50 protein-coding genes (1 of these 50 running past the window's edge) are annotated in these 57,671 nt (G+C 56.5%); 30 read left to right on the top strand and 20 right to left on the bottom strand.

Translation table 11 applies throughout. The annotated features are described in order from the left end of the window. Window positions 1-577 carry the final stretch of a tetratricopeptide repeat protein gene (locus ACO0LO_RS27815; protein WP_422969589.1) on the top strand. Its footprint begins 671 nt before the window's first position, so only the last 577 of its 1,248 coding nucleotides appear in the window; its start codon lies off the left edge, out of view; the stop codon is at window positions 575-577. A gap of 154 nt (window positions 578-731) precedes the next feature. Here the strand turns inward: ACO0LO_RS27815 and ACO0LO_RS27810 are convergent, their stop codons facing one another. Continuing rightward, window positions 732-2,312, bottom strand: a complete 1,581-nt coding sequence (locus ACO0LO_RS27810) for a transglycosylase SLT domain-containing protein (protein ID WP_422969587.1) — start codon at window positions 2,310-2,312, stop codon at window positions 732-734. A 290-nt stretch (window positions 2,313-2,602) separates the two neighbouring features. Next, a complete protein-coding gene (locus ACO0LO_RS27805) occupies window positions 2,603-7,810 on the bottom strand; it encodes a diguanylate cyclase (protein WP_422969585.1) in 5,208 nt (1,735 codons plus the stop codon). A gap of 326 nt (window positions 7,811-8,136) precedes the next feature. On the opposite strand from ACO0LO_RS27805, the gene ACO0LO_RS27800 reads away from it, so the two are divergent. Then, window positions 8,137-10,056: a lipoxygenase family protein gene (locus ACO0LO_RS27800; protein ID WP_422969583.1), complete on the top strand. Its 1,920-nt coding sequence runs from the start codon at window positions 8,137-8,139 to the stop codon at window positions 10,054-10,056. A 62-nt stretch (window positions 10,057-10,118) separates the two neighbouring features. Here ACO0LO_RS27800 and cydX read toward each other — a convergent pair whose 3' ends face one another. The 5 genes from cydX to ACO0LO_RS27775 are packed head-to-tail and all read right to left on the bottom strand — an operon-like array spanning window position 10,119 to window position 13,983. Continuing rightward, window positions 10,119-10,274, bottom strand: coding sequence for a cytochrome bd-I oxidase subunit CydX (gene cydX / locus ACO0LO_RS27795; protein WP_422969581.1), 156 nt, complete (start codon window positions 10,272-10,274; stop codon window positions 10,119-10,121). Window positions 10,275-10,307: 33 nt separating this feature from the next. After that, entirely contained in the window at window positions 10,308-11,450 is a 1,143-nt protein-coding gene (gene cydB / locus ACO0LO_RS27790) for a cytochrome d ubiquinol oxidase subunit II (RefSeq protein ID WP_422969579.1), read from the bottom strand. Then, a complete protein-coding gene (locus tag ACO0LO_RS27785) occupies window positions 11,447-13,045 on the bottom strand; it encodes a cytochrome ubiquinol oxidase subunit I (RefSeq protein WP_422969577.1) in 1,599 nt (532 codons plus the stop codon). Before ACO0LO_RS27785 ends, cydB begins: the two co-directional genes overlap by 4 nt. Continuing rightward, window positions 13,042-13,356, bottom strand: coding sequence for a cytochrome oxidase putative small subunit CydP (gene cydP, locus ACO0LO_RS27780; protein ID WP_422969575.1), 315 nt, complete (start codon window positions 13,354-13,356; stop codon window positions 13,042-13,044). Before cydP ends, ACO0LO_RS27785 begins: the two co-directional genes overlap by 4 nt. A gap of 12 nt (window positions 13,357-13,368) precedes the next feature. Beyond that, window positions 13,369-13,983: a GbsR/MarR family transcriptional regulator gene (locus ACO0LO_RS27775; RefSeq protein ID WP_422969573.1), complete on the bottom strand. Its 615-nt coding sequence runs from the start codon at window positions 13,981-13,983 to the stop codon at window positions 13,369-13,371. 292 nt (window positions 13,984-14,275) lie between these two features. On the opposite strand from ACO0LO_RS27775, the gene ACO0LO_RS27770 reads away from it, so the two are divergent. After that, complete coding sequence (locus tag ACO0LO_RS27770) at window positions 14,276-14,758, top strand: DUF2214 family protein (protein WP_422969571.1); 483 nt, start codon at window positions 14,276-14,278, stop codon at window positions 14,756-14,758. 11 nt (window positions 14,759-14,769) lie between these two features. Here ACO0LO_RS27770 and ACO0LO_RS27765 read toward each other — a convergent pair whose 3' ends face one another. The 4 genes from ACO0LO_RS27765 to ACO0LO_RS27750 all read right to left on the bottom strand — a co-directional run bounded on the left by ACO0LO_RS27765 (window position 14,770) and on the right by ACO0LO_RS27750 (window position 17,594). Next, window positions 14,770-15,249 (bottom strand): GNAT family N-acetyltransferase, encoded by a 480-nt coding sequence (locus ACO0LO_RS27765; protein WP_422969569.1) that lies wholly within the window; start codon window positions 15,247-15,249, stop codon window positions 14,770-14,772. Between the two features lie 122 nt (window positions 15,250-15,371). Continuing rightward, complete coding sequence (locus tag ACO0LO_RS27760; protein WP_422969567.1) at window positions 15,372-16,163, bottom strand: LytR/AlgR family response regulator transcription factor; 792 nt, start codon at window positions 16,161-16,163, stop codon at window positions 15,372-15,374. Window positions 16,164-16,182: 19 nt separating this feature from the next. Further along, the gene (locus ACO0LO_RS27755; protein WP_422969565.1) at window positions 16,183-17,304 is read right to left on the bottom strand and encodes a sensor histidine kinase; all 1,122 of its coding nucleotides are present in this window, start codon (window positions 17,302-17,304) and stop codon (window positions 16,183-16,185) included. A gap of 32 nt (window positions 17,305-17,336) precedes the next feature. Then, on the bottom strand, window positions 17,337-17,594 hold the full coding sequence (locus tag ACO0LO_RS27750) for a 2TM domain-containing protein (RefSeq protein ID WP_422969563.1): 258 nt from the start codon (window positions 17,592-17,594) through the stop codon (window positions 17,337-17,339). Window positions 17,595-17,870: 276 nt separating this feature from the next. Between ACO0LO_RS27750 and ACO0LO_RS27745 the strand changes: the two genes are divergently transcribed. Beyond that, window positions 17,871-19,703, top strand: coding sequence for a M2 family metallopeptidase (locus tag ACO0LO_RS27745; RefSeq protein ID WP_422969561.1), 1,833 nt, complete (start codon window positions 17,871-17,873; stop codon window positions 19,701-19,703). Between the two features lie 77 nt (window positions 19,704-19,780). Here ACO0LO_RS27745 and ACO0LO_RS27740 read toward each other — a convergent pair whose 3' ends face one another. After that, window positions 19,781-21,010, bottom strand: a complete 1,230-nt coding sequence (locus ACO0LO_RS27740; RefSeq protein ID WP_422969559.1) for a CaiB/BaiF CoA transferase family protein — start codon at window positions 21,008-21,010, stop codon at window positions 19,781-19,783. A gap of 99 nt (window positions 21,011-21,109) precedes the next feature. Here ACO0LO_RS27740 and ugpQ point away from each other — a divergent pair, with 99 nt between their 5' ends. The 8 genes from ugpQ to ACO0LO_RS27700 all read left to right on the top strand — a co-directional run bounded on the left by ugpQ (window position 21,110) and on the right by ACO0LO_RS27700 (window position 30,349). Beyond that, a complete protein-coding gene (gene ugpQ, locus ACO0LO_RS27735; protein WP_422969557.1) occupies window positions 21,110-21,877 on the top strand; it encodes a glycerophosphodiester phosphodiesterase in 768 nt (255 codons plus the stop codon). A gap of 165 nt (window positions 21,878-22,042) precedes the next feature. After that, window positions 22,043-24,655, top strand: coding sequence for an alanine--tRNA ligase (alaS, locus tag ACO0LO_RS27730; protein WP_422969555.1), 2,613 nt, complete (start codon window positions 22,043-22,045; stop codon window positions 24,653-24,655). Then, window positions 24,652-25,170 carry a GNAT family N-acetyltransferase gene (locus ACO0LO_RS27725; RefSeq protein ID WP_422969553.1) on the top strand — a complete coding sequence of 173 codons (519 nt, stop codon included), beginning with the start codon at window positions 24,652-24,654 and terminating at the stop codon, window positions 25,168-25,170. Before alaS ends, ACO0LO_RS27725 begins: the two co-directional genes overlap by 4 nt. A 5-nt stretch (window positions 25,171-25,175) precedes the next feature. Further along, on the top strand, window positions 25,176-25,697 hold the full coding sequence (locus tag ACO0LO_RS27720) for an NUDIX domain-containing protein (RefSeq protein ID WP_422969551.1): 522 nt from the start codon (window positions 25,176-25,178) through the stop codon (window positions 25,695-25,697). Window positions 25,698-25,953: 256 nt separating this feature from the next. Continuing rightward, complete coding sequence (locus tag ACO0LO_RS27715; RefSeq protein WP_394781684.1) at window positions 25,954-26,181, top strand: sulfurtransferase TusA family protein; 228 nt, start codon at window positions 25,954-25,956, stop codon at window positions 26,179-26,181. 489 nt (window positions 26,182-26,670) lie between these two features. Beyond that, window positions 26,671-27,423, top strand: coding sequence for an electron transfer flavoprotein subunit beta/FixA family protein (locus ACO0LO_RS27710; protein WP_422969548.1), 753 nt, complete (start codon window positions 26,671-26,673; stop codon window positions 27,421-27,423). An 88-nt stretch (window positions 27,424-27,511) separates the two neighbouring features. Then, complete coding sequence (locus tag ACO0LO_RS27705) at window positions 27,512-28,441, top strand: electron transfer flavoprotein subunit alpha/FixB family protein (protein WP_422969546.1); 930 nt, start codon at window positions 27,512-27,514, stop codon at window positions 28,439-28,441. Window positions 28,442-28,558: 117 nt separating this feature from the next. Next, the gene (locus ACO0LO_RS27700) at window positions 28,559-30,349 is read left to right on the top strand and encodes an acyl-CoA dehydrogenase (protein ID WP_422969545.1); all 1,791 of its coding nucleotides are present in this window, start codon (window positions 28,559-28,561) and stop codon (window positions 30,347-30,349) included. 68 nt (window positions 30,350-30,417) lie between these two features. Here ACO0LO_RS27700 and ACO0LO_RS27695 read toward each other — a convergent pair whose 3' ends face one another. Further along, the gene (locus ACO0LO_RS27695; protein WP_422969543.1) at window positions 30,418-30,834 is read right to left on the bottom strand and encodes an NINE protein; all 417 of its coding nucleotides are present in this window, start codon (window positions 30,832-30,834) and stop codon (window positions 30,418-30,420) included. A gap of 247 nt (window positions 30,835-31,081) precedes the next feature. Here ACO0LO_RS27695 and rpsP point away from each other — a divergent pair, with 247 nt between their 5' ends. The 7 genes from rpsP (at window position 31,082) to ACO0LO_RS27660 (ending at window position 35,642) form a co-directional block, all read left to right on the top strand. Continuing rightward, the gene (gene rpsP / locus ACO0LO_RS27690) at window positions 31,082-31,324 is read left to right on the top strand and encodes a 30S ribosomal protein S16 (RefSeq protein WP_422969541.1); all 243 of its coding nucleotides are present in this window, start codon (window positions 31,082-31,084) and stop codon (window positions 31,322-31,324) included. A gap of 27 nt (window positions 31,325-31,351) precedes the next feature. Then, window positions 31,352-31,882: a ribosome maturation factor RimM gene (rimM, locus tag ACO0LO_RS27685; protein WP_422969596.1), complete on the top strand. Its 531-nt coding sequence runs from the start codon at window positions 31,352-31,354 to the stop codon at window positions 31,880-31,882. A gap of 43 nt (window positions 31,883-31,925) precedes the next feature. Next, window positions 31,926-32,687, top strand: a complete 762-nt coding sequence (gene trmD, locus ACO0LO_RS27680; RefSeq protein ID WP_422969539.1) for a tRNA (guanosine(37)-N1)-methyltransferase TrmD — start codon at window positions 31,926-31,928, stop codon at window positions 32,685-32,687. Between the two features lie 141 nt (window positions 32,688-32,828). Beyond that, the gene (gene rplS, locus ACO0LO_RS27675; protein ID WP_422969538.1) at window positions 32,829-33,212 is read left to right on the top strand and encodes a 50S ribosomal protein L19; all 384 of its coding nucleotides are present in this window, start codon (window positions 32,829-32,831) and stop codon (window positions 33,210-33,212) included. Between the two features lie 71 nt (window positions 33,213-33,283). Then, entirely contained in the window at window positions 33,284-33,952 is a 669-nt protein-coding gene (locus ACO0LO_RS27670) for a CoA pyrophosphatase (RefSeq protein WP_422969536.1), read from the top strand. 140 nt (window positions 33,953-34,092) lie between these two features. Continuing rightward, window positions 34,093-35,043 carry a CobD/CbiB family protein gene (locus ACO0LO_RS27665; protein ID WP_422969534.1) on the top strand — a complete coding sequence of 317 codons (951 nt, stop codon included), beginning with the start codon at window positions 34,093-34,095 and terminating at the stop codon, window positions 35,041-35,043. Window positions 35,044-35,306: 263 nt separating this feature from the next. Beyond that, window positions 35,307-35,642, top strand: a complete 336-nt coding sequence (locus tag ACO0LO_RS27660; protein ID WP_422969532.1) for a DUF3579 domain-containing protein — start codon at window positions 35,307-35,309, stop codon at window positions 35,640-35,642. A 119-nt stretch (window positions 35,643-35,761) separates the two neighbouring features. Here the strand turns inward: ACO0LO_RS27660 and ACO0LO_RS27655 are convergent, their stop codons facing one another. Then, window positions 35,762-36,673: a LysR family transcriptional regulator gene (locus tag ACO0LO_RS27655; RefSeq protein ID WP_422969530.1), complete on the bottom strand. Its 912-nt coding sequence runs from the start codon at window positions 36,671-36,673 to the stop codon at window positions 35,762-35,764. Between the two features lie 180 nt (window positions 36,674-36,853). Here ACO0LO_RS27655 and ACO0LO_RS27650 point away from each other — a divergent pair, with 180 nt between their 5' ends. The 6 genes from ACO0LO_RS27650 to ACO0LO_RS27625 all read left to right on the top strand — a co-directional run bounded on the left by ACO0LO_RS27650 (window position 36,854) and on the right by ACO0LO_RS27625 (window position 42,784). Beyond that, a complete protein-coding gene (locus ACO0LO_RS27650) occupies window positions 36,854-37,582 on the top strand; it encodes a histidine phosphatase family protein (protein ID WP_422969528.1) in 729 nt (242 codons plus the stop codon). Window positions 37,583-37,590: 8 nt separating this feature from the next. After that, window positions 37,591-38,355, top strand: a complete 765-nt coding sequence (locus ACO0LO_RS27645; protein WP_422969526.1) for an SDR family oxidoreductase — start codon at window positions 37,591-37,593, stop codon at window positions 38,353-38,355. A gap of 8 nt (window positions 38,356-38,363) precedes the next feature. Beyond that, entirely contained in the window at window positions 38,364-38,810 is a 447-nt protein-coding gene (locus ACO0LO_RS27640) for a PaaI family thioesterase (protein WP_422969524.1), read from the top strand. Between the two features lie 107 nt (window positions 38,811-38,917). Continuing rightward, entirely contained in the window at window positions 38,918-40,135 is a 1,218-nt protein-coding gene (locus ACO0LO_RS27635; RefSeq protein WP_422969522.1) for an acyl-CoA dehydrogenase, read from the top strand. 109 nt (window positions 40,136-40,244) lie between these two features. Beyond that, window positions 40,245-41,009, top strand: a complete 765-nt coding sequence (locus tag ACO0LO_RS27630; RefSeq protein ID WP_422969520.1) for an SDR family oxidoreductase — start codon at window positions 40,245-40,247, stop codon at window positions 41,007-41,009. A gap of 74 nt (window positions 41,010-41,083) precedes the next feature. Further along, window positions 41,084-42,784 (top strand): long-chain-fatty-acid--CoA ligase, encoded by a 1,701-nt coding sequence (locus tag ACO0LO_RS27625; RefSeq protein ID WP_422969518.1) that lies wholly within the window; start codon window positions 41,084-41,086, stop codon window positions 42,782-42,784. Window positions 42,785-42,957: 173 nt separating this feature from the next. Here the strand turns inward: ACO0LO_RS27625 and sppA are convergent, their stop codons facing one another. The 4 genes from sppA to ACO0LO_RS27605 all read right to left on the bottom strand — a co-directional run bounded on the left by sppA (window position 42,958) and on the right by ACO0LO_RS27605 (window position 47,733). Beyond that, a complete protein-coding gene (gene sppA, locus ACO0LO_RS27620) occupies window positions 42,958-44,814 on the bottom strand; it encodes a signal peptide peptidase SppA (RefSeq protein WP_422969516.1) in 1,857 nt (618 codons plus the stop codon). 51 nt (window positions 44,815-44,865) lie between these two features. Next, window positions 44,866-45,588 carry a hypothetical protein gene (locus ACO0LO_RS27615; RefSeq protein WP_422969514.1) on the bottom strand — a complete coding sequence of 241 codons (723 nt, stop codon included), beginning with the start codon at window positions 45,586-45,588 and terminating at the stop codon, window positions 44,866-44,868. A gap of 269 nt (window positions 45,589-45,857) precedes the next feature. Beyond that, window positions 45,858-46,868, bottom strand: a complete 1,011-nt coding sequence (locus ACO0LO_RS27610; RefSeq protein WP_422969512.1) for a S1/P1 nuclease — start codon at window positions 46,866-46,868, stop codon at window positions 45,858-45,860. Between the two features lie 151 nt (window positions 46,869-47,019). Then, entirely contained in the window at window positions 47,020-47,733 is a 714-nt protein-coding gene (locus ACO0LO_RS27605) for a substrate-binding periplasmic protein (RefSeq protein ID WP_422969510.1), read from the bottom strand. Window positions 47,734-48,007: 274 nt separating this feature from the next. On the opposite strand from ACO0LO_RS27605, the gene ACO0LO_RS27600 reads away from it, so the two are divergent. After that, on the top strand, window positions 48,008-49,666 hold the full coding sequence (locus ACO0LO_RS27600) for a peptide chain release factor 3 (RefSeq protein ID WP_422969594.1): 1,659 nt from the start codon (window positions 48,008-48,010) through the stop codon (window positions 49,664-49,666). Between the two features lie 187 nt (window positions 49,667-49,853). Further along, window positions 49,854-50,732 carry a pirin family protein gene (locus ACO0LO_RS27595; protein ID WP_422969508.1) on the top strand — a complete coding sequence of 293 codons (879 nt, stop codon included), beginning with the start codon at window positions 49,854-49,856 and terminating at the stop codon, window positions 50,730-50,732. Between the two features lie 22 nt (window positions 50,733-50,754). Here ACO0LO_RS27595 and ACO0LO_RS27590 read toward each other — a convergent pair whose 3' ends face one another. Further along, window positions 50,755-52,275 (bottom strand): carotenoid oxygenase family protein, encoded by a 1,521-nt coding sequence (locus tag ACO0LO_RS27590; RefSeq protein WP_422969506.1) that lies wholly within the window; start codon window positions 52,273-52,275, stop codon window positions 50,755-50,757. Between the two features lie 38 nt (window positions 52,276-52,313). Then, window positions 52,314-52,754 (bottom strand): DUF2141 domain-containing protein, encoded by a 441-nt coding sequence (locus ACO0LO_RS27585; protein WP_422969504.1) that lies wholly within the window; start codon window positions 52,752-52,754, stop codon window positions 52,314-52,316. A 987-nt stretch (window positions 52,755-53,741) separates the two neighbouring features. On the opposite strand from ACO0LO_RS27585, the gene ACO0LO_RS27580 reads away from it, so the two are divergent. The 3 genes from ACO0LO_RS27580 to ACO0LO_RS27570 form a co-directional block, all read left to right on the top strand. Beyond that, window positions 53,742-56,363 (top strand): TonB-dependent receptor, encoded by a 2,622-nt coding sequence (locus tag ACO0LO_RS27580; RefSeq protein WP_422969502.1) that lies wholly within the window; start codon window positions 53,742-53,744, stop codon window positions 56,361-56,363. A 270-nt stretch (window positions 56,364-56,633) separates the two neighbouring features. Further along, window positions 56,634-57,299, top strand: coding sequence for an energy transducer TonB (locus ACO0LO_RS27575; RefSeq protein WP_422969500.1), 666 nt, complete (start codon window positions 56,634-56,636; stop codon window positions 57,297-57,299). A gap of 174 nt (window positions 57,300-57,473) precedes the next feature. Continuing rightward, window positions 57,474-57,671, top strand: a 198-nt coding sequence (locus ACO0LO_RS27570) for a hypothetical protein (RefSeq protein ID WP_422969499.1), incomplete at its 3' end; no start/stop codon positions are given.

Genomic DNA, 57,671 nt, shown 5'->3' with positions numbered 1-57,671 from the left:
GGAGTTGTGGGCTGACATGCTGAACCGCCTGCCCGGCAAACCTGGCTTCTCCGAGCGTCTGTCGCTGGATCTGTATCGTCTGAAACTGGCGGTAGGCCAACTGACCAAGACCAACGATTTCATGGAAATGTCGCAGTTGTCCCTGCAAGCCGGATACCCGACAGAAGCCATCAAGGTGATCGACCAGGGCTACAAGACAAATGCACTGGGCACCGGCACTGAAGCCGAACGCCACAAGCGCCTGCGCGACCTGGCCAATAAAAACCTGGCTGAAAGCAATAAAGGCCTGGCAGCTGCCGAAGCGGACGCCGAGCAAAGCAAGGATGGCTCCGGCCTGGTCAACCTCGGCTACCTGTACGTCGTCAATGGACAGGCAGACAAGGGCCTGCCGATGATGGAAAAAGGTATTGCCAAGGATAATATCAAATATCCGGAAGATGCCAAACTGCACCTGGGCATTGCCTACCTGCAGGCGGGCAAAAAAGCCAATGCCATCAAGACCTTCAAGTCGGTTCAAGGTAAAGATGGCGCGGCAGATCTGGCCCGTTACTGGATCATCTACGCCAACCAGAAATAAATTGGCATAGGCCTGTTTCTCTCCTCTAGCCAGCCTGCCCTGCGGGTTTGGCTGGAGTGAATAGATGCAATACGAGCATAAAAAAATGGCGCAGATTCAATCTGCGCCATTTTGCTTTTATCCGGCCTGGCCGGATGGTTCGCCGGATTGTGCGTTACCCGTGCCGTTTCTTCGGCGCTTTTGCACTGGCCAGCATGATCTTGCCAGGAGCTGCTTTGCGCCCGTTGGAGGCATTGGCGCTACGTTGCCCCACTTTGCCGGCGCCTGCAGTATGTGCTGCGACATGGACCTGTTTACCCCTGGCTGCAGCCACGTATGGCAAATGAATCTGCAAAGTCTGGCCGGCTGCAATATTGTCGCGCTTCAGGTCATTCCAATCCTTTAGCTGAGCCACGCTGACCTTGTAGCGTCTGGCAACCGAATTCAGGTTGTCGTGTTTGCCGACCCTGAAACTGACCTGGCGTCCCGGAGGCGGATTTTTCTCGATGATCAGCTGCGCCTTCTCTGCAATCTCCATCGAGATATCCTGGTCCGGCGCCTTGGAAGACTTGGGAATCAGCAGCGTGGAGCCGGCCTTGACGAGCATCTTCGCAGGGATCAGGTTTACTTCACGTATCAGCTCAGGCTTCAGGCCCAGCCGGCTGGCCAGCGACTCCACTCTTTCAGTCTTGCCAACGACATGGGTAGACCAGCTGGACAGAGGGCCTTGCCATTTGCTCAGGTTTTCTTTGAACAGCTCGGCATTTTCCATCGGTAGCAAAATCTTGGTGCTGCTGTCACCGGTAATCACAGGGCGGTTGAACTGCGGGTTCAGTGCATTGAATTCACTGACAGACAGTTCCGCCAGCTTGGCTGCCACCCTGACATCGATATCCCTGGTTTTCTCAATGGAGACGAAATAGGGCTGGTTATCCAGTTTGGGCAGCACGATGCCGTATTGCTCTGGATGTCCGATGATATTTTTTACTGCCTGCAGCTTCGGCAGGTAGTTTTTGGTTTCGTTCGGCATCAATGCCGACAGGCTTTCAAAGTCTATCGGCAGGCCGAGCGCCTGCTGTTTCTTGACGGCGCGCTGCACTGAGCCTTCGCCCCAGTTATAGGCTGCCAGCGCCAGCTGCCAGTCGCCGAACATGCCGTGCAGCCTTTCCAGATAGGTCAGTGCTGCATCGGTCGAGTCGACCACGCCGCGCCTGTCATCCTTGAACATATTCTGTTTCAGGTTGAAGTCACGCCCGGTCGCTGCCATGAACTGCCACATGCCAGAGGCCTTGGCAGTCGACATCGCTTGCGGATTGAAGGCGGATTCTATAAACGGCAACAGCGCCAGTTCCGTCGGCATGCCGCGTTTTTCCAACTCTTCGACCACATGGTACAGATAGCGCGAGCCGCGCTCCACGGTCCTTTGTATGTAGTCAGCGCGCGAGCTATACCAGTTCAGCTGGTTTGCCACCAGCTGGTTATCCAGGTCGGGAATCGCATAGCCGTTACGGATCCGTGCCCAAAGGTCGACTTCCGGCACAGGCGCGGCATCGGTGGCGGGCGTTTCCGGGAGGGGATTTTCGGGTGAATCCGGCATTGCTTCTACCGGGATCAGAGGGGTTTTGAGACTTGCTGCGCTGCCTGGATTTTCCAGTGCATATAAATCACTTTCTCCTGCATGGCTTAGCTGGGGGCTGGCCCACACCAGCAATACGGAAGCCAGGGCAAGAGATAGTCGATGTCGGAATGGTTTCATAGGCGATAATTTGTCCAGGCATGCTGACATGTGATTTGGGGGAGGGCAAGCCCGAGGGATGGGCCCATGAAGGCCCGGCTGCACCCGCAAATCAGATGCCGGCACACTCAATCGGGTCGACTCTGGGATTTAAAGGATCGTGTGAGTGTACGCAAGGCGCAATTGCTGCGTCAAGGGAAATGTCCGCAATGTTACAAGAAAATTTTGTTTGAAAATAAGGGCTTACACGTGACGGGCTGTAAATCGGGCAGGCCCGCAGGCGCCTTGGCGGCCTGCTTGATGTTAATGCCTTACCATTGCTTGAGCAGCGCCACGTCCTTGCTGCTGACCATCTGCAGCTCTTCATCCTGGCTGGCCAGTGACGCCTTGTGCATCAGCCGCTGGAAAGCATTGTCGATGCGAGTCTGCTCGGTGCCGAAGTAGCCTACCCAGGCATTGCGTCCGCTGCGCTTGGCGGCATACAGCGCCTGGTCGGCAAGTTCCACCACTTGCGACCATGACAGCAGGCGCGGGGTCGCCGGCAGGAAAGGGTAGCAGGCAAAGCCTACCGAGCAAGTCCTGGCCAATTTGGCATCGTCTGCCAGTTCAAACTCCCTGCCGGAGATTGCATGGCGGATGCGCTCCGCAATCGTCGCCGCGTCGGAACGGCTGGTCGAGCGTGCCACAACCAGAAACTCCTCGCCGCCCCAGCGCGTGAGGAAATCCGATTCCCTGAAGACCTCTTCCAACCGCTCCCGTATCTGCACCAGCACCCTGTCGCCGGCCGCATGGCCATATTGGTCGTTGACGGCCTTGAAGTGGTCCAGATCCACCATGTAGAAGATCAGGTCCATGTCTTCCGGCTGCAACTCGGAGCCATTGTTCAGCCACTCCTCGTAGCGGCGCGCGGTGATGGCAATATCGACATCCAGCTGCTGCTGCAAAAAGCGCCGGTTGCGCAGGCCGGTCAGCTGGTCCGTCAGGCTGACGTCTTCCAATGCCTTGTAAGCCCGCTCCAGCTCCAGATTTTGTCTGACAACTTCGGCTGTGCGCTCACGTATTGTCTGCTCCAGCTGGTCCTGGTGCTGCTGCAATGCGAGTTCGGCACGCTTGCGGTCGTTGTTCTCTTCTTTCAGGTTATGGTACAGGCTGGCGTTTTCCAGAGAAATCGCTGCCTGGGACGCCAGCAGCTCCAGCACTGCAATGCGTTCCGGCGTGAAGACACCCGGCGTCAGCTTGTTTTCCAGGTACAGCACGCCGGCCATTTTTCCCTGTTTCAGCAACGGCAGGCACAGCACCGAGCGGGGTTGCGACTCGAATAAATACGCATCGCCGGAAAACTGGTTGGTCAGGCAGGCATCATCCAGCAGCACCTTTTCCTGCGTGCGGATCACGTACTGGAACACGGTCTCAGGCGCCAGCTGCGTAGTTGTCGGTGCGCGCAGGAAGTTGACTTCCGCGCCATTGGCCAGTGTATTGGCCTCGGCTTCGATGCGATAACCCTGCTCATGCGGCAGCATCAGCAGACCGCGTTCGGCGCCAGCATTTTCAATGACGATCTGCAACAGTGACTTGATCAGCTGTTCCAGTTCGATAACGCCGGATACAGCCTGTGAAGCCTTGACCACGCTCATCATATCCAGGTTCTCCAGCCGGGCGTCATACGCCATTGCGCTGGCGGGTACTGCCTGCGCATCCAGCCAGGGGTACTCGCTGTCCAGCTGATTGACCTTGCCCAATGCACCCCATTTCAGGAAGCAATAGCGCGCCTCGCGCAGATAATTGGTGGCGACGCGTTCAAACCCCTGGCTCAGGTAGAATTTGGCCGCCAGCTCATTGGCAATGCCTTCTGCCTGCATGAATCCATGTTCCCTGGACAGCTTGATGGCATCGTCGTAAGCGTGCATGGCATCGAGCTCCCGGCCTTCGATGCGCGCAATTTCCGCCAGCACCAGCGTATACCGGTTCAGGAAATTTTCCGGACAGTCTTCCGCCAGTTTTTTCAGCATTGCCGTGCGCGTCAGCAACTGCTCTTTATACTCGTGCTGGCGCGCGCCGGCACCCGGGTACAGCGCGGCAAGCGTCAGCGCATGGTAAAAATAGTGGCTGGCCTCGATCAGCGTCAGCCTGACGTAATGCAAATGCTGGGCTGCCTGCGCGGCAGACTCCAGCGCTTCTTCGTAGTGGCCGAAAGTATATTGCGTTACCTGTTTCAGCATATGGAAGCGAGGGATGCCGCTGCCGTAGCCGGCCCTGGTAATGGCGACCAGTGCCTCGCTCTCGCTGAAGCCGTCGTCGTTCAGGCTGGACTCATCGTTGGTCAGCCCTTTCATGCAGGCGACGAACTGTTCGCTCAGCCTCACGATTTCGGTGACGACGTCGTAATGGCTCTGGCGCGTAAAGGCGATATATTTCTTGATGCTTTTCAACGCATCGTCCAGCGGCTCATTCTTTTCTATGACCATCAGCGCGATGGCGCTGGCAGCATGGTTGGCAAACAGCAGGTTGCCGGTTTCCAGGCAGGAGACGAAGGCATTTTCCAATACGGGTACGCCGCTGGCGATGCTGCGCTGCCAGCAGTGGATGATTGCCCCCTGGTTAAACAGCAGCCGGCCCTTGCGCTTGCTATCCTTGAATTTGTCGTTCAGCAGCAGCGCCAGTTCAGAAAACTTGATGGCCGCGGAAACCTCGCCTATCGATGCGGACAGGATGGCATACGAAGAGTAGGCAAAACAGGCCGCTTCGGTATTGCCGTGGCGGAGCACAAAATTCAGTGTCGTCAATATCACCAGCGGGTAGATCTTCGGGCTGGAGTTCCATACAGAGGGCGCCATCTCGGTCAACAATTCCAAAATCACGCGGGTTTCTATATCGTGGATCAACGGAAGGTTGACGAGTTCGGCAATATCGCGTCCGTTCAGGCTGCTGTCCAGCAGCTTCTTTTCCCTCTGCACGGCGGCGGGAATGTCTTCATCCGATTTCGGAAAGTCCACGCCAAACATGCTCAGGGCTTGCCGCGACACCTCGGTGGCACTGTCGAAATGCCCGGAAATCTGGTGCAGCGTCAGCTGCAGAATGTAGAGCTTGGCCTTGTCCAGGCTGGAACCTGCATGTGCAAAAATCAGGTCAAACAACTGATTGGCCTGATCGTAATGAGCCGTCAGGTATTCGCACTCGGACAGCGCAAAATAAATCGCGAATGTGTCCTCGTAATTGTATTGCCACGCGTCGTCCGGTAGCAGTGCGATTGCCTGTATCAGGTAGCCGCGCGCGGAAGCATAGGCAATGGAGTCCTTGGCCTTGCGGCCGGCCAGCAGGTTCAGGAAGCATAGCCGGTCTTTTTCCTGCTGGTCTGTGATCAGTTCCATGCCGCGGTTCAGGTGGTTGACGATGCTGAACACGTCTTCTTCAATCGCTTCGGCCGACATGGTCGACAGCAGCAGCCTGCCTATCTGCAGATGCAGCTGCGGCAGGCTTTGCGGCGACACCAGCGAATACGCTGCCTCCTGCACCCTGTCATGCTGGAAGCGGTAGTAGTTGTCGTTGCGTATCAGCAGCCCCATGCGTACCGCGTGCCACAGGTCGGTATGAGTTTCTTCCTCGGTCTTGTCGGCCATCCGCGCGACGGTTTCCACATTGGCGGTGTTGCCCAGGCAGGCCAGGTATTGAAAAGCATCCTGCGTGGCTTCCGGCAGGCGTTGCAGCTTGCCTATCATCAGGTCCACGACGTTATCCGACAAATCCCTGGCGCGGATGCGGTCTATGTCCCAGGTCCAGTTGGCGGTAATGGCATCGAAGGCCAGCAGGCGCTGTTCCGCCAGGCTGGTCAGAAACTGTATCGTGAAGAAGGGATTGCCCTCGGTCTTTTCATATACCAACTGGCTCAGCGTCGCCGTCACCTTGACGTCGCAGCGCAGCGTATCGGCCACCAGTCTGGCGACGTCGCCTTCCTGCAAGGGCGCCAGTACGACTTCGTGCACGCTGGCCTTGCTTTTCTGGATGGTATCCTTGGTCAGCATCAGCGGATGCGCCGCGGTGACTTCATTGTCACGGTAGGCGCCGATGAACAGCACGTGCCTGACTTCGCTATGCGTCATCAGGTGTTCCAGCAATTTCAGGCTGGCCGGGTCTATCCATTGCAGATCATCGAGGAAGATGATCAGCGGCCGCTCCGCCATGGCAAAGGTGCCCAGGAACTGGCGGAATACCGTCTGGAAGCGGTTCAGTGCTTCATCCGGCGCCAGTTCTATCGTAGCAGCCTGCTCGCCGATCACGAAGCGCAGCTCGGGGATCAGGTCCACCATCAGTTGGCCGTTGTTGCCGACGGCTTTCAGGATAGCCTGCCGCCAGATCAGCAGTTCCCGCTCAGACTGGCTCAGCAATTGCCGTATCAGGCTTTGCAGCGCCTGTGCCAGCGTTGCATAAGGGATGTCACGCTTGTACTGGTCGAACTTGCCGGAAACGAATACCGCCCTCGGCTGTATGATGGACTTGTGCAGTTCGTTGACCAGCGAGGATTTGCCTATGCCGGAATAGCCTGATACCAGCACCAGTTCCGGGTTGGTGTTGACGACCACACGCGCCGCCGCATCCAGCAATACCTTCTTTTGCACCTCGCGGCCATACAGGGTTTCCGGAATCATCAGCCTGCGCGAAGCGTCGCGCGTGCCCAGCACGAATGGCGCAATAAAGGATTTCTCGGACCATTGCTCCATGCAGCGCGACAGGTCGGCCATGACGCCGGCCGCCGTCTGGTAGCGCATTTCCGCTGTCTTCGCCAGCAGCTTCATGATGATCGCCGACAGCATTTCCGGAATGTCCGGCCTCAGCCTGGAAGGCGGCGTAGGCTGGCGCGCGATGTGGCAATGCACCCAGCCCATGGGGTCGGAAGCGGTGAAGGGTAGGCTGCCGGTCAGCATTTCGTAAAAAGTGACACCCAGCGCATACAGGTCGCTGCGGGAATCTATCGAACGGTTCATCCGCCCGGTCTGCTCCGGCGCCATATACGCAAAAGTGCCGGCAATCACTTCCATCGGCAGAGGTGCCTGCTGTTCGCGCGGCACGCGCGATGCGATGCCGAAGCCCGTGATGCGGCAATTGCCGCTGGCTGCATCGATCAGGATGTTGGCAGGTTTAATGTCTTTGTGGATGATGTCCTGCTGATGCAAACGCCCCAGAGAAGCGCAAATACCCACGGCTATCCGCAAGAACAGCGGCAGTTCTATCGCTCGACCCAGCAACTGGTCCAGCGATTGGCCGCCGGCATCGTCCAGGATCAAGCTTGTCTTGCCGTCGGTATTAATCAGGTCGAGAGGTTGCGCTGCCCAGCTGGGGTCAAGCTCATTACGCAGATTGTATTCGTGCTGCAGGCGCAGCAAAATGGCCGTGGTCGGATGTTCGGCCGCAGGCTGAACGATCAATACTGGTTTTTGATCCCCACTCCTTTGGCCGCGCAGGACGATAAATTCGCCATTCTTGCGCAGTTTCTGAATCAGGGAATATCCCTCAAGCTTTAACATCCAATTGCCTTGTCTCTACCTGGTATCGGCCCGCGCATTCTCTGTCGGAGTGTTATTGCAGGCAAATTTAATGATTGGTTCTTTACTGGTCTTCAAGTGTTGCTGCTACGAATAAGGTTCTATCCAGGCACGTGATTGAAGCGTTGAATTTTTCTTTTCAACAACGTCTAAGTATGCCGGTTTTCCCGCTGTCTTTGCATTTTTATGCGCAGTTTTTTTAACAGGTGCGTGTCTAAAATAGTTTCTCTGCCGAATTTCATAGTATTCTTGCCACGTTTAAGCTTGTCGATTGACGCGTTGTCTGTTCCACCAACTGAGGAATACTCATGCTAGCAGAATCATCACGCCGTAGTCCCAGCCTTCCGCAAAATGATAGCCCTGCGCAGCAACAAAAGCGCGCAAAACAACTATTAGATGCCAAAGGGAAATATATCTGGAACGACCAAGTGGTCAATCTGGTCGGTGTTCCCATGAGTGCGACGGTGCCGGAAACAGATCAGCCTACGCTGGAATGGAAGGTGCTGATCCTCGAAGCCCTGGTCAAGGTGGGAGAAAATCTGCTGGCCATCAAGGTCAATGACGAGCTGGGATGGTTCGGTAAAAAGCTGCCTATCCAGAACAGGCTGGAGTCTGTCAAAAACCTGGTTGAAAAGGCAAAAAACACTACGCAGGACGGACTTGAGTCGTCCTTCGCACGGGTGGCGCTGATGGCGGAGATAGCGATTGCGTTTGGTGAAATAAAGCTGGAAGAAGCAAAGCTATTGCACGAATCGGCACAGTTGCATGAAACGGCGCAAGCCAGCGCACCCGACCTGCAAGATTACAACAACCTGTTCAAGGCCATTGCGATCCCGCAAATCTCAACTTCTTTCCAGAACGATCAGGTATTCGCACGCCTGCGCGTGGCCGGCCCCAATCCCATGCTGCTGAAAGGTATTGCCAGCCTGCCGGACCGATTCCCCGTCAGCGAGTTGCAATACCAGCAAGTCATGGGCAATGCAGACAGCCTGGCGAAGGCCGGCAGCGAAGGTCGGCTCTACCTGCTGGATTTTTCCGAGCTGAATTATCTGGTGGAAAATCCCGGCCTGTATAAGGGCAAACCCAAATATGTGTATGCGCCATTCGCCTTGTTTGCCGTGCCGGTGGCCGGACAATCATTGACGCCGGTTGCGATACAGTGCGGGCAGGACCCCGCCAAATTTCCTGTTTTCCTGAAACCTGCGATATCGGATGCGAGTGCGCAATGGGGCTGGGAAATGGCAAAGATGGTCGTGCAGACCGCCGATACCAACTACCTTGAATTATTCGTGCATCTGGCGCGTACCCATTTGCTGATGGAGGCATTTGCCATGGCTACATATCGCTGTCTGGCGCCTGAGCATCCATTGCATGTGCTGCTGCTGCCGCATTTTGAGGGCACGCTGTCCATCAACGACAAGGCTGCTTCCACCTTGCTGGCGCCGGATTCCATCAATGACCATCTGTTCGGCACGCCGGTCCAGTGCACACAGAAGGCTGCCGGCGCAGACAGGCTGGCTTATGACTTTTACCAGAACATGCTGCCGGCAGAACTTGCCGCGCGCAACGTGGGCAACGCCGTGCATTTGCCGGATTACCCATACCGTGACGATGCCTTGCTGGCATGGGGAGCGATCCATCAATGGGTAACGGAGTATGTCAGCATCTATTACAGCAGCGATGCCCAGGTGGTCGGCGATACCGAACTGGCAGCATGGACCGCGAGCCTGATGGCGGAGAACGAAGGCAGCGTCAAGGGTTTCAAATCCATTGCCGACCGCGCCCAGTTGGTTGAAGTGTTGACGATGGTGATATTTACTGCAAGCGCGCAGCATTCGGCCGCCAATTTCCCGCAAAAGGGCATGATGATGTACGCGCCCATGTTCTCCGGCGCAGGCTGGACACAGGTGCCGGAAGCCGGCAAGGAATATACGCAGCGCGACTGGCTGGCAATGCTGCCGTCGCTGCCGCTGGGCATAGAGCAGATCAACCTGCTGAGCGTGCTGGGCTCCATCTACTACCGCCGGCTGGGCGACTACCGCAGCAACTACTTCCCTTACCCCGAATGGTTTGAAGACCACAACATCACCGGCAGCGACGGACCGCTGGCACGCTTCAAGAATGCGTTGCTGGAAGTTGAAGCGACTATCAATGCGCGCAATCTGCGCAGGCCGGCGCCATATCCCTACCTGCTGCCTAGCCAGATAGCGCAAAGCATCACTATCTGATTAGTGGGAGATGCAATACAAGGATGGCGGCTGCGGCCGCCATCTTTTTTTTCTGTTTCTTCTTACTGTTCGGCTTTCAGTTTTGCCTGTTCAAATCTTTCGCGTGTCGTATCTTCATCGCGCGCGCCGAAGGCATAATTCGCTTCCAGCCACATTACGTTGATAATGCCGAAAGCCAACGCCAGGCCTACGCCCAATATCCAGGTAAAGTACCACATGGTTTTCTCCGTTCCGGTTAGTTGGCAATTGCCTCAGTAGGCCGAATGCTCATTGTCGTGGATATGCTGCAGTGTCACCTTGCCGCGCATCACGCGATAGACCCAGCCGGTATACAGCATGACGACCGGCATCAGCAGCACGACGACCCAGAACATGATGCCCAGTGTGCGGTGGCTGGATACGGCATCCCAAGCCGTCAGGCTGCTGTTCGGGTCCAGCGAGGACGGCATGATGAAAGGGAACATCGCGCTGCCTGCAGTCAGGATAATACCGGCTACCGCAGTGCCGCTGGCAATGAAGGCCGGCAATGACTTGCGCATGCCGGAGAACAGCAGGCAGGCTGCTGCTGCAGCTATCGTGCCGGCCGGTACCAGCCACAATGCCGGCCATAGTGCATAGTTGCCCATCCAGCCGCCCATTACTTTTTCCACCGTTTTTGCCGGAGGCATGAAGGCGGACGCCGCGGCTGGCATGCTGGTAATGCGGTAGCCTTCAATGCCAGTCGCAATCCAGATGCCTGCCGCGATAAAGCAGATGAGTGTGAGTGCAGCGGCGATCATTGCCGCTTTGCGTGCGCGCCTGGCGACTTCATCCTCCGTCTTCACCTGCAGGAAGCTGGCGCCGTGCATGGCCAGCATGGCAACGCTCAGAACTCCGGACAGCAGCCCGAACGGGCTCAGCAGGCCGAAGAAATTGCCGAAATAGGTGACTCGCATTGTCATATCGTAGTTAAACGGCGTGCCCAGCAGCAGGTTGCCGAAAGCGACGCCGAAAATCAGCGGCGGAACGAAGCCGCCGATAAACAAGCCCCAGTCCCAGGCAGTGCGCCATGTCGGATTCTGCAGCTTGCTGCGGTAATCGAAGCCCACCGGGCGGAAAAACAGCGCAAACAGCAGCAGCAGGATGGCGACATAAAAGCCGGAAAATGCCGTGCCGTAGACCAGCGGCCATGCCGCAAAAGTGCCCGCGCCGGCCGTGACCAGCCAGGTCTGGTTGCCTTCCCAGGTAGGGCCGACGGAATTGAGCATGACCCGCCTTTCCATGTCCGTCTTGCCGACAAAGGGCAGCAGCATGCCCACGCCCATGTCGAAACCGTCGGTCAGCGCAAAGCCGATGATGAGAAAGCCGACAAACCCCCACCAGATAATTTTTAACACTTCATAGTCGAAGATCATGACAGCGCTCCTGTGGTGGCCGAAGCAGGCATGGTTGCGGCGCCGGCTTTCTCAAAATGGTAGTTGCCGGTGTGCAGGCTGCTCGGCCCTTGCCTGACGTACTTGACCATCAGCGTCATCTCTATGACCAATAGCACGGTATAGAAGCCAATGAAACCGGCCAGGCTGAAATACAGGCTGGAAGGGGTCAGGCTGGACGCCGACAAATGCGTGGGCAACACGCCCGAAATGGTCCACGGCTGGCGGCCGAATTCCGCTGTGAACCAGCCCAGCTCGGCAGCGATCCACGGTAGCGGAATGCTGATGACTGCCAGCTTAAGCAGCCAGCGTCGCGTCGCCAGTTGCTTGCGGATCAGGAAGTAGAAAGACAGCGAAAAGATGAGCAGGAACAGCATGCCCAGCGCCACCATCAGCCGGAAAGACCAGAATACCGGCCATACCTTGGGAATTGTGTCGTTCACTGCCATGCGTATCTGCTCCGGCGTTGCATCAACGACCTTGTCGGTATATTTTTTCAGCAGCAGGCCAAAACCCAGGTCACCCTTCAGCTTGTTGAACTCTGCGTGGGCTTCCGGCGATTTGTCGCCTGACTTCAGTTTCAGCAGCGCCGCGTAAGCCAGCATGCCGTTACGTATGCGGACCTCATGGTCTTTTTTCAGATCCTTGATGCCTTTGACTTCGGTATCGGTGGAGCGCGTTGCGATCAGGCCGAGCACGTAGGGTATCTTGACGGCGTAATCGGTGCGTTCTTCCTTGTCGTTCGGCAGGCCGAATACCGTGATGCCCGCCGGCGCCGGTTCGGTATTCCATTCCGCCTCTATCGCCGCCAGCTTCACTTTGTTGACTTCGCCGGCGGTATAGCCGGACTCATCGCCGAGCACGATCACCGACAGGGTGGACGCCAGGCCGAAGCCGGCTGCAACGGCAAAGGAGCGCAGCGCAAACGAGGTATCGCGTGCCTTCAGCAGGTAGAAAGCGGAAATACCGAGCACGAACATCGATGCCGTCACATAGCCGGCCGCCACCGTATGCACGAACTTGACCTGGGCAACCGGGTTGAAGATGACGTCCTGCATGTTGACCAGCTCCATGCGCATGGTCTCGAAGTTGAATTCCGCGCCCACCGGGTTGTTCATCCAGCCGTTGGCGATCAGTATCCACAGCGCCGACAGGTTGGAGCCCAGCGCCACCAGGAAGGTCACGCCCAGATGCTGGACCTTGGACAGCCGCGGCCAGCCGAAAAAGAACAGGCCGACAAACGTGGACTCCAGGAAGAAGGCCATCATGCCTTCAATGGCCAGCGGCACGCCGAAGATGTCGCCCACGTAATGCGAGTAATAAGCCCAGTTGGTGCCGAACTGGAACTCCAGCGTAAGCCCGGTTGTCACGCCCATCGCAAAATTGATGCCGAACAGCTTGCCCCAGAACTTGGTCATGTCGCGGTAGATTTCCTTGCCTGTCATCACATACACCGATTCCATGATGACCAATACCCAAGACAGCCCCAGGGTGAGCGGAACAAACAGAAAGTGATACATCGCGGTGGCTGCAAATTGCAGCCGCGACAGGGCGACGACTTCATCGATTGAGGTCATGGAAGAAAGCCTTTGTCAGTAGTTTTGGAAACCGGGGAGGGCGCATCTGTCGCGGCGGGAGATACCCGTGGGACAGTCGGCATCGTCGAAGGGTTTTGCGCCAGCAGATGTTGCTCGACTTGCGGGAGCGGCAAGCGCATTTTTTTTGCCTGCGGATGGGAGAAAAAGAATTTCCACAGCATCGTCAGGATCACCGCCTTCACGATCAGCGCCAGCGTAATTTCCAGCGCCAGAGGCAACCGTGTGAAGCGGCGCGGCCACCAGCGGGGAGAGGCAGGCGGTGGTGAAAATTCTTCCAGTTGCATGGGCATCTGCTGAATCTCCTAGGAAAGCTCGCTATCATCCTGCTGGTCGAGAACGTCCTGCCTGCCGTCTTTATCCGTGCTGCCGCTGAAGCGGAACTTGTCTCGTACATCCAGCAGTTTCTTGACCTTGGAACCCATTTTCATCAGAGACGCAAGGGTTTCGGGTGACAGGCGCTGCACATCGTCGAACCAGGAGCTGGACAGCTCTATCAGGTCGTACATCTCGCGCATGCGCTCCTGGGCCACGCGGTCAGTCTCGCTGGCGGGATTTTCCAACAGCGCATCGCGCAGCATGGACAAGGTCGGCTCCACTTCCCGCCGGCGGCGCTCTTCGAGCAGAGCCTTGAAAATGTCCCAGATATCCTTGGGCGGCTCAAAGTATTCGCGGCGGTCGCCGGGTTTGTGCAGCAGCTTTACCAGCCGCCATGATTGCAATTCCTTTAAGCCCATACTGACATTGGAGCGTGAAAAAGACAAGGCCTCGGCAATCTCGTCAGCGTTCAGCGGCTTGGACTGCACGTATAACAGGGCGTAAATCTGGCCGACGGTGCGATTAATGCCCCAGCGGCTGCCCATCTCTCCAAAATGCAGGATGAAGCGCTGCGTCAGCGGACTAAGTTGTGGATTCGTCATTTACTTGATTTATTGAATTTTCAGGAATTACTGAAATTATAGGATATTCAGGATTTCATGGCCAGAAAAATTCAGTCTCATGCTTTTTATGTAGCGAAATAGATAAACTGCCGTTTTAATATAGGCAGAGACGAGGCTTTATTCCAGCCTGAGGAGCCGCCAGCTGTGTATATGACGGCTTCGTCGCATCGCTGCAGTTCCGCTGGCGCCGTATTCGGCGGTGCTCGCTGCGTGGAATGTGTATTCCATCGCATTTCACTGCGGCGCCGGAACGGTCTCAGGCAATATGCGCATGGAACATAAACAGGGAGAGTCGAACGTGAATGCCTTCATCGCTTTTTTGCATCATCTGGCGTTTATTGCCATCATGGTGAGCCTGTCCGCTGAAATGCTGTTGCTGGCGGAGCCGTTGAGCCTGCAGTCCGCGAGAAAAATCCAGAAGCTGGATGCGGCATACGGTCTGGCTGCCGGGCTGATCCTGGTGCTGGGTTTGCTACGTGTGATGCATTTTGAAAAAGGCCCGCAATACTATTTGCATAGCGGCCCCTTCATCGCAAAGATGACATTGTTCATCGTGGCGGGGCTGGTATCGATTTACCCCACCGTGGTCTTTATCAAATGGGGCAAGTCCCTGAAGCAGGGGGTAGTGCCCGATGTCAGCACGCAGCAACGGCGCAGGCTGCGCGGCATCATCCATCTGGAGTTGACGTTGCTGGCGCTGGTCATTCTTGCCGCGGCAATGATGGCCAAGGGCATAGGCTACTTTGGAGCCTAGTCTTTTTCTTGTTACTCAGTGTGGCCGGCGTTTCGCACCATATCGATGTGCTGGATGTCGTCTTCCAGGTAGATGTCGGTCACGGTCCTGAAGCCGAATGAACCGTAAAATTTTTCCAGGTAGGCTTGCGCGCCTATGCGTATCGCCTGGTCCGGATACATGCGCTCCAGGTGCCTGATCCCTTCCGCGATCAGCGTCTTGCCTGCGCCGCCGCCGCGAAAATTTTTAGTCGTAATGACGCGCCCCAGTGAAGGTTCCACAAACTTGATGCCCGGAGCAACGATACGCAGATAGGCCGCGACGACGTTGTCGCCGCCCCAACCGATCACATGATCCGCATCCAGATCCAGGCCATCCATTTCCTGGAAAACGCAATTCTGCTCGACAACAAAAACTTCCGAGCGGGCGGAGAATATCGCGTACTGCTGTGCCGCGGACAGTTCGGTCAGGCGGGCGCATTGCCAGGTGATGCCGGCGTTGTTGTTTTGCATGGTGTTCAGGTAGGGTAAATGGTTTGCCGATAGCGGGTGCCGGCTTGATGTTTAAGCATCTCAAGGTGTGGCGACCCAGCCGGCAATTATGCCTGAAAGTGTTACCGATGAATGGATTCCGGCTACATTTGCCTGAACAGGTGCGCATAGACGCGGCTGACATGCAGCACATCATCCGACCCCCGCAGCTTCAGCGTCAGCTTGCCGGTCTCGTCGCGGATAGCCACCTGTACCTGCCGCGTGTTGACGACGGTGCTGCGGTGTATCTGCCAGAACAGCTTGCTGTCCAGTTGCGGCAGCAGGTCTTTCAGGCTGGTGCGTATCAGCGATGAATGCTCTGCGGTAACGACATTGATGTATTTGTCGGTCGCCTCGAAATACAGCACATCGGCAACCGGTATCATGCGGATCTGGTTGCCGACCGCGGCGCGTATCACTTCCAGGCGTTCCGTTTCAGCTGCGGCCTGCGGCATCAGGCTGCGCAACTGCCCGACTACCCGTTCCAGCTCGCTGGAGCGTTCCTGGCTATTGTCCAGCCTGGCTTTCAGCCGGCCGACAGTCTTGGCCAGGCGCTCGTCGCTAATCGGTTTCAGCACATAGTCAGAGGCAGAATGCTCAAAGGCCTGAATGGCATATTCGTCATATGCGGTGACGAACACAATCAGGGGAAAAGCCGGACCTTCCGGCCATTCTTCCGCCAGTTCCTGGGCCACTTCCAGCCCGGTTTTTCCGGGCATCTTGATGTCCAGGAACAATATGTCAGGCTGCTGTGCCAGCGCTTCCTGCACTGCGGCCACGCCGTTTTCTACCACGCCGCAAATTTGCAGCTCCGGCCACAGGCGGCCAAGCGCCTGCAGCAAGGCATAGGAAAGTATGGATTCGTCCTCTGCCACCAGGGCGCGTATCTGTGCCATTTATCGTCATCCGGTAAGTTTAGTCATTCGCCAGCGGCAGGCTGAGGCGTGCAACGACGCCGGCCGGTTGGTTCGCTTGCAGCGTAAAAGAGGCGTCGGGGCCGTATATTGCCAAAATCCGGTCACTGACATTGGCATTTCCAAGATGGCTACCGGCAGCAGCGTCGCGGTTAAGCTGGCGCTCCGCATGATCGAACGGCAAGCCCAGTCCGGTATCGGCAACTTCCAGCAATAAAATGCCGTCCTTGCGCCGCGCCGTCACAACGATGCTGCCGCCTTCCATCTTCGGTTCTACACCATGCTTGATCGCATTTTCTACAAGAGGCTGCAACAGCATCGGGGGAATCTTCAGCGCCTGCAATTCGGCAGGCAGATCCAACGTATAGCTCAGCCGTTTTCCCATGCGTATCGACATCAGTTCCAGGTAAGCCTTCATCAAGGTAAATTCTTGCGACAGGCTGGTCTGGTCCGCGCGGGATGAGCTGAGCGTGGCGCGCAGGTACTGAATCAGCTGGTCCAGCATGTGCTGCGCGCGGACCTGGTCTATGCCGATCAGGGTTTGCAGGTTGGCCAGCGTGTTGAAAAGCATATGCGGTTCTATCTGTGCCTGCAGCAGTTGCAGCTGCGCTTGCATTGCCTGTTTTTCTATGGCGGCGGTGCGCGCTTTTTCGGCCTCGGCTGTTGCCGTCAGTTCAGCCATTTTTCCCCTGTTCCAGAAGAAGCCAGTCGTTACGAGACAAGCAACCAAGGTAAAGATCAGGGTTCCCATGCCGAACTGCGCGTGGTAGGAAGTGAAAGTGCGCAATGGATAACCGTAAATCAGGGAGCCAAGGTTGACGCCGACATACATTGCAACCGGCGCCGCCGCCATGCAAAGCACGTAATACGCAGGGCGGGACACCCGGCGTTCGCCCCAGATCAGGAAGGCGCCGCCATTGATGAGCAGAAAGGCGGTATTACCTATGCACATCGAAAAAACAAAATTCTCCAGCAGACCACCGCCATACCGCAACAGGTAGGTCAGCATGAAGCCGCAGAGAGCATTGATTGCCGTTACCGTAATGAAGTCGTTGCGCAGCTTGATCAGGAAGGCGCGCGAGCGAAAAAGTTCCAGCAGTTTTGTTTTTGTTAAATGGTTCATGCAGTCGATGCGATCTTTTTTGAGTAAACCGTTTATTTGTTTAATTCATGCTGAATCATACGTTGTTTCCAGCTGTTTCCCGGAGCATGTGCGATAACCGACAGCGCATGGAAGACCAGCCCTATGCCCCAGCCGAACAGGGGAAAGGCAGACCAGCTGAAGCGACCCAGTTGCATGTTCAGCAGCATCAGGCCGGCGTTGACCAAGACAAAAACGGCGGCATGGGTCATCAGGCCGATTTTACGTTCCACCTGGCGTTTTGCCTGTTCATAAGTGACGGTAGTTTGCATGATTTCCTCGCGATAGGGTGAATGAAGATGACTGAATTATCTATGCCGTAGCCGTATGGCGACAGCGGAAAGCGATGAGCCAGCGCTTTTATGGCGTGAAATCGACGGAATTTGGCGCCGGCTGCGCTCAGGTGTCGCAAACAGGGAATATTTGCTGATATATTTGACGGGTTTTGCGCAGACCGATAGTCATGCCGTAAGCCATGTGCTGAGCTAAATCGCTACCGCGCCCGCCGCAATAAAACAGACCGATAAATAGAGTGGAGAGAGAAGAGAATGTCACACCGAATATTCAGCAAGCAATTCATGTTGCCGCTGGCTGCTGCAATTGCCGCGGCAATGCCATTGCTGGCGCCGGCAGCTACGGACGGCAAACAAGGCGCGCCCACGGTAGCGGAAGCGGAAAAATTCATCGCTGCGGCGGAGCAGCGGCTGGAAAAGCTGGGCATCAACGCCGGACGTGCATCCTGGGTATATGAAACACACATTACCGACGATACTGAAACGATGGCCGCGCAGGCCAGCGAACAGTCGTTGACGGCTGCCAGTGAAATTGCCTTGCAGGCCCGCCGCTACAACAAGCTGAAACTGCCCGCCGACAGCGCGCGCAAACTGAAACTGCTGCAACTGAGCCTGGTACTGTCGCAGGCCGCCGACCGCGAAGCCTACACCCGTCTTGGCACGACGCTGGCCGGCGAATACGGCAAAGCCAAATATTGCAGCAAGCCGAGCGATGCTTCTTCCTGCCTGGATCTGGGGCAGCTGGAAGACATCATGGCAAACAGCCGCGATCCCGCCAAACTCAAGGATGCGTGGATAGGCTGGCACAAGCAGGCGATCAATTACAAAGACAGCTATGTGAAGTACGTTGCCCTGTCCAACAAGGGCGCGCATGAGATGGGCTATGCGGATACCGGCACCTTGTGGCGCGCGCAATACGATATGCCGCCGGAAGCCTTTGCCGCAGAAACCGAACGCCTGTGGCAGCAGGTCAAGCCGCTGTACGACTCCCTGCACCTGTATGTACGCCTGAAACTGCGCCAGACCTACGGCCCGGACGTGGTGCCGAAAGAAGGGCCGATACCGGCCCACCTGTTCGGCAATATGTGGAGCCAGACCTGGGATAACCTGTACCCCATCCTCAAGCCGCAGGGGCAGGACACGTCGCTGGATGTTGGCGCAGTACTGAAAGAGCACAAGATAGATGCGGTGCAAATGACCAAATTTGCCGAAGGATTCTACACGTCGCTGGGCATGGAAAAATTGCCGCCGTCCTTCTATGCCAATTCCATGCTGGTCAAGCCGCGCGACAGGGAAGTGGTGTGCCATGCATCCGCCTGGGATATCGATACTGCGACCGATGTGCGCATCAAGATGTGCATCAACCCGACGACAGAAGATTTTTCCACCATCCATCATGAGTTGGGCCACATCTATTACGACCTGGCCTACCGCAAGCAGCCTCCTTTATTCAAGAACGGCGCCAATGACGGTTTCCATGAAGCGATAGGCGATACCATCACGCTGTCGATGACGCCGGAATACTTGAAGAAGATAGGCCTGCTCAATGAAGTGCCCGATCCCTCGCAAGATATAGGTGTGCTGCTGCACAAGGCATTGGAGAAAGTCGCCTTCCTGCCATTCGGCTACCTGGTGGACCAGTGGCGCTGGCAGGTGTACTCCGGCAAGGTCGATCCCAAGGATTACGATAAGGTATGGTGGGAACTACGTGAAAAATACCAGGGCATCAAGCGCCCGGCGCCGATGGAAGACAATGGCTTCGATGCTGGCGCCAAATACCATGTGCCTGCCGATACACCCTATGCCCGCTACTTCGTCGCACACATCCTGCAATTTCAGTTCCATCGCGCGCTGTGCCGTGAAGCCGGCTACACCGGCCCGCTGAACCGCTGCTCCATTTTTGAGAACATGCAGGCCGGCGCCAAATACCAGGCCATGCTTTCCCTGGGCCGGAGCCGCCCTTGGCCGGAGGCGCTGAAACAGGTGTCTGGCGAAGACAAGATGGATGCTTCCGCCATCCTTGATTATTTTGCGCCGCTGAAGGTATGGCTGGATGCGCAGAACAAGGAATTGGCCAAGCTGCCTTAAGCTTTTCGTCTTAAGCTTTTCTTTCTGCCGGAAATCGGCGGGCTGCGCGCCCGCCGTTTTTTTTTTGCTGCTGGCGCCTAAATGATATTCCGGGCGCGCAAGTTGGCCAGCCTGTCTTCATCGTAGCCTAGCAGGCTGCCCAGTACCTGCGAAGTGTGCTGTCCCAGCAAGGGCGGCGCGCTCAGCGCCTGGGCCGGCGTGGCGGACATCTTCATCGGACTGCCTACCAGCCTGACCTTGCCAGCGCTGGGGTGCGGCAGGCTCACCAGCATGTCGCGCGCCAGTACTTGGGGGTTGTCGAATACTTCATCCAGATTGTTGATGGGGCCGCAGGGCACACCGGCGGCTTCCAGCGCATCTATCCATTCCTGCTTGGTCTTTTGCTTGACCATGTCCACCAGCAGAGGCACCAGTTGGTCGCGGTGCTGCACGCGGCGCGGGTTGGTGAAGTACAGCGGATCGTCGGCCAGTTCAGGGCGGCCTCCGGCCTGCACGAACTTGGTGTACTGGCTGTCGTTGCCCGCTGCCACGATGATGTGGCCGTCGGATGTCGCAAAGGTCTGGTAGGGCACGATATTGGGGTGTGCATTGCCCCAGCGTTTTGGCGCTACGCCGCTGGCCAGGTAGTTGGTGTTCATATTCGCCAGCATCGCTACCTGCACGTCCAGCAGCGCCATATCGATATACTGGCCTTCGCCGGTCCTGTCCCTGTGGCTCAGCGCAGCCATCACGGCGACGGTGGCGTACATGCCGGTCATCAGGTCGGCAATCGCCACACCGGCTTTTTGTGGCCCACCGCCGGGAAGTTCGTCGCGCTCGCCGGTCAACGACATGAAGCCGCCCATGCCCTGCACGATAAAGTCGTAGCCGGCGCGATGCGCATACGGCCCGGTCTGGCCGAAACCGGTGATGGAGCAATAAATCAGCTCGGGCTTCAATTCCTTCAGCGACTCGTAGTCCAGCCCGTATTTTTTCAGCTGGCCGACTTTGTAGTTCTCCAGCACCACGTCGGACTGCAAAGCCAGCTCGCGGACGATCTGCTGGCCTTCTTCGCTGGCAATGTCCACGGTAATGGCCTGCTTGCCGCGGTTGGCTGCCAGGTAGTAGGCCGCCTCGCCGGTATTGTCACCGGCCTCGTCGCGCAGGAAGGGTGGGCCCCAGCTGCGGGTATCGTCGCCGGTCAAGGGACGCTCCACCTTGATGACTTCCGCGCCGAGGTCGGCCAGGTTTTGCGCGCACCAGGGGCCGGCGAGCACGCGCGTCAGATCGAGCACGCGAATATGGCCTAAGGCTGTTTTGTTCTGCATCTTCGATTATCCTATGTTGACTTCTTTATACTTCGTCCAGTTGTTGCTGGTGTTAATTCTTGTTCTTTTTTGTTATTCATTCTTGCAAAGGTGATCTGCATGTGGCCCTATCCCAAAGTGGTCGCCCATCGTGGCGGCGGCACGCTTGCTCCTGAAAACACGCTGGCAGCGATGCAGTGCGGCCTGGACCGCGGCTTCCGCGCGGTCGAATTCGATGTCATGTTATCAAAGGATGGCATACCTGTGCTGATGCATGATCCTGATTTTGGCCGCACGGTGCCCGGACCGGGCAATGTGGCGCAGACGTTGGCCGCCGATTTGCTGAGGTTGGACGCCGGCAGCTGGTTCAGTACTGCCTATGCAGGTGAGAATGTACCCACTTATGAGATGGTGGCGCTGTTCTGCCAGCAAAACGGTATCTGGATGAATGTGGAAATCAAACCGGTGCCGGGCTATGAGGTAGAAACCGGCAAGGCCGTGGCTCGGCTGACGCGGCAATTATTCAGCGCCGCGTTGCCGGCCAACCCGTCGCTGATGCAGGCGCTCCCCTTGTTTTCTTCATTTTCCTTCGAGGCCTTGCTGAGTGCAAAAGAGCATGCACCCGATATTCCACGGGGATTCCTGACCGATACCATCCAGCCGGACTGGCAACAAAAGCTGCAACAACTAAACGCTGTCGCGCTGCACACCAACCATAAACATCTGACTCCGGAGCTGGCTAGTGCGGTGAAACAGGCCGGTTACGGCCTGTTCTGCTATACCGTGAACCAGCCGGACAGGGCCAGGGAAATTATGGAATGGGGAGTCGATGCGTTTTGCACTGACAGGATAGATCTGATCGCCGCCAATTTCGTGGATTTACCGTAAATGAGGGCAATAAGCAGGGCGCGGCCCCTGGCCCCGTCCGGAAACCCCGCGTTGTCCGCCGGACAGCGTGGTTTTGTGTTTTATGGGCCAAATTACCGGAAGTTATCACGTATAATCAAAGGCTAAACTTTATTTCCAATTAGATATCACCCTAATACACCAAATATGAACTCGTCAGAAATTCGCGATAAATTCCTTAGCTTTTTCGAATCCAAAGGCCATACCCGGGTGCGTTCTTCCAGCCTGATACCGGGCAATGACCCGACCTTGCTGTTCACTAACTCCGGCATGGTGCAGTTCAAGGATGTGTTCCTCGGGCAAGACAAGCGCAGCTATACGCGCGCGACCACTGCGCAGCGCAGCGTGCGCGCCGGCGGCAAGCATAACGACCTCGAAAATGTCGGCTACACCGCCCGTCACCACACCTTTTTCGAAATGCTGGGCAATTTCTCTTTTGGCGATTATTTCAAGCGCGATGCAATCAACTATGCGTGGGAGCTGCTGACTGTTGCCTACGGCCTGCCCAAAGACAAGCTGACCGTGACCGTCTATCAGGAAGACGACGAAGCCTACGGCATCTGGCTCAATGAAATCGGCGTACCTGCAGAGCGCATCATCCGCATCGGCGACAACAAGGGCGCGCGCTACGCGTCGGACAATTTCTGGCAGATGGCCGATACCGGCCCCTGCGGCCCTTGCAGCGAAATCTTCTACGACCACGGTCCGGAAATCTGGGGCGGTCCCCCGGGCTCTCCCGATGAAAACGGTGACCGTTTCATCGAGATATGGAACCTGGTATTCATGCAGTTCAACAAGGATGAGCAGGGCGTGTTGCATCCCTTGCCCAAGCCATGCGTGGATACCGGCATGGGCCTGGAACGCATTGCCGCCGTATTGCAGCATGTACATTCCAACTACGAGATCGACACGTTCCAGAATCTGATCAAGGCGGCTGCACGCGAAACCGGCTGTGCTGACCTGGAAAACAATTCCCTGAAAGTGATTGCCGACCATATCCGCTGCGCCGGCTTCCTGATCGTTGACGGCATCATTCCGGGCAATGAGGGCCGCGGCTATGTGCTGCGCCGCATTACCCGCCGCGCACTGCGCCACGGCCACAAGCTGGGCCAGACTCAGCCGTTCTTCTACAAGCTGGTGACCGATCTGGTCAAGGAAATGGGCGTTGCCTATCCTGAGCTGGCTGAAGCGGGGGAACGCGTTGCGCAGGTGCTGAAGCAGGAAGAAGAGCGTTTCGGCGAAACGCTGGAACATGGCATGAAAATCCTGGAAGCAGCCTTGGCCAAGGACAGCAAGCAACTGGATGGCGACACCGCTTTCACTCTGTACGACACTTACGGTTTCCCGCTGGATTTGACCGCTGATATCTGCCGCGAACGCAATATCGTGCTGGATGAGGCCGGTTTTGACGCTGCAATGGAGCGGCAGAAGCAGACCGCGCGCGCCGCAGGTAAGTTCAAGATGGCTGCCGGCGTGGAATATAGCGGCGACAAGACCAAATTTGTCGGCTACGACAGCTTAAGCCACCAGAGCAAAGTGATTGCGCTGTACGTCGATGGCGCCGCTGTCAATGACATCAAGGCCGGCCAGCAGGCTATCGTGGTGCTGGATACCACGCCTTTTTACGCAGAGTCCGGTGGCCAGTGCGGCGACTCCGGTGTGCTGTCCATCGAATCCGGCGCAGCGTTTGAAGTGACGGATACGCTGAAGATACAAGCCGATGTATTCGGCCATCATGGTGAATTGAAAACCGGGTCGCTGGCTGTCGGTCAAAGCGTCAAGGCACAGGTCGCAACCGAAGTGCGCGCGCAGACTGTGCGCAACCACTCGGCGACGCATCTGATGCATAAGGCCCTGCGCGAAGTGCTGGGTTCGCATGTGGCGCAAAAAGGCTCGCTGGTCGATCCGGAAAAAACCCGTTTCGACTTCAGCCACAACGCGCCGATGACGGCCGATGAGATCCGCCGGGTGGAGCTTATCGTCAACCGGGAAATCCTGGCCAACAATGCGGCGCAGGCGCAGGTGATGTCGTATGACGATGCAGTCAAGGGTGGCGCAATGGCCTTGTTCGGTGAAAAATACGGCGATGAAGTCCGCGTGCTGGATATCGGCTTCTCGCGCGAACTGTGCGGCGGTACCCACGTATCGCGTACCGGCGACATCGGCCTGTTCAAGATCGTTGCAGAAGGCGGCGTTGCGGCGGGTATACGGCGCGTGGAAGCTGTTACCGGCGAAGTGGCGCTGACTCTGGTGCAAAACCTGAGCAACCGTGTCAATGAAGCCGCAGCAGCGTTGAAATCGCAGCCGGAAGAGTTGACACAACGCATCGTACAGGTTCAGGATCATGTTAAATCCCTGGAAAAAGAACTGGCCGCATTAAAATCAAAACTGGCCTCCAGCCAGGGAGATGATCTGGTCGCGCAGGCGGTGGATGTCAAAGGCATCAAGGTGCTGGCAGCCACGCTGGAAGGCGCCGATGTGACGGCGCTGCGCGAAACCATGGACAAGCTGAAAGATAAACTGAAGACTGCGGCGATCGTTCTGGCAGCGGTGAACGACGGCAAGGTCAGCCTGATTGCGGGCGTGACTGCGGATTCCACATCCAGGGTCAAGGCCGGCGAGCTGGTCAATTTCGTGGCGCAGCAGGTAGGCGGCAAGGGTGGCGGACGTCCTGACATGGCTCAGGCAGGCGGTACCGATCCTTCCGGCTTGCCAAAAGCGCTGTCTGAAGTCGCAACCTGGATAAGTGAACGCCTATGATTTTTATACGCCGCGCCGAACCGAATGATGCCGCCCAGATCCAACGGGTGTATGCAAGCAGCAATACCTATGCGGGAACCTTGCAATTGCCGCATCCTTCGGTGGAAATGTGGCAGGACAGGCTGAAGCAGACCAGCCCGAATGATACATTGCTGGTGGCGGTATATGACGGCGTGCTGGTCGGCACTGCCGGCCTGCATATCGAGGAGGGGGCCAGGCGCCGCCATGTGGCAGCGCTGGGCATGGGAATCGCCGATTCCTTTACAGGCCGTGGCATAGGCACTGCATTGCTGGCGGAGTTGCTGAGCCTGGCCGATAACTGGCTGAACCTGCTGCGTGTCGAACTGACGGTGTATACCGACAATGCGCATGCGCTGCATCTGTACAATAAATTCGGCTTCGAAATTGAAGGAACCCTGCGTTCCTACGCGCTGCGCAACGGCGCGTATGTCGATGCCCATGCCATGGCGCGGCTGCATCCCAAGCAGCCCCGCATTCCCGTAACCGGCCGTTAAATTCCATGACTGAATTCAAATTTTGCCCTGCCTGTGCGGCGCCGCTGGTGCTGCGCCTGGATCAGCACGAAGCAGGCAAGGAACGCCTTGCCTGTCCTGAAGGACACTGGACCCACTGGGACAATCCCTTGCCGGTGCTGGCGGCATTGGTGGAGGTGGAGGGGCGTATCCTGCTGGCTCGCAACGCGGCCTGGCCGGAAAAGATGTTTGCGCTGATCACCGGCTTCATGGAGCGCGGTGAAACACCGGAGCAGGGTATTGCGCGCGAACTGAAGGAAGAAACCAATCTCGATGCGGATCAGATATCGCTGATAGGCGTATATGAATTCATCCGCAAGAACGAAGTCATCATCGCCTACCACGTCAAGGCCAGCGGCGACATCCAGTTATCGGAAGAGCTGGTCGAGTTCCGCCTGGTTGCTCCCGAAAGGCTGCGTCCTTGGCATTCAGGCACTGGTTACGCGATGGCCGACTGGATGCGAGCCCAGGGGCTGGAGCCCGAATTCATGGACTGGCCTGCCAGTTGATCGCTTGAAGTTTGCCGGTTCACTCCCATCTTGTTTATACCGTTCCGGACAGCGGAATCAGCCAGCTGAATAAGGATAAATTATCCAGGTTGTTTGTGAATGTTCACCAATATTGTGCAAATTTGTTGTGAATAGATTACCTGTACTGTATTAGTGTGTTGCGTTGCACCATCTAAGTAAAATTTCCGGTAGAATTGGTGCATCAATTGTTGAGCGAATTAGTTTATTCAATTTGTACCCTGCCACTGGAAACATCATGCAATTCAATAAAGAACTGGACGCGCGTGGACTGAATTGTCCGCTTCCAATTTTGAAAACCAAAAAAGCCCTTGCCGATATGATTACAGGCGAAGTGTTGCGCGTCATCGCAACCGATCCGGGCTCTGTCCGCGATTTCAAGGCTTTTTCCAAGCAGACCGGCAATGAGTTGTTGTCGCATCTGGAAAACAGCCAGGAATACGAATACTTCATCAAGCGCAAATAGGCTTGTCCGTTTGCGCGGGTTGTTCCTGTTGCAAGCGTTTGTTAAAAATAGAGTTGGTGTCAATGGCCCGCAAGGCTTGCTTTGCGGGCTTTTTGTTGCAAAATAGTTATTTATTTTCTTGAGTGCAAGGCTTTAGGTGTAGGGCTCTAGCTTCAATGTGGTCTTAATCGAACGATCGTGCTAAATTGTGCGACGAGTTGTCAAATTCGTTTTATAATCGTCGGGGTTTACGTTTACGTCAATGAGCGTCAATAAGCTTCAATGAGTCAATAGGTGTCCGCACCTCAGGCCTGTAGCTCTATTTGGTAAGCTCGCTGCTTACCGGATGATCCGGGCTGTTGCGAAATAGGCTGGGCTTCCTGCACATGTGTCGATAGCAGGCTTATTCCGCAACATCCTTTTAGATTCATAGATTCAAGCTTTACTCAGTCTCAGCATCTCTCTGTTCGAAAATCAGTTTAAAAATATCAGTTTAATAAAGGCAGACCCATGAAAGTCCTGGTACCAGTCAAACGTGTCGTCGATTACAACGTCAAAGTGCGCGTCAAATCCGATGGTTCCGGCGTTGATATTGCCAACGTCAAAATGTCGATGAACCCCTTCGATGAAATCGCTGTGGAAGAAGCCATGCGCCTGAAAGAGGCTGGCGTGGTAACGGAAGTCGTCGCTGTATCCTGCGGTGTTGCCCAGTGCCAGGAAACCCTGCGCACGGCCATGGCGATCGGCGCCGACCGCGGCATCCTGGTGGAAAGCGACGCGGAACTGCAGCCGCTGGCTGTCGCCAAGCTGCTCAAGGCGCTGGCTGACAAGGAACAGCCGCAACTGATCATCCTCGGCAAGCAGGCGATTGATGACGATTGCAACCAGACCGGCCAGATGCTGGCAGCCTTGCTGGGCTGGCCGCAAGCGACGTTTGCATCCAAGGTCACCGTTGCAGACGGCAAGGCAACGGTCACCCGTGAAGTAGACGGCGGCCTGGAAACACTGTCGCTGACTTTGCCTGCGATCGTCACAACCGACTTGCGCCTGAACGAACCGCGCTATGTGACGCTGCCTAACATCATGAAGGCCAAGAAAAAGCAGCTGGATAATTTCAAGCCGGCCGACCTGGGCGTGGACGTTGCTTCCCGTGTAAAAACACTGAAGGTAGTCGAGCCTCCGAAGCGTTCTGCGGGTATCAAGGTGCCTGACGTGGCAACATTGGTTTCCAAGCTGAGGAACGAAGCCAAGGTAATCTCTTAATCCCGCCGCAAGTCCCGGGAATTTCAAGAATAACTTTTGCGGCAATTCAATTCTTTGCCGCGATTTACATGCAAATGTGGAAGACATCATGACTACACTCGTCATCGCTGAACACGATAACGCTTCCCTGAAGGGAAGCACCCTGAACACCATCACTGCCGCAGTTCAATGCGGCGGCGACGTCCATGTGCTGGTTGCCGGCCATAATGCCGCCGCGGCAGCACAGGCTGCATCCCAGGTGGCAGGCGTTGCCAAGGTATTGCTGGCTGACGCGGCGCACTTTGCCGACGGCCTGGCGGAAAACGTCGCCGAACAGGCTTTGGCAATCGCGTCTGCGTACAGCCATATCCTGGCGCCCGCCACCGCATACGGAAAAAATATTCTGCCGCGCGTTGCCGCCAAGCTGGACGTATCGCAAATCTCTGAAATTACCAAGGTCGACTCGCCGGATACGTTCGAGCGTCCTATCTACGCCGGCAATGCAATCGCCACCGTGCAGTCCACCGATGCCATCAAGGTCATCACCGTGCGTACTACCGGTTTCGACGCTGCTGCAACAAGTGGTTCCGCCGCAGTGGAAAACATTGCCGCAGTTGCCGATTCCGGCAAGTCTGCGTTCGTTTCGCGCGAAGTGGCCAAATCAGACCGCCCTGAGCTGACCGCTGCCAAGATCATCGTTTCCGGTGGCCGCGGCATGGGTTCCGGCGATAACTTCAAGCTGCTGGAGCCATTGGCCGACAAGCTGGGCGCCGCAATGGGCGCATCCCGCGCTGCCGTCGATGCAGGCTTCGTGCCGAATGACTGGCAAGTGGGCCAGACCGGCAAGATCGTGGCGCCTCAGCTGTACATCGCGGTCGGCATTTCCGGCGCTATCCAGCATCTGGCCGGCATGAAGGATTCCAAGACCATCGTCGCCATCAACAAGGATCCGGAAGCGCCGATTTTCTCCGTGGCAGACTACGGCATCGTCGGCGACCTGTTTGAAATCGTTCCGCAACTGGTTGCCGAACTGGGTTAAATCATTAAAAGGCGGGTAGATGCATGTGTATCTGCCTGCCGCCGCTAAAAGGACAGGGAATGAGTTTTGGTTTTCACTCATCCTGTCCTTATTTTTTTGGAGACATGGAGTAAAAATATGAGCTACGTCGCCCCGTTGAAAGACATGTTGTTCGTGATGAACGAACTGGCCGGCCTGTCCGCCGTAAATGCCTTGCCCGGCTGTGAAGATGCAACTCCGGAAACCGTGGAGGCGGTGCTGGAGGAAAATGCCAAATTTACCGGCGAAGTGGTGGCCCCGCTCAACTGGGCCGGCGACCAGTCTCCCAGCTACTGGAAAGACGGCAGCGTCTTCACCACCAAGGGCTTTAAGGAAGCCTTCAAGATGTACGGTGAAGCAGGCTGGCAGGGTGTGCAGCACCCGACTGAATTCGGAGGCCAGGGCTTGCCCAAGCTGGTGGCGACCCCTTGCATAGAAATGCTGAACTCGGCCAACCTGTCTTTTGCACTGTGCCCCCTGTTGACCGATGGCGCGATTGAAGCGTTGCTGACGGCCGGCAGCGATGAGCAAAAAGCGATTTACCTGGAAAACCTGATTACCGGCAAATGGACAGGTACGATGAACCTGACCGAACCGCAGGCCGGCTCTGACCTGGCCATGGTGCGTACCCGTGCCGTGCCGCAGGGTGACGGCACCTTCAAGGTCTTCGGCACCAAGATTTTCATCACCTATGGCGAGCACGACATGGCCGAGAATATCGTCCATCTGGTGTTGGCGCGCACACCGGACGCGCCGGAAGGCGTGAAGGGCATTTCGCTGTTCATCGTGCCAAAATTCCTGGTCAATGCCGATGGTTCGCTGGGCGCGCGTAATGACGCGCATTGCGTATCGATAGAACACAAGCTGGGCATCAAAGCCAGCCCGACTGCGGTGCTGCAGTTCGGCGACAATGGCGGCGCCCTAGGCACGCTGGTCGGCGAAGAGAACCGCGGCCTGGAATACATGTTCATTATGATGAACGCCGCGCGTTTTGCGGTCGGCATGCAGGGTGTCGCCGTCGCAGAGCGTGCTTACCAGAAGGCGGTCGCTTATGCGAAGGACCGCCTGCAGTCGCGCGATCTGGCCGGTTCCGCTGGTGCGGTCAGCATCATCCACCATCCCGACGTGCGCCGCATGCTGATGTCGATGCGCGCGCAGACCGAGGGCGCGCGCGCGCTGGCCTACGTGGCCGCCGCGGCCAGCGATGCGGCTCACCACCATGCGGATGAGGCGACCCGCAAAGCGAACCAGGCCTGCTACGAATACCTGGTGCCCATCGTCAAAGGCTGGTCTACGGAAATGTCTCTGGATGTGACTTCCACCGGCGTGCAGGTGCACGGCGGCATGGGTTTCATTGAGGAAACCGGCGCTGCCCAGCATTACCGCGATGCCAGGATCCTGCCTATCTATGAAGGTACGACAGCGATCCAGGCCAATGACCTGGTAGGCCGTAAAACCGTGCGCGATGGCGGCGCGACTGCCAAAGCGCTGATCGCACAGGTACGCAAGACGGAAGCGGAACTGGCGGATGTGCAATCCGGCGATCTGGCGGCCATTCTGCGCCAGCTGTCAGCGGGTTCCGCGGCACTGGAGGAGGTTGTTACCTATGTCGCAGCCAACATGAAGACCGATATCAAAGCGGTGTTTTCGGGTAGTGTGCCTTATCTGCAGCTGGCCGGCATCGTGCTGGGTGGCTGGCAAATGGCGCGTGCCGCACTGGTGGCGCACCGGAAATTGCAGGCAGGTGAGGGCGATGCCAAGTTTTACCAGGCAAAAATCGCAACGGCGCGGTTCTTTGCCGACCACATCCTGTCGGCAGCGCAAGGCATACGCAGTTCCATCGTCGAAGGCAGTGCGGGTGTGATGGCGATGCCTGAGGATCAGTTTTAAGATTCAGCCGCGCATAAAAAAAGCGGCCCGTCGCGAGGGGCCGCTTTTGCGGGAAGTGCGGGCTAGGTTTAGCCGTACGCTCCGCCGGTATACAGCAGGTCGAAGCTGCGCGCCAGCACGGCAATCAGGATGCCTGCGCCGATGGCGACGGTCAGCACCAGGATCAGCGCCAGCAACCACGATGAATCGCTGGTCTTTCCGGATGCAGGGTTGAACTTGGCGTCCCATTTTTCATCCGGTGACAGCCCCAGCACCAGTGCCTCGATCGCGCTGACCAGCAGCGACAGCACCAGCAGGCTGTAGGTCAGCAGCATGGGCAGGCCGAAATACAGGTTGCCCAGTATGATGGAAATGGGCAGTGTGGCCAGGTGCAGCCAGCCGGCCTTGTCTTTCCATCCGCGCAAATAAAAGCGATGGGCGCCTATGCTGCCCAGCAGCGCTGCCAGGAAAGTGGCAAGAGTCTTGTTCTTATGGGAATTATTCATGTCTCTGATGTGGGTGGACCGGCAAAAGCATGATTCTAGTGCAAGGGCATCGACTGCGTGGCGATAAATTGCCGGAACCTTGCCGAGGCGAGACGATAATTCCGCTTGCTTGTTATGGTTTTTGCATTACATTTGTAGGGTAATAGCCACTGATTGTTGGCCAAGCCGGGATAGCTCTTGCGGCATGGTCGATAAACACGCTATAATTTGCGGCTTTTTCCGCGTTTAGAACTTTTTTGGAAATATTATGGTCGTTATTCGTTTAGCTCGTGGTGGTGCAAAAAAGCGCCCTTTCTACAATATCGTTGCAACTGATTCACGCAATCGTCGTGATGGCCGTTTCATCGAGCGTATCGGTTTTTACAACCCGGTAGCGCAAGGCAGTGCTGAGACAGTACGTGTTGCTCAGGATCGTCTGGCTTACTGGCAAGGTGTTGGCGCACAATTGTCGCCGGCAGTTGCTCGTCTGGTGAACAAGGCTGCAGCTTAATTTTTGGCTGATATGTCTGTTGGTGGAGTGCGTGTTCCTGAAGATTTAGTCCTGGTGGGTTATGTCTCGGGAGCATATGGCATTCATGGTTGGGTAAGAATACGTCCGTATTCATCAGAAGCCGATGCATTGCTGTCGGCTAAAACCTGGTGGCTGGACAAGCCGGAATTGCATGATGTCGACCGCATGGAAGTCAAGATCCATGGCGAGGACGTTGTTGCAAGGCTGGTTGGCGTTGCAGGCAGGGATGCCGCGGAAGCACTGAAAGGCGCAACCGTCAAAATCTCCCGCAGCCATTTTCCTCCTTTGCCGGACGGCGAATTCTACTGGCTGGACCTGATAGGTCTGTCTGTGGAAAATCTGCAGGGCGAAAGCCTGGGCCTGGTCAGGGACTTGATGGACAACGGCGCCCACCCGATACTTCGTGTGGCCGCTGCCGACATCCCGGAGGCCGAGCTGTCCAAGCATGAGCGCCTGATCCCGTATGTTGACAGCTTCGTCAAGGAAGTTGATCAGAAGACGAAAAAAATCATCGTCGACTGGGGTCTCGATTTTTAGTGAACGTAGAAGGGTAGTGTGATGAGATCAGAAAGCATGAACAATGCAGTTTGATGTCATAACATTGTTTCCCGAAATGTTTGCCGCTTTGACGCAATCCGGGGTAACCCGTCGCGCATTCGAGCAGAAAAAATGCGAACTGGCATTGTGGAATCCTCGCGATTTCACGACGGACAGGCACCGTACCGTGGACGACAGGCCTTATGGCGGCGGACCCGGCATGGTCATGCTGGGCAAGCCCTTGCAGGCAGCGATAGAAGCCGCCAAGGGGCGCCAGCTACAACTCAGTTCGCTCAGCCCGCAAGCGGAAGCGCCGAAGGTAATTTATCTGTCGCCGCAAGGCAGGCAGCTGACACATGGCCGCGTGATGGAGTTGACGGAACTGTCCGGCGTGGTGCTGCTGTGCGGTCGTTATGAAGCAGTGGACCAGCGTCTGCTGGACCGCTATGTCGACGAGGAAATCAGCCTTGGCGATTTCGTGTTGTCAGGCGGAGAATTGCCTGCCATGGCGCTGATGGATGCCGTGATACGGCAACTGCCCGGTGTCTTGCATGACGATACATCGGCGGTACAGGACAGCTTTGTCAACGGCTTGCTGGATTGCCCGCATTACACCAGGCCGGAAGTGTTTGAAGATGTTGCTGTGCCGGCGGTTTTGTTGGGCGGTAACCATGCTGAAATTGAAAAATGGCGGCGTGAGCGTTCACTGGAAGCCAGCATGCAGAAGCGGCCGGACCTGATCTTGCAGGCGCGTGAAGCTGGTTTGCTGACGCGCAGCGACGAGAAATTTTTAAGCAGTTTGTAGTAAGTTGTTGCAGTAAAGTTGTACTGCAGGTCGTAAGGCCTGATATCAAGCGCGAACTTCGGTTCGCATGTTAAACCCCATCCTCTACTGGGCCTGAGCATGGCTCTGCAGCGTCAGCAAGATGGTATTCGGAGTAAAAAAATGGATCTTATCCAAACACTAGAGCAAGAAGAAATTGCTCGCCTCGGCAAAAATATCCCTGATTTCGCACCAGGCGACACGGTTGTTGTCAGCGTTAACGTAGTCGAAGGCACACGCAAACGTGCCCAGGCTTACGAAGGCGTTGTTATCTCCCGTCGTAACCGCGGTCTGAATTCGAACTTCATCGTTCGCAAGATTTCATCCGGCGAAGGCGTTGAGCGTACATTCCAATTGTATTCTCCGCTGATCGCTTCGATCGAAGTCAAGCGTCGCGGTGACGTACGTCGCGCCAAGCTGTACTATCTGCGTGAACGTTCAGGCAAATCCGCTCGTATCAAAGAGAAATTGCCAAGCCGTAAGACAGCAGCTCCAAAAGCAGGTTAATATTTGCTTTGATGGTGTGTTGAAAAGAGGGATGCCAGCCGGTGTCCCTTTTTTGTTTGCAGGAGATATGGTTGGCCAAGCTTCTTTTTAATCCTGAACAGCTGCCGGTGGTATCGGTAGCTGAAGAGGGCGCAATACCCGCTGAACGTTTGAACGCGGACTGGCTGCGCCGGCATTTTGCCGAACTGCCGCCCTGGTCGGTGGAAACCAGCGATGAGCAACTGCTGGCTGCCGTAGAGACCTTCCGCCCAGCTTCGGTGCTGATCCCCATCGTTATCCGTCCGGAAGGCCTGAGCCTTTTGCTGACGCACAGGGCGGCGCACCTGAATGACCATGCGGGACAGATCAGCTTTCCCGGCGGCCGTTTCGAAGTCGCCGATATCACGCCGGTGGAAACCGCGCTGCGTGAGGCTGAGGAGGAAATCGGCCTGGATCGCAAACACGTGGAAATCATCGGCACTCTGCCTGAATACAAGACCGGTACCGGTTACGTGGTGACGCCGATAGTCTCCCTGCTGCATCCGCCATTTGAACTGAAGGCAGATCCGTTTGAAGTGGCTGAAATCTTTGAAGTGCCGCTTGCCTTCCTGATGAATGGCGATAACCACCAGCGCCGCGCATTCCATTTGCCCGATGGCGCCGGAAAACGGGTGTTTTACTCCATGCCTTACCACCATCATTTCATCTGGGGCGCGACAGCAGGCATGCTGCGCAATCTGTTTCATTTGTTACGCGCCTGAAACGGCTTGCTGAGGCTTGTGATAGCGGCAAGGCAATGGATGGGCTTCATAATCCGGCGGAATCAGTTTACACTTGCCGCATTTGCAAATTGATTGCCTCTTCCTGAATCCGTGAACCGAGACTGCCGATACCATAACCCATGACATTTCTCTCCATACTTTTTGCATTACTGATCGAGCAATTGAAGCCGTTGCGGGCCGATAACCCCATTTATCTGCAAGTGCAGAACCTGGCGATCAAGGTGGAGGCATGGTGCAATGCGGGCAAGGCCAGCCACGGGCGCTTGGGCTGGTGGGTCATCGTTGCCGGGCTCACGATACCGACCGCCGTCATTTACGGCGCCTGCCTGTACCTGAGCCCGTTTGCCGCCTTTGCATGGAATATCCTGATCGTTTATTTAACACTGGGTTTCCGCCGCTACAGCCACTATTTCACCTCCATACAGCTGGCGCTCAGCTCCGGCGACGACGATGCCGCCCGCACCTACCTTGCGCAGTGGACCAGGCTTGATACTGCGGGCATGGACGTATCGGAAATTTCAAGGATAGCCGTGGAGCGCGCGCTGATCGCGACCCACCGCAATGTATTTGGCGTGTTTTTCTGGTTCCTGATGCCGGTAGGGCCGGCCTGTGCCGTCATGTACCGCGTGGCCGAATACCTGGCCCGGGCCTGGACCGAACCGGAACACATGAAGAATGAAGAATTCGGCATTTATGCGACCAAAGTGTTCTATTGGATAGACTGGGCGCCCGCGCGCCTGACTGCAGTGGCATTTGCAGTGGTCGGCAATTTCGAGGATGCTGTCTATTCCTGGCGTAATTACGCCGACCGCTGGTCGGATGAAGTGGTCGGCATTATCCTGTCTGCCGGCGGCGGCGCGCTCGGCGTGCGGCTGGGTGAACCGGAAGAAAAGGCAATGATATTGCAGGCCGATGCAACGGCGGTGGATGTGGACAGCCTGGAAATGGAAAGCCAGCCCGGCACCGAGGCATCGCCGCGTGCGTTGCAGAGTGCGGTAGGCCTGGTGTGGCGTGCCCTGCTGCTGTGGATGCTGTTGCTATTGCTGCTTTCCATTGCTGTCTGGCTGTAAAAAACTGCGATGGAATAGGACTTGCAAAGGCCTGTTGTCAATCCGGATAGCCGGATGGATAACAGGCCTTAATCTTTACTCTTTCCTTAAATACACTATATTGGTGTGAGGCTGCTGTTTTGCGTATTGGCGTCGTAAAGGTGTCATAAATTCGGATACGATGATCTGGGAATCAAGTCTTCTATAAGATATAATACCCATGTCTTTTAATGTAGGTGCAAGGGGTGACCAGCTCCATTCGCCCATAACCGCGAGCCGACCACATGGCCGATCCCACTAAAGATCAAACACAGTTGCACGAGTTCTTCATCCAAGGGCTGACCAGCGATGGAAAACAGTTCCGCCCGAGCGACTGGGCAGAACGTCTGTGCGGCGCAATGTCCTGCTTCAAACCCGATGCAGGCCGGAATGCCCATCTGCAGTATTCCCCTTATGTACGTCCTATCCTGCTGGATGGCGTGCGTTCCGTCGTCGTCAACGAGGCTTTGCGCGAGATTGAGCCGCTGGCTTACCATTTCGTTGTCGATTTCGCCAAGGACAATGATTTGCAGATCATTGACGCCTGCCTGCTGCCGGATGGCGGCACACCTCCGAAATAAATCTTCCTCTCCTATCTTTTTAAAAGCTATTTCGAAGCTGGCCAGTTGCGACGACAAGGACAGTACGAGCAGTGCGGCGAGGAGGAGCAACAACGCCAGCGTAGTTTCGTAATGGCTTCTTAATATGCCTGCGCGCGAAACGCCTGCGAGACCTGCTCGCGCAGCCAGCGATTGGCCGGATCGTTTTCCACATTCTGGTGCCAATACAAATACACGTCCCATGACGGCATGGTGATCGGCAAGGGCAGGATCTGGTTGCCGAATTGCAGATTGGCAATCCTGGCATAGCCTTCCGGCATGGTCAGCAGCAGATCGGTCTGGCTGACGACCCTGCATGCGGCAAAATAATGCTGGCAGCGCAAGCGTATCCTGCGCTGCAAGCCCAGCCGGCTCAATTCAAAATCCTCCAATCCCGGGCCCTTGCGGCGCGAGCTCGCCAGAATATGCTCCGCTGCCATGTAGGTATCCAGGTCCAGCCTGCCTGTTACCACCGGGTGCCCCTGGCGCGCCAGTACGACAGTCGTATCTTGGCTGATCTTTTCCCTGCGTATATCGTTCGGTAGCGGCAGCAGCATGTCGATGGCCACGTCCAGCGTGCCCGCCGCCAGTTCGCCGACCAGTTCGCGCCTCTCCACCTGGATGGCTGCAAGGTCGATCAGCGGTGCTTGCCGGGTCACGCTTTCCAGCAGTGGAGGCAGCACGGTCGACTCCAGCACGTCCCGCAGCGCCAGCGTGAATTGCTTGCTGGCCAGCGATGGGTCGAACTTGCCGGTGTCCGCCAGCGTCACCTCCAGGCCACGCAGAGCCTGCCGTACCGGCTCTATGATGCTGCGTGCCAGCGGGGTAGACACCATTGCATGCCCCTGGCGTACAAAGAGCGGATCGTCGAACAGCTGCCGCAGCCGGTTCAGCGAATGGCTGATCGCCGGCTGCGTCAGGTGCAGTTGCTGGCTGGCACGGGTGACGCTGCCTTCGGTGTAGATCGCCTCAAAGACCGTGAACAGGTTCAGGTCTATTTTTGATATATGCATAAAATTTATCGAAATCAATAATAACTATTCATTTGATAAATTATAGTCCAGACCATAAGATAAGCCTATTCCAGCGATGCGCGCACAGTGCTGATGCGCTCTTATGCACTCTTATGCGTGCTCTAGACGCAGTCATGCGCGCGCAACACGCTTCATCACTACAGGCAGCAAGGAAAAACCATGGGTCAGATTTATCTTGTACGGCACGGCCAGGCTTCGTTCGGTAGCCAGAATTACGATCAGTTGTCTGAACTCGGCCATCAGCAGGCGCAGCATCTGGGGCGCTGGCTTGAGAAATCCAGCCTGCTGGCCTCGCGTGTGGTAACCGGCACGATGAAGCGCCACCAGCAGACTGCCCAGGCCTGCATGGCCGAGCTGCCTGCCTCGCGCCTGCCCGCCGGGAAGTGGGAAGTCGATGCAGGATTCAACGAGTACGACCACCATGAAGTGATGGTTCGGCATGTGCCTGCTTTTGAAGACCCGACTGAGGTAAAGCGCTTCCTGATGTCCAAACCGGATGCGAAAGCCGAATTCCAGTTGCTGTTCCAGGCGTCCATGGCACGCTGGATGGACGGCAGCCACGATGCCGAATACCGTGAATCCTGGCCCGCCTTCAGACAGCGCTGCATCGCCGCGCTGGAGCGCCAGATCAACCATGCAGACCCGGCCAAGGCCATTGTCGTGTTCACATCCGGCGGCACCATCTCTACCTTGTGCCAGTACGTGCTCGGCTTTCCGGACAAGAGCATGGCGGAACTGAACTGGTCGCTGGTCAATAGCGCCGTGACCCGCCTGCTGTACCAGTCCGGTCAGCCGGTGGACAAGCCGGGCCGCATCAGCCTCAGCTACCTGAATAATTTCTCGCATCTGGAACAGCTAAACGTTCCCGCCAATATTACCTATCGTTAGGAGACGCAATGAAGGACCTGTTTGACTTGAGCGGCAAGGTGGCACTGGTGACCGGCGCCAGCCGCGGCATAGGCGAGGCTGTGGCCAAGTTGCTGGCGGCCCGCGGCGCGCATGTCATCGTTTCCAGCCGCAAGGCCGAAGCCTGCGAAGCCGTCGTGGCTGCCATCCGCGAAGCCGGCGGCAAGGCAGAAGCGCGCGCCTGCCATATCGGCGAAATGGCGCAGATCGATGCCCTGATGGCTGGTATCGCCGAGACGCATGGCCGGCTGGATATCCTGGTCAACAATGCAGCGACCAATCCGCATTTCGGCTCCATCCTGGAAACCGATGTCGGCGCTTTCCAGAAGACCGTGGACGTCAACATCCGCGGCTACTTTTTCATGTCGGCCGCGGGGGCGAAGCTGATGATCAAAAACGGCGGAGGCAGCATCATCAATGTCGCTTCCGTCAATGGCGTAATTCCCGGTGCGCACCAGGGCATCTATTCCATCACCAAGGCCGCGGTCATCTCCATGACCAAGGCCTTTGCGCAGGAATGCGCACCGCTGAACGTGCGTGTCAATGCGTTGCTGCCTGGTGCGACCGATACCAAGTTTGCATCTGCACTGTTCCATAACCCGGTGATCATGGAAAAAGCGTTGACCCGCATACCGATGAAGCGCATCGCCGAGCCGGGCGAAATGGCCGGCACCGTGCTGTACCTGGCATCCGACGCTTCCAGCTATACCACCGGCGCCTGCATCAACGTCGATGGCGGCTATCTGATCAGCTAGGAACAGGAATGAGCCACTACGCAGCCAGTAATCCCGACTATGCACAGCAACTGGTCAGCATGGTCTCTGCCATGCCGATGGCCAGATGGCTGGGTTTGCGTTTTGGCGATGTGCGGCCCGGCGCGGTGGAGCTGGAAATTGACTACCGCGACGAGCTGAGCTTTGCACCCGGAAAAATGCAGGCGACTGCCATTTTTGCCGCTGCCGATTTTGCGGCTGTGGCCGCCGCCGGAACGCTGCTACCGGTGGGCTGGATCAATGCCAGCATCGATTGCAGCATAAAGATCGTGGCGCCGGGCGACGGCGAAAAATTACTGGCTCGGGGACGCGTGATCACGCCGGGAAAGCTGATCACGGTGTGTGCAGCCGACGTGTTTTCGGTCAGGGACGGTAAGGAAACACTGTGTGCAACGGCTCTGGCCAGCGCGCGGAATATAGACATGGGGCGGCATTAAGGCTGCCATTATTTTTGTACCAGGGATCACCCGGTCTGACAGGGCCTTTCAAGATCTTTAACTAAGCAGGCATTATTGGCGCATCGCGCCTCATCAAGGAGAAACAGATGGATTTTCAATACAGCTCTAAAGTAAAGGACTTGCAGGCGCGCCTGATCGCTTTCATGGATGCGCACGTTTATCCGAATGAAACCAACTTCTACGCCGAAGTAGAGGCTAACCGCAAAGCGGGCAATCCCTGGATACCGACCAGGATCGTCGAAGAATTGAAGGAGAAAGCGCGCTCCGCTGAATTGTGGAACCTGTTCTTGCCTGAATCCGATCATGGCGCTGGGCTGACCAATCTGGAATACGCCCCTTTGTGTGAAATCATGGGACGCGTCATCTGGGCGCCTGAGGTATTCAATTGTGGAGCCCCGGATACAGGCAATATGGAAGTGTTCGCCCGTTACGGCACCAAGGAACACCAGAAGCAATGGCTGGAACCTCTGCTAAACGGCGAGATCCGCTCCTGTTTCGCGATGACCGAGCCCGCAGTGGCCTCGTCGGACGCTACCAATATCGAGTCTTCCATCGTGCGCGACGGCGATGAATATGTCATCAATGGCCGCAAATGGTGGTCTTCAGGTGCCAACGACCCACGCTGCAAGGTCTTCATCTTCATGGGCAAGAGCGATCCCGACAACGCGGACCGCCATAAGCAGCAGTCGATGATCATTGTGCCGCGCGATACGCCGGGCGTGACGATCAAGCGCAACCTGCCCGTATTTGGCTACGACGATGCGCCGCACGGCCACGGCGAAGTGCTGTTTGAAAACGTGCGTGTGCCGGCATCCAATATCCTGCTCGGCGAAGGCCGCGGTTTTGAAATTGCACAAGGACGCCTCGGGCCTGGCCGCATCCACCACTGCATGCGCCTGATCGGCCTGGCAGAACGCGCGCTGGAAGACATGTGCAAACGTTCGCTGAGCCGCGTTGCCTTCGGCAAGCCGGTAGCGGAGCAAGGCGTGACGCTGGAGCGCATCGCCAACAGCCGCATCCTGATCGACCAGGCGCGTTTCCTGGTGCTGAATGCGGCGCAGATGATGGATACCGTTGGCAACAAGGCGGCAGCAAAGGAAATTGCGATGATCAAGGTAGCGGCGCCGAACATGGCATGCACCGTGATCGACTGGGCGATCCAGGCGCACGGCGGCGGCGGTGTGTCGAATGACTTCGGCGTGGCGTATGCGTATGCGCAGGCCCGCACGTTGCGCCTGGCGGATGGTCCGGATGAAGTACACCGTAACCAGATCGGTAAAATGGAGCTGAAAAAATATCGTTGATACAGAGTAAAGCGAATGGGTAGAGCGTCACTCCGGCTGCGGCCGGCGTGGCGTTTTTGCGTTTCCGGTTTTTATTTTCGTTGGATGCTAACTACGTAAGAGTGAAAAAATGACAGACATCAATTTCCAGAATAAATCCGTACTGGTGACCGGGGCCGCCAGCGGCATAGGTCGCGCTGCAGCCTTGTCGTTTGCCAAGGCTGGTGCCAGCGTCACCGTATCCGACGTTGCCGTCGCCGGCGGGGAAGAGACTGTAGCGATGATATTGGCTGCGGGCGGCAGCGCCAGTTTCGTGCGCGCGGATATTTCCAAGGCCGCCGATGTAGAAGCGCTGATCGCCGCTGTGGTGGAAAAGCACGGCCGGCTGGACTGCGCATTTAACAACGCAGGCATAGAAATCGAGCACCTGCCGTTGGCAGATTCGGATGAGGAAAGCTTCGACAAGATCATGAGCGTGAACGTCAAGGGAGTATGGCTGTGCATGAAGCATGAGATACGCCAGATGCTCAAGCAGGGTGGTGGGACCATCGTCAATACCGCATCGGTAGCCGGCCTGGTCGGTGCGCCCATGCAGCCTATCTATGCCGCCAGCAAGCACGCGGTGGTCGGTCTGACCAAGACCGCTGCCGCCGAATACGGCCGCGCCGGCATCCGCATCAATGCCGTCTGCCCCGGCGTGATCCGCACGCCGATGATGGACCATGCGATAGAGCGCGAACCCCGGCGCGAGAAGATGATACAGAAGCTGCACCCGATAGGACGCATCGGCGAGGCGCAGGAAATCGCCAACGCCGCTTTATGGCTATGCTCTGATTTGTCTTCGTTTGTAACAGGACACCAATTGGCGGTTGACGGGGGCCTCACCGCGATTTAATCTAAAGATGTAAAAATAGTAAGAGGGAAAAATCCCCGCCAGGATAACGATCGCCAAACCTAACGAGAGAGACTATGAAAGAATTTCCCTGGATTAAATCCTATCCCGCGGGCGTGCGCTGGGATGCGGACCTGCCCACGATGCCTGTACCTGTATTGCTGGATAATGCCGCCGCCAAATGGCCGGATAAGCCGGCGCTGGATTTCATGGGCAAGAAAACCAGCTATAGCGAGCTGCAGGAACTGGTAAACCGCGCCGCCAAAGGATTCCAGCAACTGGGTGTGAAGCCGGGTGTGCACGTCGGCTTGTATCTGCCGAATACGCCGCATTACATCATCAGTTTTTTCGGCATCCTGAAGGCCGGCGGCACCGTCGTCAACTATTCGCCGCTGGATGCGGAGAAGGTGCTGGAACATAAGATAGAGGACAGCGAAACCGATATGCTGGTGACGCTGGACATGGCTGTGCTGTATCCGCAGATGGCGAAATTCCTGGGTCGCACCCGGCTGAAGAAACTGATCATCGGCAGCATTGCCGAAATGTCGCCCTATCCTGATGCGGTGCGAGCCGGCCTGGAAAAAGCCAACCAGCTGGTCGCCATTCCGGACGACGGCAGCCATGTCAGCTTCCAGCAATTGCTGGACAACGACGGCAGCCATACGCCGGTGCCGGCGGGCGATCCCAAGGAGACCATCGCCGTGCTGCAATATACAGGTGGCACGACCGGCTTGCCCAAGGGAGCGATGCTGACACACGCCAACCTGACAACGGCTTGCAGCCAGATCATGGAAACACTGAACGTGGAACCGCGGATACTGACCGAAGGCCAGGAACGCGTGCTGGCGGTACTTCCGCTGTTCCATATCTACGCGCTGACGGTTGATATGCTGTTCGGCCTGCGCATGGGGGCGGAAATATACCTGCACACGCGTTTTGATGTGGATGCCGTCGTCAAGGACCTGGCCGGCAAGAAAATTACCGTGTTCCCCGGTGTGCCAACGATGTACACCGCGATCATCAACCACCCGGATATCCGCAGCTTCGACCTGAGCTCGCTGAAGTTTTGCAATTCCGGCGGCGCACCGTTGCCGGTGGAGGTATTGCAGCAGTTCCAGACGCTGACCGGCTGCACGCTGCTGGAGGGCTGGGGCATGACGGAAACTTCTCCCACCGGCACCTTTACGCCGCTGGGAGGCTTGCGCAAATCGGGCTCCTGCGGCCTGCCGACGCCTGGCATCACGTTCAAATTTGCCAGTGTCGATGATCCGGGGCAGTTCGTGGGCATAGGCGAGCGCGGCGAGATCTGCGTGGCCGGCGGCAATATCATGAAAGGCTACTGGAAGAAACCGGATGCCACCGCCGAAGTGATGACGGCAGACGGTTTCCTGCGGACCGGCGACGTCGGCTATATGGATGAAGACGGCTTCATCTATATCGTGGACCGCACCAAGGACATGATCCTGTGCGGCGGCTACAACGTCTATCCGCGCAATATCGAGGAAGCGATCTACGAGCATCCTGCGGTCGCGGAAGTCAGTGTCATCGGCGTGCCGGATGCCTACCGTGGCCAGTCGCCGAAGGCCTTCGTCAAGCTGAAGGCAGGTGTTGCCGCCATGACGCTGGAAGAAATGAAAGAATTCCTGAAGAGCAGGCTGGGCAAGCACGAGATGCTGCAGGAACTGGAGATTCGCGCCGAGCTGCCGAAAACCCCGGTCGGAAAGCTGTCGAAGAAGGAGCTGTACGAAGAAGAGGCTCGCAAGCGGGCTGCTGCCTGATCGGAAAATCGCGGTTTCAGGCAAAAAATAGCCTGTTTGCCGCGATTTTTGCGGGAATATACTTTACTATTTTTGTCGGGTTTTAGGTTTTGGAAATGAAAAAGCCCCGGCAGCGTTGATGGATTTCAATGCTGCCGGGGCTTTTGTTTGGCTGCTTGCCAGAGTCTAATGCATCAGGGTTCGCGGCACAGGCAGTGCGTCAGCGCCAGGTAGTTCTTGCGGCCATTGGTCAGGTCGGTCAGCCAGGCCAGATCGCCGGCGATCTCGCGTGCCGCGTCCGGCGGGATACCGGTCGGCACGATGGCTAGCTTGAACTGGTCTTGCAATACCTGCGACACGGTGCCGCCGAACAGGTTGAATACCTTGTCCAGCTTGCCGGGCTCGCGCTCAATATAGCTGACGCGGTAGTCGGTGCCCAGCTTGGCGCGTGCGGCTGCAGATTTCAGCGCGTCGCCGTAGCTGCCGACCGTGTCCACCAGCCCGCGCTCCTTGGCCTGCTGCCCGGTCCATACGCGGCCCTGGGCCACGGCGTCTATTTTCTCCGGCGTGGTCTTGCGCGCCTTGGCCGCCTTGCCGGTGAATTCCGCATAAATATTATTGATGCCCGACTGGATGACTTCGCCAAAGCGCGGGTCCAGCGGACGCAGCGGATTGAAGGCGTCGCTGAGCCAGGTGGTGGTAGTGCCGCCGGTGTGCACGCCTATCTTGTCGATGGCCTTGTCCGCCGTCGGCAGGATCGCAAACACGCCTATGGAGCCGGTGATGGTAGTGGCGTCGGCAATCACCTCATCGGACGCCATCGAGATCCAGTAGCCGCCCGACGCTGCCACATTACCCATGGAAACGACGACCGGCTTGCCGGCGGCACGGGTCAGTTCCAGTTCGCGGCGTATCAGTTCCGAGCCGAAGGGGCTGCCGCCGGGGGAGTTGATGCGCAATACGATGGCCTTGATCTGGTCGTCTTCCCTGGCCTTGCGGATCAGGTTGGACGTGGATAGGCCGCCGATTTCGCCGGCGGGCGCATTGCCGTCGCTGATATCGCCTTCAGCGATGACCACACCGACCGCATTGCCGAGCAGCTTGGGTTTGATGCTGGCTTGGTAGTCGTCAAAGGAAACCTGGCGGAAGCTTTTGATTTCATCGTCCCGCACGCCGCGCGCGATCATCAGCTGGCGCAGTTCGTCGCGGGTTTTCAGTCCGTCCACCAGCTTGTCGGCCAGTGCCAGCTTTCCTGGATCACCGCCTACCGCGGCCAGTTGCTGCGGCAGCTCGTTGATATTGCGCATGATGCTGCCGGCTTCCAGCTTGCGGGATTTTTCCACGTCGCCGGTATAGCTGGCCCACATCGCATTGTATAAAAAGCTTTCTGCTTCACTCGCCGCAGCCGAAGGTTCATTGGCGATATACGGTTCGGCAAAGCTCTTGTAGGTGCCGACCTTTATCAGGTTGACGGTGATGCCCAGCTTGTCCAGCGCATCGCGATAGTAATTGCGATAGCGGCCGAAGCCGGTCAGCATGATATTGCCCATGGGGTGCATATAGACCTCGCTGGCGTGCGCCGCTACCAGGTACTGGCGCTGGTCATAGCTGGAGCCCCAGGCGATAACGGGTTTGCCGCTGGCCTTGAAGCGGTCTATCGCCGCCGCTACTTCGCGCAGCATCGGCAGGCCGGCGCCCTGCAAGTCGTCCAGCAGCAGCACGGCACTAGTAATCTTGGGATCCTTGGCCGCCGTATCCAGCACCTGCAGTACATCGCGCAGCTGCACGGTTTTCTTGCTGTCGCCTTTGGCTTCCGCCAGCACCGTATCGCGCACGCTGCCGGAATTTTGTTCTACCAGCTGGCCCTTGAGGTCGAGCAGCAGCGAAGTTTTTTCTTCCAGCTTCTTCGACCCGCTGGTGGCAACGCCTACGGCCAACGCCACCAGGATCAGCAGGAAAATCAGGTTGAAGACAGCGCGCCGCGCGCCGTCCAGCACGCGCCAGAACATGCTGAAGCTGCGGCGTATGAAGCCGGGTGATGATGAGGACATCAATATTTCCTTGGAGAGCGTCAATAGGGCCTGAACAGGGCAGGAGCCGCGTCAGAATACGTATTGTAAACGCAGGGAGAGCATATTGCCGTGGCTACCGTAAATACTGCCCCTCAAGTAGGCCAGCTGGTATTTGAATGCCTGCGAGGGGCCCACCGGCAGGGCGCCGGAGAGCACCGGGCCGGCACGGTGCGATTGCCGCTCGCGCACCCAGTGGTTCCAGTCGCCCAGTTCACCGAAACCCTGGACACCGGTCTCCAGCAGGGCATTCCAGCGGTATTTCGCCTGCCACTGGTATTGCAGCTGGGTAGTGCCGTTATCATCGGCATGGAAAACCCGTTCGAAGAACAGGTTGGCGTTGAGTTGCAGCCTGCCGACCTCGGTTTGCAGCGCCGGGCCGATTTCCAGCGTATAGCCGTCGCCCGGATTGTGCGCGCGCGCCAGGTTGGTATGTAGCGCCAGGTCAAATGGGTATTGTCCCTGCGTCAGCAGATAATCGTTTTGCCAGTTCCAGGTATCCAGGTTGAGGTCGGAATGGGAGCCGATGTAGCTGGCATACAGCTCGGTGTACCAGCGCGATGTCACACCATAACCGAAGCCTATTTCCGGCCAGATGGTTTCGCGGCTGCCGTCGTATTGGGTGGTCCAGTACCTGAAGTCGATCGATCTTTCGCCCTTGTTGTCGTAGACGCTGACGAGGTAATAGCCGGGATTGGCCAGTGCAGATGCACAGTTTGCGAACAGGATTACAGCCAAAGCCAGGCTTTTTGTCATCGGACTACCTTATCTCTTGGACCAGCGTTGAGTGTGCCGCAGCCTGTGGATCGGCGTGGGCAAAGGAATCTGAAGGCTACGGTCAAGTATGGGCACAGTTTAATTGTTTGCGCAATATATCGATTCTCTTCCGGTGCTTATTTGTGAGCGGATTTGCAACAGCAGGGAACGAGGGGGAGAGCGGGGGAAGGGTTTTTGGTTTGCAGCCGGACAACCGGAAGATGGTCCGGCCAGGACATTGCATCCGGGCCGGGCGTCGTGTGCAGTGCTTAGTCCGGCCAGATGGCCTGCAACAGCTGCGCCAGGTGGGCGCCGCCATTGGCGAGTGCGTCTTCTTTCATCGTATACATCAGCTTTTCATATTCCAGCGGTAGGGCGATGGACCAGCTTGGGCCTTTGGCTCCCATGCTTGCCTTGCTGAAGGCGGTACCCTGGTACAGCACACGGGCGGCCTTGATGCTGTCGTCCGCCCAATCCACCGGCCATTGTTCAAACGGCGAGGTATCCCTGGCGACTGTCCTGGCTTTTTTGATCAGGCTGTCATTGGCGCGGCCGCGCTTGAAATTCTGCGGCACGTCGTCCCACATGGAGTGCAGGTTGCCACAAGGGCACATCAGCACATTTCCGCCCACGGTGTTGGTGGTTTTGTCGAATTTTCCTTCATCCGGATTGATGACCTTGCCGCTCGCATCCAGGTAAATCGAACCTACGTGCAGGGGCTGGTGGACGTCGCCGACGTAGTGCGTCAACAGGATCAGCGCTTCCTTTTCATCCTTGATCTGGAAGGGCGCTGGCGCGGGTTTGCCTTCCAGTATTTGCACCATGGCCTGCATTGCATGGACGATGTCGTGGTCGCTGGTGCCGGCATAACCTGTTTTGTAATGGTCATGCTGCAGCGATACGTCGGTATAGTGGTACTGCTTATGGCAGTTTTCTTCGTCCGCGCCGGGGTGGCAGTTGCTGTTGTTGCGGCGTACGAAGTCGCTCATCGCAGCCATGCCTTCCGGGGTTTCAAACGGTGCGCATTCAGGGTATCTGCCGGCGGAGGTATAGGCAAAATCCTTGTCGGGGCTGACGCCTTTGGCGCAATCCGCCCAGATCGACATTTTTTCCAGTGTGGCGCCGCCGAGCAGGGTCTTTACTTTTTCTCCGGCCTTGGTGCCGGCCAATAGCGCGTCGGCGACTGCGCCTATGGACTGGTGGCCGTCAGGGCCAAAGGCGAAGCTGAACTGCGGCAGGCAAAGTGCGCTGAATAGCAAAGCGAGGAAATATTTTTTCATATATATCTCGGATGGAGAATGATTGAAGGGAAAGCAGCGTCATCGCATGGTGGCGAAGGCGCACAGCATAGCATTTCTTTGTGGGAATGAAGCAGGTGTTTTGGTATCCGATTGTTGCCCCGAGAGGACGGGGTACGAGGCGGAGGCTGACTTACTTTTGCCTGGCTTTTATCTCGCCGGCCTCAATCATCAGCATCTCGAGAGTGCCGTCTTTTTTCATGTCTTCGATTGTGCGTTTGAACCGGGGTGCTATTGCCCTGTGCTTGTCGTTCAGGTACATGTAGGTGTCTACGGTATCGACCATGCCCAGCCTCGCAAGCTGGCCTTCCAGGCGCATCTGGCTTATCTTTTGTTCAACGCCGCGTGAATCCGAGGTGATGAAATAGCCCGCCCTGTCCGCCAGCACCATGTTCAGGCCGGATTCGACCGAATGGGTAGGCAGCAGATTGCTGCCCATTTTTGCGCTTAGTTTGCTGGTGACGGTTTTTGATCCGAACAGGTGGATGACAGGCTGCCCCTGCGCGGCCAGTTCATCCCAGGAGTTTACCCTGGCGCTGCCGGGTTTGCCCCAGGCGACGAAGCTGGCTGGGAACAAGGGAGCGTCTATCCGTAAATGCCGGGGATTTTGGCCGTCGGTGGCAAAATTGAAGATCCTGTAATTTTCACCGTCCGCCTCGCCCGACTCGACCATCGCGGCAGCCCTGGCAGGTGGGAAGAACCTCAGTGTGCACGTGTATTGCAGGCGCCGGCATATTTCATTATTGGTTTTTTCAAACAGCTGGAACAAGCTGGGGCGCTCTACCGGGTCGACCAGAGTCACGAACTGCAGGCGCAGCTGTTCGGCCGACAAAGCCTGTGCAGGCATCGCCATCGCAGCGAGCGAAACCAGGGCAAACAGCAGGGCGGGATGGAAAGTAGCGCGGAACGGCCAGGACCGGAAGGATACTATGCTAAAGCGGCAGAGCTTTACCGGACAGGTTGTCATCTTGGATAGCAATTGGCGTGGTGGCAGGATGTCAGCTTAACATAATCATACGAACCCTTGCTTTCCTGCAGGAAAAGCCCGGTGAATTCGACTTACGCTCCAAGAACCGCTAAACTGGCACCCTTTCGCATAAAGCATCGATACCGTGTCCGACATCACTCCCCCCACCGAATCCGCAGAAATCCTGGAGCCAGCAGAAAACAGGCATGTTTCCAGCGATCTTATCACTCGCGAAGTCGCGCGTCGCCGTACTTTCGGTATTATTTCCCACCCGGATGCAGGTAAAACCACGCTGACGGAGAAACTGCTGATGTTTTCCGGCGCGATCCAGCTCGCCGGCACTGTCAAGGCGCGCAAGAGCGGCCGCCATGCAACGTCGGACTGGATGGAGATTGAAAAGCAGCGTGGTATTTCGGTCGCCAGCTCGGTCATGCAGTTTGAATACCGCGATCACGTTGTCAACCTGCTTGATACGCCGGGCCACCAGGACTTCTCCGAAGATACCTACCGTGTGCTGACGGCTGTCGATTCTGCATTGATGGTGATCGATGCGGCCAAGGGTGTGGAAGAACAGACGATCAAGCTGCTGAACGTATGTCGCATGCGTAATACGCCCATCATTACCTTCGTCAACAAGATGGACCGTGAGACACGCGATCCGCTGGAGCTGCTGGATGAGCTGGAGTCGGTGCTGAAGATACAATGCGCACCGGTGACCTGGCCTATCGGCATGGGCAAGACCTTCCGCGGGGTGTATCACATCCTGCGCGACGAGATCATGCTGTTTGCCGCCGGCAGCGACCGCGCCGACCAGCAGTTTGAAGTGTTGAAGGGGATTGATAACCCACGTCTGGCGGAGATGTTCCCGCTGGAGATAGAACAGCTGAAGATGGAAGTGGAGCTGGTGCATGGCGCCTCCCATCCTTTCGATCTGGATGCTTTCCTGGCCGGCACGCAGACGCCGGTTTTCTTTGGTTCCGCGATCAACAACTTCGGCGTACGGGAAATCCTGAACGCGCTGCTGGACTGGGCGCCTGCGCCGCGCCTGCGCGATGCGACAGTGCGTGCGGTGGAACCTATGGAAGTACCGTTCTCCGGTTTCGTGTTCAAGATCCAGGCGAATATGGATCCGGCGCACCGCGACCGTATCGCCTTCCTGCGCGTGTGTTCAGGCCGCTTCGAGCGCGGCATGAAACTCAAGCATCTGCGGTTGAGCCGCGACATCAAGGTCTCCAGCGTGGTTACCTTCATGGCGTCCAGCCGCGAGCAGGTGGAAGAGGCTTACGCAGGCGACATCATCGGCCTGCCCAATCACGGCAATATGCAGATCGGCGACAGCTTCTCCGAAGGAGAATTGCTGCAATTTACGGGCATCCCGTATTTTGCGCCGGATTTCTTCCGTACCGCGCGCATTCTGAATCCGATGAAAACCAAGCAGCTGCAAAAAGGTTTGCAGCAGCTGGGCGAAGAGGGCGCGGTGCAGGTATTCAAGCCGGTCAATAGCGGCGACCTGGTGCTGGGCGCGGTCGGCGTGCTGCAGTTTGAAGTGGTTGCCAGCCGCCTTAAAAATGAATACGGCGTCGATGCGGTATTTGAAGGCACCAGCATCAGCAGCGCGCGCTGGGTGACGTGCGAAGACAAGAAAATGCTGGCCGATTTCGAAAGATCCAGCGCGGGGCACAACCTGGCGCATGATGCCGCCGGCAATCTGGCCTACCTGGCGACGTCTGGCGTCAACCTGCGCCTGACGCAGGAGCGCTGGCCGCAAGTGGTGTTCCACGCCACGCGTGAACACGCTGCCAAGCTCGATTAAGGTTTCGTCCCGCTGCACATTTCCTCCTTGCGGAAACCGGCTTGCCGGTTTCCGCTTGCCGCTTTACCTTCTCACGCCATACCCACGCCGGCCTTGCAATTAACGCAATGCGGGACATTTGCGCGATAATATATCTTTCCAGCTTGTTTCCCGGCCTGTCGTACCTGGCCATCCACCGGAGGAATTCATGAGCAGCATCAGCCACCTTATCCACGGACATACCCGCGACATCGGTTTTCCGGTGAAACGCCTGCTTCCGTCGATGGAAGCCAGGACCGTAGGGCCGTTCGTATTTTTCGACCACATGGGGCCGGTGTCTTTCGAGAGCGGCACCACCGAAGGCGACGTGCGGCCGCATCCGCATATCGGCCTGGCGACGGTGACCTACCTGTTCACCGGTGCGATGATGCACAGGGACAGCCTGGGCAGCGTGCAGCTGATTACGCCTGGCGATGTCAACTGGATGTCTTCGGGCTGCGGCATCGTGCATTCGGAACGCATTCCCGAAGAAGTGCGCGCGCAGGGAGCGGTGGTGCAGGGTTTGCAGATGTGGGTGGCGCTGCCGCAGAAAGACGAGGAGATGAGCCCCGGCTTCTGGCATTATCCCGCGGCCGACCTGCCGTCGTTCGATGTCGGCGGCGCCAGGCTGCATCTGCTGGCCGGCACCGCTTTTGGCCACACCTCGCCGGTAAAGACGCACAGCCAGACGCTGTACATTGCCGCTACGTTGCAGAAAGGCGTCACGCTGCAAGTGCCTGCAGAGTATGCCGAGCGTGCTGTCTACATCGTGACCGGCTCCGCGACGCTGGACGGCCAGGTGCTGGAGGCAGGCACGCTGGCGGTGCTGGAGCAGGGGGCGGCGGCAGATTTGACCGCCGGGCAGGAGACGGTGCTGATGATACTGGGCGGCGAGCCCGTGGATGGCAAGCGCTTCTTGTGGTGGAACTTTGTGTCCAGCTCCAAGGAGCGCATAGAGACTGCCAAATTTGCCTGGGCCAGCCAGCAGCAGGATGTATTTCCCAATGTACCGGGAGAGACCGAGTTCATCCCTCTGCCGGACCATTAAGCCCCTCACTGCCCGCTGCTGGTCAGCCTTTGACGAAATTGCCGTGCAAGCCCAAGGGCAGTGCATATGGTAGTGTGGCTTGTGCAACAGGGCCGTCCGCCAGCCTGTCCGATGCGAAACAGCTGAGGCGCGTCACTCCTTTTTTTAAATCCAGGCTGGTGCCCAGCAGCCAGCCTGCAGCACCCGCTGCTGAGCCGGGTTCGGGGACGAACAGGTGTTCTTCGACGATGCATTCGGCTCCATAAGAAAATTTATCCGTTTTTCCGCTTTCCATATTCGTCCTGGCGACCGCGCCGAATCCTGGGCGGCCTGCCTGCGAATCCGATGCGTGATATAGGTATTGATGCCGGTACCCGGTCAGGCGCGGATCGATGCGTGGAAATTCTGAATCGATGGCAAGCAGCTGCTGGCTTGCCTTGCCGCTTGCGGTATCAATGCGGACCTGGGCGATGTGGTGCAGCGCAGAGCGCATAAAGCGGCCGCGCATGATATCGCGCGTTTCCTGGAATAAAATCTCCGGCCCTTCCGTGCGGATATAGTCGATGCGGATGACACCTTGAGCATCTTCCCATGCATTGCCAACGTGGAACAGGAAGCCCGCCGGCAATGCTGTCCATTGCCGTTTGTTCCAGTCGTTTTTATCGATGACCAGCACGCGCATGCCGAGCTCGGGCCGCCATACGTGCGAGTCCAGATAGCTGCTGCCTTGCCGGAATTTGTCGAGGTCGAATACCAGCGGCGGCAGCAGGAAAACCAGGTGTCTGTCTGTCACTGCAAAGTCGTGCACCATCGATATCTGCGGAATCCGGATGGCGTCTGCCTTGAGCAGATTTCCTGTCTTGCCGATCTGGTACAGCACCATCGTGTCGTCCGCCATGCTGATGCCGAAGTTCCAGAGCGTGCCGTCCGGATCCGTCCTCGGGTGGGCGGAGAAGGGCACTGCTGCCAGGTCGTCTCGCCATACCTTGGTACCGCGCGTCTGCAGCGTCAGCGGGTCCATGCGGTACGCAGAACCGCCTTCCCACAGCGCCAGCAATTCGCCGTTCAGCGCCATCACGCTGGTATTGGCCACGTTGAGAGAATCCGGCGAATTGGGGGCGAGGGCGTCCGGGAAGCTGGTGCCGAACGCGGCGAACAGCCGCTTGCCGGCGGCGGACTCGGCCTGGTATTTGTCCGTCCGCACAATTTTTCCTATGTGCCCGACCTCGCTGCCGCCGATCGCAAAGCGCTGTATCATGCCGTCGCCGTCAAACCAGTGATGATAGCGCTGGCCGCCCAGTTCATGCACTGCAGGGCCGTTACGGTACAGTGCTCCGTGTACCGCTGCTGGAAAGCGGCCGGTGACTTCAGCTGTTCCTGCCAGGTCCTTGGAAGCTGAATGGTAGGCGCGCGCCCAAGGCGATGTTTCCTCTGCCTGCGCGAACTGTCTTGCCCAACTGTCGGGTACGGATGAGGTTGCGGATTCAGCCGCAGAAGCGAACTGTGAGAACAAGGGCGTGAATGCACTGGCGCCGGCCAGTTTCAGGAAATTGCGTCGTTGCATGGCTTCTCCGTCATTGGATTGGTTTTTGCTGCGCGGTATCAGCGCAGGTCTATGCTGATTTCACGGTTGTCGCTGATCGTTAATGCCGCCGATTCAAAGTCGGGCGGCCCCATTTTGCCCATCGCATTATTGGAAAAACCGTAGCGCTCCACCGGAACGCCCAGCATATTGCTGTCCATCTTTCCATTACGGTTCTCGTCCTGGAATACCGAAACGGCATAGCGTCCCGCAGGCAGGTTTTTAAAAATAAAAACACCTGGATCCTGTACGGCGGCAATCATCTGCGCGCCGAACTGCTTGTCCATTTTCTGGAATGATTCAGCGGAGTTGAACAGCGCCAGCATCAGCACACCATTCTGTGCGCGCAGGTTTTTTACATTGACGGTGAGATCTGCTGCATGGGACGAATTTGCTGCAATCCCGAGCACCAGAACCGCGAAGCCTGCTGTCGCCAGTTTGTGTAAAGAGTGCGGTTTCATTTCTTTCTCCTTTGAGTGATGTCGGCCGTGTGGCGGATGTGTTCAATGTAAGCGCCGTTGCGAAAGCGCTCTACCCCAAAGGGACGAAAGTGGGAAATCTGTGCGTGAAGTGTCTGAAAATTCGACCGGACGGTAGTGACGCCTGGGGGGCAAGATATTTGCCGATTGGAAGCTGTGTTTGCTGGGGTGTTGCTTGATGAAGCGAGTTCTAGTACCACTTTCAACCCACTCTGTTTCATAAGGTTGGCTTTTTCCCTTGCTTACTTGCTCAGGCAAAGGACCGACGAAAAGAATATAGCCATTTTTAGCCTGGCGTTTCGCTCCGTAGACGGAGTTTTTCTGCCGCTGCGGCGCTTATCCGGTGCGCCGGATCAAGAGAAAGCGGTCAATTGAAGTCTTATTTTAAAGGCCAGATAAAAATAGACTGGGAGCAGCATAAGGATATTTGTTTTTTATGAAAAAAATGATAAGTCCAGTTGTTCTAGAACACGCTTGTTGTTTTTAAAAACAATATAAAAAACAGGCGCTTATGGAAGTTTATTAATTAATATTATTAATACCAATACTTTATTCGATAATACCACGTAGATACCGCTTGACAGCCACTTTCCAGAAATCTAAAGTTGCTTTCAATCGACGTTTCCACCACAAATATCCGGAACTGGATAGTGCTGGAAGCTTGCGGAACATGAGGGCAAGGTAGAAAAAGATCCTCGTTCTATCGCTGCAGCACAGCCTTTTGTGCGCATGCAAGCACTTGCAGGCAGATGCTTTTTAGTCAGGCAATGGGGTCACGGTTCAGTCCCAGCGTCTAGATAAGTGGCATCTAAGTGGCGTCTGATTTACACATAGATTGGTTACGTAGGCGTTGTATTGAAAGGCTCAGCCGTGTGCTGTACTGGTTCACAACATCACGGACGAGCATAAGGTGGTTTTTACTAAAACTGGCCGGTTATGCATCCAAAGGCCAACATCGAGGGGGAGTAAATGAAAAGCAAATTAACACCAATCGCATCCGCAGTTGCACTACTCGTAATGAGCGCAGCGACTTCGGCGTACGCTCAGCAAGCAGATGCCAATCCGCAAGAAATTGTCGTGACAGGCATTCGTGCGTCGCTGCAGCAATCTCTAAATCAAAAACGTAATGCTGACTCTGTTGTGGAAGTCGTGACAGCGGAAGATATAGGCAAAATGCCGGACAAGAACGTCGCCGACGCGATTCAGCGTTTGCCGGGCGTGAATACCCAGTCGTCCGCCGGGGGTGAAGGGGGCTTCGGTGAAAATGACCGCGTCAGCCTGCGTGGCACCAGCCCCAGCTTGCAACAAACCTTATTCAACGGCCATGCGATCAGTACCGGAGATTGGTTTGTATTGAATCAGTTCGGTGGTAACGTTGGCCGTAGCAGCAGCTTCTCACTGCTGCCTTCAGAATTGGTCAGCTCAGTGGTCGTCAAGAAGAGTGCGACAGCGGATCTGGTTGAAGGCGGAGTGTCCGGTGCCATTGATGTCATCACGCGCCGTCCGCTGGACTTTAAAAAGCAATTGACTGTTGAAGGCTCTGTCCAGGCGGTGTACAACGACCTGGCTAAAAAAACCGAACCGCAATTTAGTGGCTTGATCAACTGGAAGAATGATTCCAACACTCTAGGTGTCTTGGTTCAAGGCTTTTCGGAAAAAACTTCCGTCCGTCGTGACGGTCAAGAAATTCTGGGTTACACCAACATAGATCCTAAGAGTGCCGCAGCTCTTGCGCATCCCGATTTGGCTGGTGTAAAAGTGCCCACTTTTATCGGCGCCACTCTATTTGAGCAGACAAAGAAACGCAATGGCGGCGCATTCGATATTGAGTTAAAGCCTAATAGAGATCTGACCCTGGATGTCAATGGCTTCTACTCGAAACTGGAAGCTCCTCATCAGAATACAAACTTCCTGGCGGCGCCTGCCAACTCCATCAATAGCAGCAACCTGGTGCCAACGTCCTATACAGTCAGGAACGGCACGCTGGTGGCGGCCAACTTTACCAGCAACTCCGGCGAGGTGGACAATATCTATCGCCCGGAAGCAGGCGGTGAATCTTATTACGTGGATTTCAACGGGAAATTCCGGGTTACTTCCGACTTTACTATTTCGGGCAAGGCCGGCATGACGCATGGCGAGGGCTTCGATCATAAGGACGTCTACTACCAGAATAATGTGAATGGTGGCATGAATTACGTACTTAACGGATTGACTCCAGCCACCGTTTCTTATCCTGGCGGTACTACTAATGTTCCTGGCAGTACTGCCTGGGCAGGCGGTGGTGAAGCGCAGTCTGTGGACAAAGAAACCTATGCCCAGGCTGACGGTGAATTAAAATTGAGAGAAAGTGTATTCGAATCCATCAAATTCGGCGCCCGTTTCACTGACCATAAACGCTCTGCTGAACATCCTCTGGATACTCGTCCTGGTCCTGTGGGTTTTACCAATCCAGGTCCGGCCTGGTCGGGTCAGATGTATCCGAGCGATTTCGGATCCAATCTGGGAGGCTCGCTGTCATCTAACTATTTTAAGTATGATGGTGCGGCATTGGCTGCATGGGGTGCAGTTCCAGGTAACCGTTTGCTGGATTATACGGTCCGCCATAACTGGACTGACGAATTCAAGGTGCAGGAAAAAACCTCTGCAGTGTATGCAATGGCTAACCTCGGCGGCGATAAATGGAGCGGTAATTTCGGTGTGCGCGCCATTCAGACCAAGCAAAATACACTTGTAAATCTCGCTGGAGGCCCGAATCCCATTGTAGGTTCCGCTTTTGGTCCTTACACGCCAACTACCTATGAACGCACATATACCGATGTGCTGCCAAGTGCAAACTTCAAATATGATGCGAGCGCCGACCTGGTCATCCGTGCCGCGATTGCGAAAACAATGTCTCGTCCGGATTACAGCGCACTCGGCGGTTCCGTATCACTGAACGACGACGCATTAAGCGGCAGCGGCGGCAACGTCAATTTGAATCCAGTTCGTTCGAATAACTTTGATCTCGGTGCAGAATGGTACTTTGCGCCAAAATCACTGGTATCAGTAGGATTCTTTTACATGGACCTGACGTCTGTTGTGGCGCAAGGCACAACGACCGCCACTTACTTCAATAACAAGCGTGGTACGGACACGGTCTATCAAATTACCTCACCTTACAATACCAGTGGTAAAAACAAAGGCGTCGAACTGAGCTATCAACAGCCCATACTCGGTAATTTTGGTGTGCTGACTAACTACACCTATGCAGACGGTAAGCTGACGGATGGCACAGAACTGTTGAACTCTTCCAAGCAAACTTATAACGTCACGGGTTTCTACGAGGATGCAAAGTTCAGCGCACGCCTGGCTTACACTTATCGTTCCTCGTATAAAGCAGGTGTGGACCGCGGCGCCAGCCAACACGTTGACGGTAGCGGCACCTTGGCCGGTTCCATCAACTACAATTTGTCCGACAATTTGACGCTGACTTTTGATGCACTTAATTTGACCAATACCACGATCAAAATGTATGCGGAAAATGTAGATCAACCACGTGCTTTCTATTCCAACGGACGTACGTTCTACGTTGGACTGCGAGCCAAGATGTAAGTGTTCGGCAGGGTGATCGTGACGCTGTAAGATAAGTCATGAAACTCCCTGCATTCAGTTATCTTTTTCTCTATTGCGGCGATGCTGTGATCGTGGAAAAGAGCTGGATTTTTAGATAAGTATTTTCAAGCAGGATTAAGCAGGACTGCGCAAGAATTTTTGCAAGGTCTTGCTTTTTTTAAACATGGGTGTTGCAAGTCTAGTGCTGTGTTGAACAACGAATTGCGTATCCGAAAAGGGGCGCCGTAGTAGAAACAACTGGAGTAGTGCATGGATTTTTCGGATCGACAGCAAGAGCCCGGCAAGAAGTTTACGGGCTTGGCGCTGGTAGTAGTATTTCACTTGGCGTTGGTATATGCCTTGCTGAACGGATTGGGACACAAGATACTGGAAGTGGTCCAAAAGCCGTTGGAAACCAAGATAGTAGAGGAGGTGAAGCCGCCGCCACTGCCGCCGGAAACGCCACCGCCGCCGCCGCCCAAACTGGCCGCGCCGCCGCCGCCGTTCATCCCGCCGCCGGAAGTCCAGGTGCAGCCGCAAGTACAACAGCCGACGATCGTCTCGACGCAAGTCAAGCCGACTACGGACGTACTGCCTAAAACGGTGACAGCGCCTGTAGACGCACCGGTGAAGGCCTCGACAGGACCGGTATCGGTAGCCGCAGTGATCGACTTCAATGCCGCAGGCTGCAAGCCAGAATGGCCGCGCGCCTCGCTGCGTAACGAAGAAACAGGCACTGTAGGACTGGCCGTGTTGATCGGCGCAGACGGCAGCGTATCAGACGTCAAGATTGAAAAATCCAGCGGATTTAGAAATCTGGACAATGCAGTAAAAGCCCAACTGATGTCGGGCAGCTGCAAAAACAAACCAGGCACAGTCGATGGCAAACCGCAACAGCTCTGGACCAAGGTCAATTACGTATGGCGTCTCGAATAGTCTTGTGTGCTGATTAAGCTACTGCGCGGGTCGATTTCCGGCCTGTGGTGCTCGACGTACTAAAGTACGACTGCGCTCCTCGGCCAGAACTCGGCCCGCTCGCTACGCTTACTCAGCACACGGTAGTGCTGTGGTAGGAACGAAAAACATTTTTAAATTTAAGGAAGTACTTGCATGAAAACTTCAGTTTTTACAGAGATCAAATCTGCCTTTGCCATTGGCCTGCTGGCCTTGTGCAGTGTGATAGCCTTCGTCGCTGCGCCACAAGCAACAGCAGCAGATGCAGCCTCCGCCACAGCTGCTGCGCCAGCAGCAGCGCCTGCAGCAGACGCAGCCCCGGCAGCAGCGCCGACTGACGTCGCAGCCCCAGCG

It is taken from the genome of Undibacterium sp. TJN25, assembly GCF_049339885.1.
In the GTDB taxonomy this organism is placed as follows: domain Bacteria; phylum Pseudomonadota; class Gammaproteobacteria; order Burkholderiales; family Burkholderiaceae_D; genus Undibacterium.
The sequence above is the reverse complement of the archived record's forward strand: the minus strand, read 5'-3'. Positions and strand labels throughout refer to the sequence as shown.

Coding starts and splice junctions, on each gene's coding strand:
- ACO0LO_RS27575 (WP_422969500.1), top strand. CDS start 56,634: ATGGATTTTTCGGATCGACAGCAAGAGCCCGGCAAGAAGTTTACGGGC.
- ACO0LO_RS27755 (WP_422969565.1), bottom strand. CDS start 17,304: ATGAACCATTTAACAAAAACAAAACTGCTGGAACTTTTTCGCTCGCGC.
- ACO0LO_RS27720 (WP_422969551.1), top strand. CDS start 25,176: ATGACTGAATTCAAATTTTGCCCTGCCTGTGCGGCGCCGCTGGTGCTG.
- ACO0LO_RS27595 (WP_422969508.1), top strand. CDS start 49,854: ATGAGCAGCATCAGCCACCTTATCCACGGACATACCCGCGACATCGGT.
- ACO0LO_RS27640 (WP_422969524.1), top strand. CDS start 38,364: ATGAGCCACTACGCAGCCAGTAATCCCGACTATGCACAGCAACTGGTC.
- ACO0LO_RS27585 (WP_422969504.1), bottom strand. CDS start 52,754: ATGAAACCGCACTCTTTACACAAACTGGCGACAGCAGGCTTCGCGGTT.
- ACO0LO_RS27775 (WP_422969573.1), bottom strand. CDS start 13,983: ATGACGAATCCACAACTTAGTCCGCTGACGCAGCGCTTCATCCTGCAT.
- ACO0LO_RS27750 (WP_422969563.1), bottom strand. CDS start 17,594: ATGCAAACTACCGTCACTTATGAACAGGCAAAACGCCAGGTGGAACGT.
- cydP (WP_422969575.1), bottom strand. CDS start 13,356: ATGCCCATGCAACTGGAAGAATTTTCACCACCGCCTGCCTCTCCCCGC.
- ACO0LO_RS27710 (WP_422969548.1), top strand. CDS start 26,671: ATGAAAGTCCTGGTACCAGTCAAACGTGTCGTCGATTACAACGTCAAA.
- ACO0LO_RS27740 (WP_422969559.1), bottom strand. CDS start 21,010: ATGCAGAACAAAACAGCCTTAGGCCATATTCGCGTGCTCGATCTGACG.
- ACO0LO_RS27590 (WP_422969506.1), bottom strand. CDS start 52,275: ATGCAACGACGCAATTTCCTGAAACTGGCCGGCGCCAGTGCATTCACG.
- ACO0LO_RS27580 (WP_422969502.1), top strand. CDS start 53,742: ATGAAAAGCAAATTAACACCAATCGCATCCGCAGTTGCACTACTCGTA.
- ACO0LO_RS27695 (WP_422969543.1), bottom strand. CDS start 30,834: ATGAATAATTCCCATAAGAACAAGACTCTTGCCACTTTCCTGGCAGCG.
- ACO0LO_RS27665 (WP_422969534.1), top strand. CDS start 34,093: ATGACATTTCTCTCCATACTTTTTGCATTACTGATCGAGCAATTGAAG.
- alaS (WP_422969555.1), top strand. CDS start 22,043: ATGAACTCGTCAGAAATTCGCGATAAATTCCTTAGCTTTTTCGAATCC.
- ACO0LO_RS27805 (WP_422969585.1), bottom strand. CDS start 7,810: ATGTTAAAGCTTGAGGGATATTCCCTGATTCAGAAACTGCGCAAGAAT.
- cydX (WP_422969581.1), bottom strand. CDS start 10,274: ATGTGGTACTTTACCTGGATATTGGGCGTAGGCCTGGCGTTGGCTTTC.
- ugpQ (WP_422969557.1), top strand. CDS start 21,110: ATGTGGCCCTATCCCAAAGTGGTCGCCCATCGTGGCGGCGGCACGCTT.
- ACO0LO_RS27810 (WP_422969587.1), bottom strand. CDS start 2,312: ATGAAACCATTCCGACATCGACTATCTCTTGCCCTGGCTTCCGTATTG.
- ACO0LO_RS27610 (WP_422969512.1), bottom strand. CDS start 46,868: ATGAAAAAATATTTCCTCGCTTTGCTATTCAGCGCACTTTGCCTGCCG.
- ACO0LO_RS27660 (WP_422969532.1), top strand. CDS start 35,307: ATGGCCGATCCCACTAAAGATCAAACACAGTTGCACGAGTTCTTCATC.
- ACO0LO_RS27655 (WP_422969530.1), bottom strand. CDS start 36,673: ATGCATATATCAAAAATAGACCTGAACCTGTTCACGGTCTTTGAGGCG.
- ACO0LO_RS27745 (WP_422969561.1), top strand. CDS start 17,871: ATGTCACACCGAATATTCAGCAAGCAATTCATGTTGCCGCTGGCTGCT.
- ACO0LO_RS27635 (WP_422969522.1), top strand. CDS start 38,918: ATGGATTTTCAATACAGCTCTAAAGTAAAGGACTTGCAGGCGCGCCTG.
- ACO0LO_RS27715 (WP_394781684.1), top strand. CDS start 25,954: ATGCAATTCAATAAAGAACTGGACGCGCGTGGACTGAATTGTCCGCTT.
- ACO0LO_RS27765 (WP_422969569.1), bottom strand. CDS start 15,249: ATGCAAAACAACAACGCCGGCATCACCTGGCAATGCGCCCGCCTGACC.
- ACO0LO_RS27630 (WP_422969520.1), top strand. CDS start 40,245: ATGACAGACATCAATTTCCAGAATAAATCCGTACTGGTGACCGGGGCC.
- ACO0LO_RS27625 (WP_422969518.1), top strand. CDS start 41,084: ATGAAAGAATTTCCCTGGATTAAATCCTATCCCGCGGGCGTGCGCTGG.
- ACO0LO_RS27605 (WP_422969510.1), bottom strand. CDS start 47,733: ATGCCTGCACAGGCTTTGTCGGCCGAACAGCTGCGCCTGCAGTTCGTG.
- ACO0LO_RS27645 (WP_422969526.1), top strand. CDS start 37,591: ATGAAGGACCTGTTTGACTTGAGCGGCAAGGTGGCACTGGTGACCGGC.
- ACO0LO_RS27770 (WP_422969571.1), top strand. CDS start 14,276: ATGGAACATAAACAGGGAGAGTCGAACGTGAATGCCTTCATCGCTTTT.
- ACO0LO_RS27650 (WP_422969528.1), top strand. CDS start 36,854: ATGGGTCAGATTTATCTTGTACGGCACGGCCAGGCTTCGTTCGGTAGC.
- sppA (WP_422969516.1), bottom strand. CDS start 44,814: ATGTCCTCATCATCACCCGGCTTCATACGCCGCAGCTTCAGCATGTTC.
- ACO0LO_RS27800 (WP_422969583.1), top strand. CDS start 8,137: ATGCTAGCAGAATCATCACGCCGTAGTCCCAGCCTTCCGCAAAATGAT.
- ACO0LO_RS27725 (WP_422969553.1), top strand. CDS start 24,652: ATGATTTTTATACGCCGCGCCGAACCGAATGATGCCGCCCAGATCCAA.
- ACO0LO_RS27785 (WP_422969577.1), bottom strand. CDS start 13,045: ATGACCTCAATCGATGAAGTCGTCGCCCTGTCGCGGCTGCAATTTGCA.
- rpsP (WP_422969541.1), top strand. CDS start 31,082: ATGGTCGTTATTCGTTTAGCTCGTGGTGGTGCAAAAAAGCGCCCTTTC.
- rplS (WP_422969538.1), top strand. CDS start 32,829: ATGGATCTTATCCAAACACTAGAGCAAGAAGAAATTGCTCGCCTCGGC.
- ACO0LO_RS27700 (WP_422969545.1), top strand. CDS start 28,559: ATGAGCTACGTCGCCCCGTTGAAAGACATGTTGTTCGTGATGAACGAA.
- trmD (WP_422969539.1), top strand. CDS start 31,926: ATGCAGTTTGATGTCATAACATTGTTTCCCGAAATGTTTGCCGCTTTG.
- ACO0LO_RS27615 (WP_422969514.1), bottom strand. CDS start 45,588: ATGACAAAAAGCCTGGCTTTGGCTGTAATCCTGTTCGCAAACTGTGCA.
- cydB (WP_422969579.1), bottom strand. CDS start 11,450: ATGATCTTCGACTATGAAGTGTTAAAAATTATCTGGTGGGGGTTTGTC.
- ACO0LO_RS27705 (WP_422969546.1), top strand. CDS start 27,512: ATGACTACACTCGTCATCGCTGAACACGATAACGCTTCCCTGAAGGGA.
- ACO0LO_RS27760 (WP_422969567.1), bottom strand. CDS start 16,163: ATGGCACAGATACGCGCCCTGGTGGCAGAGGACGAATCCATACTTTCC.